Origin of the sequence: Agrobacterium larrymoorei (genome assembly GCF_013322225.1) — a bacterium.
In the GTDB taxonomy this organism is placed as follows: Bacteria; Pseudomonadota; Alphaproteobacteria; order Rhizobiales; family Rhizobiaceae; genus Agrobacterium; species Agrobacterium larrymoorei_A.
In genome coordinates this window covers 1-41245 of sequence record NZ_JAAMFB010000036.1, presented here as the reverse complement: position 1 = coordinate 41245, position 41245 = coordinate 1, and the positions used below count along the sequence as shown (strand labels likewise).

Annotated in this window: 36 protein-coding genes; 22 read left to right on the top strand and 14 right to left on the bottom strand. The window is 54.6% G+C overall.

Going from position 1 to position 41245, the window contains the following annotated elements; all coding sequences use genetic code 11:
* Positions 1–558 precede the first annotated feature (558 nt).
* Both G6L28_RS20805 and G6L28_RS20800 read right to left on the bottom strand, forming a co-directional pair.
* A complete protein-coding gene (locus G6L28_RS20805; RefSeq protein ID WP_174066118.1) occupies positions 559–876 on the bottom strand; it encodes a hypothetical protein in 318 nt (105 codons plus the stop codon).
* 638 nt (positions 877–1514) lie between these two features.
* The gene (locus tag G6L28_RS20800) at positions 1515–1823 is read right to left on the bottom strand and encodes a hypothetical protein (RefSeq protein ID WP_174066116.1); all 309 of its coding nucleotides are present in this window, start codon (positions 1821–1823) and stop codon (positions 1515–1517) included.
* A gap of 269 nt (positions 1824–2092) precedes the next feature.
* Between G6L28_RS20800 and G6L28_RS20795 the strand changes: the two genes are divergently transcribed.
* Positions 2093–3535 carry a PAS domain-containing protein gene (locus tag G6L28_RS20795; RefSeq protein ID WP_174066114.1) on the top strand — a complete coding sequence of 481 codons (1443 nt, stop codon included), beginning with the start codon at positions 2093–2095 and terminating at the stop codon, positions 3533–3535.
* Positions 3536–3661: 126 nt separating this feature from the next.
* Entirely contained in the window at positions 3662–4084 is a 423-nt protein-coding gene (locus tag G6L28_RS20790; protein WP_174066113.1) for a response regulator, read from the top strand.
* Positions 4085–4300: 216 nt separating this feature from the next.
* Here G6L28_RS20790 and G6L28_RS20785 read toward each other — a convergent pair whose 3' ends face one another.
* The 4 genes from G6L28_RS20785 to G6L28_RS20770 form a co-directional block, all read right to left on the bottom strand.
* Entirely contained in the window at positions 4301–4792 is a 492-nt protein-coding gene (locus G6L28_RS20785; RefSeq protein WP_202033801.1) for a lipocalin family protein, read from the bottom strand.
* A 1114-nt stretch (positions 4793–5906) separates the two neighbouring features.
* A complete protein-coding gene (locus G6L28_RS20780; protein ID WP_137409382.1) occupies positions 5907–6740 on the bottom strand; it encodes an alpha/beta hydrolase family protein in 834 nt (277 codons plus the stop codon).
* Positions 6737–8311 carry a condensation domain-containing protein gene (locus tag G6L28_RS20775; RefSeq protein ID WP_174066110.1) on the bottom strand — a complete coding sequence of 525 codons (1575 nt, stop codon included), beginning with the start codon at positions 8309–8311 and terminating at the stop codon, positions 6737–6739. Before G6L28_RS20775 ends, G6L28_RS20780 begins: the two co-directional genes overlap by 4 nt.
* A gap of 24 nt (positions 8312–8335) precedes the next feature.
* The gene (locus G6L28_RS20770; RefSeq protein ID WP_170986031.1) at positions 8336–8782 is read right to left on the bottom strand and encodes a MaoC/PaaZ C-terminal domain-containing protein; all 447 of its coding nucleotides are present in this window, start codon (positions 8780–8782) and stop codon (positions 8336–8338) included.
* Between the two features lie 395 nt (positions 8783–9177).
* Here G6L28_RS20770 and G6L28_RS20765 point away from each other — a divergent pair, with 395 nt between their 5' ends.
* The 7 genes from G6L28_RS20765 to G6L28_RS20730 all read left to right on the top strand — a co-directional run bounded on the left by G6L28_RS20765 (position 9178) and on the right by G6L28_RS20730 (position 16928).
* Complete coding sequence (locus G6L28_RS20765; RefSeq protein ID WP_137454851.1) at positions 9178–10257, top strand: glycosyltransferase family 4 protein; 1080 nt, start codon at positions 9178–9180, stop codon at positions 10255–10257.
* Positions 10258–10313: 56 nt separating this feature from the next.
* Positions 10314–11657, top strand: a complete 1344-nt coding sequence (locus G6L28_RS20760) for an MATE family efflux transporter (RefSeq protein WP_137409386.1) — start codon at positions 10314–10316, stop codon at positions 11655–11657.
* A 356-nt stretch (positions 11658–12013) separates the two neighbouring features.
* The gene (locus G6L28_RS20750; protein ID WP_174066109.1) at positions 12014–13189 is read left to right on the top strand and encodes an acyl-CoA dehydrogenase family protein; all 1176 of its coding nucleotides are present in this window, start codon (positions 12014–12016) and stop codon (positions 13187–13189) included.
* A 136-nt stretch (positions 13190–13325) separates the two neighbouring features.
* Positions 13326–14183, top strand: a complete 858-nt coding sequence (locus tag G6L28_RS20745) for an alpha/beta hydrolase (protein ID WP_174066108.1) — start codon at positions 13326–13328, stop codon at positions 14181–14183.
* Positions 14180–15733: an AMP-binding protein gene (locus G6L28_RS20740; protein ID WP_137409390.1), complete on the top strand. Its 1554-nt coding sequence runs from the start codon at positions 14180–14182 to the stop codon at positions 15731–15733. The genes G6L28_RS20745 and G6L28_RS20740 overlap by 4 nt, the downstream gene beginning before the upstream one ends.
* Complete coding sequence (locus G6L28_RS20735; protein WP_104680180.1) at positions 15730–15999, top strand: acyl carrier protein; 270 nt, start codon at positions 15730–15732, stop codon at positions 15997–15999. The genes G6L28_RS20740 and G6L28_RS20735 overlap by 4 nt, the downstream gene beginning before the upstream one ends.
* A gap of 8 nt (positions 16000–16007) precedes the next feature.
* On the top strand, positions 16008–16928 hold the full coding sequence (locus tag G6L28_RS20730; protein ID WP_137409391.1) for a formyltransferase family protein: 921 nt from the start codon (positions 16008–16010) through the stop codon (positions 16926–16928).
* Between the two features lie 20 nt (positions 16929–16948).
* Here the strand turns inward: G6L28_RS20730 and G6L28_RS23225 are convergent, their stop codons facing one another.
* Entirely contained in the window at positions 16949–17512 is a 564-nt protein-coding gene (locus G6L28_RS23225; protein WP_425292699.1) for a 4'-phosphopantetheinyl transferase family protein, read from the bottom strand.
* 209 nt (positions 17513–17721) lie between these two features.
* Here G6L28_RS23225 and G6L28_RS20720 point away from each other — a divergent pair, with 209 nt between their 5' ends.
* Both G6L28_RS20720 and G6L28_RS20715 read left to right on the top strand, forming a co-directional pair.
* The gene (locus G6L28_RS20720) at positions 17722–18411 is read left to right on the top strand and encodes an HAD family hydrolase (RefSeq protein ID WP_337795794.1); all 690 of its coding nucleotides are present in this window, start codon (positions 17722–17724) and stop codon (positions 18409–18411) included.
* Between the two features lie 1108 nt (positions 18412–19519).
* Positions 19520–21370: a sensor domain-containing phosphodiesterase gene (locus G6L28_RS20715; protein ID WP_174066106.1), complete on the top strand. Its 1851-nt coding sequence runs from the start codon at positions 19520–19522 to the stop codon at positions 21368–21370.
* Between the two features lie 419 nt (positions 21371–21789).
* Here the strand turns inward: G6L28_RS20715 and G6L28_RS23090 are convergent, their stop codons facing one another.
* From G6L28_RS23090 to G6L28_RS20700, 3 genes are all read right to left on the bottom strand, one after another.
* Complete coding sequence (locus tag G6L28_RS23090; RefSeq protein WP_337795793.1) at positions 21790–24090, bottom strand: methyl-accepting chemotaxis protein; 2301 nt, start codon at positions 24088–24090, stop codon at positions 21790–21792.
* 157 nt (positions 24091–24247) lie between these two features.
* Complete coding sequence (locus G6L28_RS20705; RefSeq protein WP_174066104.1) at positions 24248–24496, bottom strand: hypothetical protein; 249 nt, start codon at positions 24494–24496, stop codon at positions 24248–24250.
* Between the two features lie 340 nt (positions 24497–24836).
* Positions 24837–25052, bottom strand: coding sequence for a hypothetical protein (locus G6L28_RS20700; RefSeq protein ID WP_174066102.1), 216 nt, complete (start codon positions 25050–25052; stop codon positions 24837–24839).
* 210 nt (positions 25053–25262) lie between these two features.
* Here G6L28_RS20700 and G6L28_RS20695 point away from each other — a divergent pair, with 210 nt between their 5' ends.
* From G6L28_RS20695 to G6L28_RS20650, 10 genes are all read left to right on the top strand, one after another.
* The gene (locus tag G6L28_RS20695; RefSeq protein ID WP_174066100.1) at positions 25263–25694 is read left to right on the top strand and encodes a cyclic nucleotide-binding domain-containing protein; all 432 of its coding nucleotides are present in this window, start codon (positions 25263–25265) and stop codon (positions 25692–25694) included.
* The gene (locus tag G6L28_RS23220; RefSeq protein ID WP_425292698.1) at positions 25691–26038 is read left to right on the top strand and encodes a helix-turn-helix domain-containing protein; all 348 of its coding nucleotides are present in this window, start codon (positions 25691–25693) and stop codon (positions 26036–26038) included. The genes G6L28_RS20695 and G6L28_RS23220 overlap by 4 nt, the downstream gene beginning before the upstream one ends.
* Positions 26039–26508: 470 nt before the next feature.
* Positions 26509–28038, top strand: coding sequence for an IS21 family transposase (gene istA, locus G6L28_RS20685; protein ID WP_174066096.1), 1530 nt, complete (start codon positions 26509–26511; stop codon positions 28036–28038).
* The gene (gene istB, locus G6L28_RS20680; RefSeq protein ID WP_174066095.1) at positions 28028–28840 is read left to right on the top strand and encodes an IS21-like element helper ATPase IstB; all 813 of its coding nucleotides are present in this window, start codon (positions 28028–28030) and stop codon (positions 28838–28840) included. Before istA ends, istB begins: the two co-directional genes overlap by 11 nt.
* Positions 28841–28882: 42 nt before the next feature.
* Complete coding sequence (locus G6L28_RS20675; protein ID WP_174066094.1) at positions 28883–29194, top strand: hypothetical protein; 312 nt, start codon at positions 28883–28885, stop codon at positions 29192–29194.
* The gene (locus tag G6L28_RS20670; protein ID WP_174066092.1) at positions 29191–30423 is read left to right on the top strand and encodes a hypothetical protein; all 1233 of its coding nucleotides are present in this window, start codon (positions 29191–29193) and stop codon (positions 30421–30423) included. Before G6L28_RS20675 ends, G6L28_RS20670 begins: the two co-directional genes overlap by 4 nt.
* A 301-nt stretch (positions 30424–30724) precedes the next feature.
* Positions 30725–31369 (top strand): hypothetical protein, encoded by a 645-nt coding sequence (locus tag G6L28_RS20665; protein WP_174066091.1) that lies wholly within the window; start codon positions 30725–30727, stop codon positions 31367–31369.
* Positions 31370–31375: 6 nt separating this feature from the next.
* Entirely contained in the window at positions 31376–32452 is a 1077-nt protein-coding gene (locus tag G6L28_RS20660; protein WP_174066089.1) for a helix-turn-helix domain-containing protein, read from the top strand.
* A 214-nt stretch (positions 32453–32666) separates the two neighbouring features.
* On the top strand, positions 32667–33554 hold the full coding sequence (locus G6L28_RS20655; RefSeq protein ID WP_174066080.1) for a DNA-processing protein DprA: 888 nt from the start codon (positions 32667–32669) through the stop codon (positions 33552–33554).
* Positions 33555–33624: 70 nt separating this feature from the next.
* Positions 33625–34185, top strand: coding sequence for a hypothetical protein (locus tag G6L28_RS20650; RefSeq protein WP_210265780.1), 561 nt, complete (start codon positions 33625–33627; stop codon positions 34183–34185).
* Between the two features lie 644 nt (positions 34186–34829).
* Here G6L28_RS20650 and G6L28_RS20645 read toward each other — a convergent pair.
* A complete protein-coding gene (locus G6L28_RS20645) occupies positions 34830–35975 on the bottom strand; it encodes an RHE_PE00001 family protein (RefSeq protein WP_174066076.1) in 1146 nt (381 codons plus the stop codon).
* Positions 35976–36488: 513 nt separating this feature from the next.
* Between G6L28_RS20645 and G6L28_RS20640 the strand changes: the two genes are divergently transcribed.
* Entirely contained in the window at positions 36489–37406 is a 918-nt protein-coding gene (locus G6L28_RS20640; protein ID WP_174066067.1) for a recombinase family protein, read from the top strand.
* On the opposite strand, the gene G6L28_RS20635 is transcribed toward G6L28_RS20640, so the two are convergent.
* Genes G6L28_RS20635 through G6L28_RS20625 form a run of 3 tightly spaced genes read right to left on the bottom strand, consistent with a single transcriptional unit; the run spans position 37393 to position 41005 of the window.
* Positions 37393–38448 (bottom strand): TniQ family protein, encoded by a 1056-nt coding sequence (locus tag G6L28_RS20635; protein WP_162725407.1) that lies wholly within the window; start codon positions 38446–38448, stop codon positions 37393–37395. The genes G6L28_RS20640 and G6L28_RS20635 overlap by 14 nt on opposite strands.
* Positions 38449–38453: 5 nt before the next feature.
* Positions 38454–39371, bottom strand: a complete 918-nt coding sequence (locus G6L28_RS20630) for a TniB family NTP-binding protein (protein WP_174066065.1) — start codon at positions 39369–39371, stop codon at positions 38454–38456.
* Entirely contained in the window at positions 39368–41005 is a 1638-nt protein-coding gene (locus tag G6L28_RS20625) for a Mu transposase C-terminal domain-containing protein (protein WP_174066063.1), read from the bottom strand. The genes G6L28_RS20630 and G6L28_RS20625 overlap by 4 nt, the downstream gene beginning before the upstream one ends.
* Between the last annotated feature and the right edge of the window lie 240 nt (positions 41006–41245).

Here is a 41245-nt window from a genome sequence, read left to right as displayed (position 1 = left end):
AAGCCGGGCTATGGTTCCGGCGCGGTCGTCTCGTCATGGTATCTCCTGTTCTCAGCATTTAAGCTGAAGTCAGGCAGAAATTCCACTTATCCTAGCTGTGCAGATTTTCCGAGCCACCTCTATGCGCGCGTCGTGGGACGAAGCAAAGCACCTTGCCCGACCACTTCCGAATGATGCGCTCATCATTTCCTCGCGTGAGCCCTACGGATCCACGATCGTGTCGGCATCCGGAGAGCCGGTGGAACAGGGCAGTCTGTTTTGACACTTTAGAACATGAAACGTTCGAAAACGAAAAAGCCTGCCGCGGGAGGAGGTGCGGCAGGCTTTTCGAAATAATTGAACAACGGCTGGGAGGAGGAGTGCCGCTGTCCGCTCAGGCGCCCCTTGGGAGGAGGAGTGGGTCGCCTGATTTGACGAAGCTTTGCGGGATGAGGTGCATCGCTTCGATGATCAGAAGATACCAGATCCAGCCCTGATCGCCAGCGTTCAGATCGCAATGCAGCCACGCTTATGGTGCAATGCACAATCAAGTCCATGCCTATTTTTCGGTCATGGTTGTTATCCGCAGCTCTCTTGAGCGCTAGGCTCGAAACCGAGAACGAAGTCGATCACCTTGGCAGACGACATCTCGCATGGCTTCAGCATAGGCCGGGATCCCGCCAGTCGATAAAGGTTGAAGCTGACGATATCTGTTCCGCCAAGCTCCTCGCCATAGAGCCAGATCCGTTTGCCGTCCTGCGACCGCTTGACGGTCACACCCCATGCACGACCGCCAAAATTTCCGTCAACATAGCCGTTGGGTAGCCTGGAAAGCGCAGCTTCAAACGAGGCAGAACCAAGAGGCGCTTCTCCGCCACAGATCACGGCGCCAGACATTCGTCACAGATCCCACAGCCATCGTCATCCATGCTCGACGCCGGGCACAACATTTGACAGCAAGGACAGGTTTTTGCGTCCGAAGCGCACGTGTCATTCCGTTTCGGCGGTAGAATTTCGATGCACACCTTCGACACAATTTCGGCCGCGCTCTGATCCATGGCGATGCTCCCGTTCAGGCTCACGCCAGAGATAGTAAGCATCGACAGCTGCACAAGCCGGCAGGTGTGTGCCACGAGCGAGCCTATCCAAGCAGCAACATCGATCGGCCTTCCTGGCGACCGTTTTAAGACCTAGTTCATTCTTGCCATGTTCACGCCCGCAAACGCCGTGCAGATCAAGTTTCCATCGACGAGATCGAGCCGAAAGGCTGGCGTCGGTTAGTGCTGGCCATCGATTAGAATTTTCAGCAGCGGCATGTTAGGATCCAAGCTGCCTTCAACTCGCGAAATCATCTCTAAGACTTTTCAATCGGTGGTCTGCGCTATGTCGATGTGGAGCTCCTGACAGAGGATGCGACCGACGACGAATTGAGTCTTCTCTAAGACAGAGATTCGCTTGCTGAACTTTGAACAAGGTTCCATCTTCAGCAATCACTATGATTTCGGGGATGGCTGGCGGCATGTGGCACTCTCAGCCTAAACGAGCGTCACGGTCGTACCACTATCAAGAACGATGTGGAGATCCCGGATCATCGTCGCTGCAGTCAGAAATGCTTGAGTGATTTCGGACTCGTCACGCCATCCGTGTTCGATTGCCAAGGCCGTGGTGTGAATGTCGAGTGCGGTATCTCGACCCGGCCCTTGTGGCACTCCGATTTCTTCACGAAGTTCGCGAATGATTAGAACAGCTCGCTCAAGCATGCGACGCTTTTGATAGGCGTCCAGATGCGATATCCGGTTTGCGTCACGGACAAGTTCACCCACAAAATCTGTCGTCGTGCTCATACCGTCAGATTTGCGCTCTTGCACATGAAGTCAATTGCCTGATGATGACGCCAAATTATTTCCGCGCCTGAGTGGTTTTTCGGAAACAACCTCACCAAAGCGCGGGTCACCTGATGCTGCAGAGGAAGAAATACTGGGACGAAAATTTGTGGCGGCAATTGTTCCCGAGCGATCATTCTGATGAAACTCGTGGTCACCTCCCATGCGCATCTGGACGTTCTTATTGGTTCACTTTAAATATTAGAAAACCTGTGCTCGAAAGCGTCTGAATGGACACCACCAATGAACGACCCATCATAGACGCTACGTCGTTCGACCGCTCTGGTCCCTTCTTCGCTATGGTTTCGGCGACACGCACCCCGATGGTTGTGACCAACCCCCGTCTCCCAGACAACCCTATTGTCTACGCCAACTCCGCGTTTGTAACGATGTGCGGATATTCTGAGAATGAAATTATTGGAAAGAACTGCCGTTTCTTGCAGGGTGCAGAAACAGATTCGGCATCCGTGGATCGGCTTCGGACAGCGATTGCAGCAAATCAGGAAATAGAAGTCGACCTCCTTAACTACCGTAAAAACGGGACTACGTTCTGGAATAGACTTCTCGTTTCTCCCGTGAGCGAAGGAGGGGCTGTCACCTTTTTCGTTGCATCCCAGCAGGACGTCACACTTGAGCTCGAAGAGCTTGCGGCGATCGAACGACGGAAAGTTCATCTAGAAGCGGAAGTCCTGGATCGGACCGCCAAGCTGGATGCTAGCGAACAAAGCCTTCGCTTGGCCCTTGAAGCGGGTAAACTCGGGATATGGACGATCGACCTCCTCACTGGTGAGCTGAGCGCGTCAGCGGAATGCAAATCTATTTGCGGACGAGCTCCAGACGATGCCCTGACCCTTGATGACCTCCGAGCCTCAATCCATCCGGAGGATCGCCTTCTGCAAGTGGAAGCGATCGAACAGGCAATTAAGGAGCGGTCACTTCTTGAGGCAGAGTACCGACTGATTACACCCGCTGGCGATCTTAGATGGGTGCAGATCAGGGGCCAGGCTAGATATTCGACGGATGGAACACCGCTGTCGATCACGGGTGTAACGCAAGACATCACGTTGAGACGGCAGCAGCAGGGCCATCGCGCGCTCCTCGCTCGTGAACTGAGCCACCGCCTGAAAAATACGCTTGCTTCGCTTCAAGCGATCGTCTCGCAGACCGTAAGGCGTGCGAAGTCCCTCGAAGATGTTGGTGCCACGTTGACGTCGAGAATACACGCGATGGTCACCGCCAACGAGCTTCTGGTCAACGAGAATTTCGGTAACGCCTCGCTTAGGACGCTTGTCATGCGGACGCTCGCACCATTCGGTGTCGAAGATGAGGGGAGGTTTTCCATTACCGGCGAAGAGATCGAGCTGCCTCCTAGCGTCATTCCAGCCTATGCCCTCGCGTTGCATGAACTTGCGACGAATGCGACCAAATACGGCGCTCTGTCGAACGATAACGGCCAGGTACACATTGATTGGTTCGTTGACACCGCAGGCAGTACGAGTGAACTCACCCTGAACTGGCGCGAACGACATGGTCCTACCGTGACCGCTCCGGCTCGAACCAGTTTCGGCACACAGTTGATAAAGCGACTTTTGGTGAGCGAGGCCGGCGGCGTGGCAGAAATCTCATATGATCCAGACGGCCTGTCATTCGTTGCAACGGTCCCCATAGATTGAACGCCGTCTCTCTCCTGCTAGCAAAGGCATGTCTCAATAGCGAGTCCTTAGCCTAATTGTCGGCGCCCGAGGATCGAACTCGTTGACGACGCGTTGTCTCGCTGTCGACTTGGAGAGGAACGAGACATGTCAGACGAGCATATGCCTTTTGCCTTGGTGGTCGACGATGACGCGCTCATCAGGATGGACGCCACAGATATCCTAGAGAAAGCAAGATTTCGGGTGCTTGAGGCAGCAAATCCCGAAGAGGCGCTGTCTCTCCTTGAACAGCGCGGCGACAGCATCCAGCTTCTTTTCACCGACGTACAAATGCCGCCGAGCAAGCTGGATGGCTTCTATCTTGCACGACAATGCGCAGCAAGTTGGCCGGATGTGGGGATAATTGTGGCGTCAGGAATGCTCGAGCCACAGGCCGACGACCTGCCCCCTAATGCGGTTTTCGTTAGGAAGCCATTCAGTGCAGATGTCGTCTACGATCACCTTCAGCGATTGCTACCAGATGGCAAAAAGCCAGAGCCGCTGAAGCGGAGGGCCACCGCGTTAAACTGATCGCCGTTCGCAAGACCCACCAGGTGACGAAAAGCCGCCGTGCTACATTTGTGATCTGCAAGAGTTGAAATGGCGCTTATTGTATGTCCGGAATTCAAGAGCTGGTATCGCTGGTCGTTATGAGAGGGGTCTCTGGGACCTCTATTTCAGCGCAAGCTTTCTTCCCCGGTCTCGGCAGAGAATCCCCGAAATATGCAGCAAGAATTCGTGAAGCGTCTAATGCTGCGTCCATCGAAGCAGCTCAACATCGTATCCGAGCGCCTTGGCCCTCTCGATGAGCATGTTGCGGGTCATTTTTGAGGGTTTGGGTGTGCGCGTCAGAATCCATAAATATCGGCCCGAAGGTTCCCCAACAATCGACCAAGAATAATCCGCGGCGCGATCAAGAATCCAGTAGTCCCCGTAAAACGGGCCAAAGAACGATACCTTTAGCTTGGCGTTGCCGCTATCCGGCACAATCTTCGCTCTGCCTTCGGATTCTTTGCGCTTACCGTGTATTCCGCCTTCCCGGCAGGTGTTGAGCACGCGGACGGTACCGTCTTTGCGAAACGAGTAGTCAGCAGTAACAGCCCCGCAATCGCGCTCAAACTGGTTCTCATAGCGCGCCAGCTCAAACCAGTGACCTAAATATCGTTCAATTTCGACCGTTTTGATCGGCTGAGGTACAGACGAATTGCCTGAAGGCCCAACTGGGCTACACGCAGCCAACACAAGCGCCTAACATAGTTATGATTGCGATATTGAGTTTCATGCCGTCAGAATACATTGGGCGACCGAAAGTTCCAGCCGCTCGTTCTCTGCGGAGGGTGGGTTCATCCTTGGCTGGCTGTAGGAATTGCAATGGCAGAGCCAACTATTAGTGCCGCCAACCGCCGAAATTACGCAAGCGGCACGCAAAATGACATTCACGCCTTGAATGGAATCGGACCGCCGACCCTCAGTTCAGTTGGCTCTGTCTGGCTAAATTTTTTCTAATGTAGCCAACTACTTCCTTTTCGGAGTGGTCGACTTGGGTCGACGATCTCGGCAGCTAGCACCAACAGCAGACATTCGCTTTTGGCGGCACTCGTCCGATACAGGGCCGTTATCGGACCGACGGTTGCCGGCGGGGAATTAGAAAGCTGTCATCCTACATCAGACAGGCACACAGTCCGCGCGGTATTTCGCAGCTTCGATCGAATACCGGGGTAGAAGTGCAAATCAGCGAGAGCCCTCTTAAGTGCCTTATTTGGGCTTGCTAGGTTTGAGGGACGGTGTATTCCCTGGTGTGCCTTTGTTATCACGGCGGCGCTGATCGGGTTTCCCTGTGGATTTCGCTATCGGCTTTGGTCCTGGTTTAAGTGCCATGAATGCTCTCCTTTTTTGATTCACAAAATAAGCCTGCGCATACGAAGGTTTATGACACAGCAATAACAGTCCACACTAGTTCTGGCCGAAGTCAAGGCCCATGTGTATTCCTTGAGTAGCACCCCCCACGAAACACCATCAAAGACCGCTTTGTCCCAAACGCAGACGTTCTGAACTGCAGCTCCTGAACCAATATCGAACCGCGGCCCATGAAACGTGCATAGCCTAGGGAATGACCATCAGGCTGCGCCATCGGCAAAGCCACTTTGAAAATTTCGCGCGTGATTTGTGTCTTGTTCGCTCTGACCGCGCCGACCAGCGGCACGCCAAGACGAGACGACGCGTAGACCTTCACCGTCTTCCCGTATCATTCCAAAGAAATGGATTCCGCTGAACCAAGCTGATCGACCCCCGTGGCGGACGTAATCAACCGAAGCGTTTGCGACAAGCCCCTTAAAAAGCCTCAACTATTCGGCTACGGACAAGGCTTGGTTTGGGATAAAGACCCAGCCTCTCGAAAAAATGCTACCGTTGCATCAATCAACTTTTCCAGCGTTGCCGTGCCTTTGTCGGTATTAAAGATATGATTCATAGGTGCCGTCCACACCCGATTCAGACCGTTATGCGCGCTGGCATATCGTTGGGCGCTTCCCGCAGGAATGTCCATATCCAGTGTGCCCTCCGCAATGAAAAGCGGCCCCGGGAAGGCCCCAATCTCAGAAAGCGGGGCGACATTTTCGACCTCGGCAAAAAAGTCTGGACCGACGCTTAGAGTGGCACCCCACGGCACTATCAGGTCCGTCGGAGTCGCACTATTCAGACCTCGGTTGTATACCTCCACCCCGATGAGCTTGGGGAATGACACCTTTGGCTCTGCGACCGCCGCCCACAAGGCGACGCCGGCAGGACGTTTCGTCTGAGCCGCGGCTATCGCGGCGACGAGCCCTCCTTGGCTCCACCCTAGGACAATGATTCCCATCTGGGAGGACGCGGTTCGGCTGTCGAGAAACTCAATTGCTGCGATGGCATCCTCGACTTGCTTTGAATAAGTTGTGTCGGAAAAATGACCGTCACTGTCGCCCGACCCACGGAAGTCAATCCGAAGGCTTGGAATCCCGAGAGCCGCCAGCGTCCTTGCAACATAGGCAAAAATTCCTTCTCCGGTGGAAGCAATACTCAACTCGTCACGGCTCCCGCCAAAGCCATGCAGGAGCAAATAGAAGGGACCCTCGACTTTCTCAGGCATTCGAAGAGTACCTATGACCTGCTGGCCGCCGACTTTAAAGTTTACTGTTTCTTCTTCAGTCATTTAGGCTCCGAAATTAAGCGTCGCATCCCAATACCGCTAGAAGCCCCGGCGAGATGGTCGAGAAAATCCTTCATCAATGTTTCTATTGTGCGGTCTAAGTGTAAGGCACGGCTAAAATGCCAAGCTATTTTCATGCCGGCCGTTTCCCTACGAACGTCAATGTAAAAACAGCTCTGACGTTCGGTGTCGGTCGCGGGCGCCTTTCGAATCTTTTCACTCGCAATCTTGAGTTTGAGGCGATCCAGTTGCAGCAGTTGGTCCACGTTGCCCTGGAAATTGAAGATCACCATCTCCTGCGGCGCGATGTTATAAGTCCAGTCGCTCCGCTCGCGATAATCGTCAAACCAGGCGCCCGCCAAAGGCGCGCTACAACGCTGCCGGTGCACAAGCTGAACCTGTTGGATTAGTGATAGTTGCGAGTTGATCTCGAATACCAACAGCGACAGCACCGATAGCCATCCTACCGTCTCCGACGAATCCAGCGAACCGATACCCGCCGATCTTCGCCCGGCATCGATGTTGACGATCCGGACATGGTTCTCGGCTGTCCACTTGCACAGCGTCCGCGCTAGCGCCCACATGAACACGTCTATAATCGACGCGTCGGCTTCCTTTGCCAGATGCTCGAGCTGGTCCGCTTGCTGCACCGACAGAGTATGAACCAAAGCGGAATTGTAGACCGCTCGATTGCTCACTGGAGACGGTCTAAAGTCCTTGGGTAACTCGACGAAGTGGTAGCTATCAAGGGCCTGTGTAAAACTGTTGGGCAGCATGAATGTATCGGCGAATTGCCGACGGTGCTCGGCAAGCTCCCCGACACTCGTGGGCAATTTCGCGCGGACCTTCGAACCGGCAGCGAGATTCCAGTAGTTATCGATGATCTCGCGTAGGACAACCCCGTTGGAATATCCATCACTGATCAGGTGATGTACCCTGAGAAACAGGCGAACCTCGGCGTCGTTCCAGTGAATGTAGGTGAGAGAGAAGAGTGGACCATTTTCTAGATCGACCGAGTTGTTCTCGCGCAGTGTGAACCACTCGAGCACGCGTTGACGGTGTTCCAGCGGGCAGTTCCGCAAGTCGAGTGTTGTGAAAACTCCGGGGTGTGGGGTAGCGGCGACGCGCGCGGCCCGATCGTCTGGGCTAAACGTGCAACGCAACGCCGCGTGGCGTTGTACGCATGCTTCAACCGCAACGCGAAGCAACACCGTATCGAATACTTGATGTGCCGTCAGCAGCAGGCCGGTCCACCACTGATTAAGGTTGCTACCACTGGAAAGAAGCCAGCGCTGCGCGGGCAACAGCGGAATCTCTTGCACCGCCTCTTCCGGCTTGGCTTTATTGGCGGTGTTCTTCCCGTGTTGCTTCAGAAGATAGGCCATCGTCGGGTTTGTGAAGAACGCATCAAGATCGATATCAATTCGCAAGACTTCAGAAGACGCAGCCACCAGCATCAGGACCTGAAGTGAATTGGCTCCAAGGTCAAAAGCGCTGTCCTCCAGACCGATGGTTACGTGAGGTATTATCTGTCTCCAAGCTGTGCGTAGGCGCTCCTCAAGTTTCTGGCCCATCAGGTACTCCGCAGTAGGCAAAGGTCAGTTTCGACTCACGACAGAAAGATATCTACATGTGACCGCATGTCGGTCCCGGCCCTGTACTTCAAGTTTAGCGTCGACATCGAGCCTATACATGTGGGGCTTAAGCAAGGTTACTTTCACAACTGTAAGGTCGTAGCGAACATAGGAGCCTGTTAAGACGGGAAAATGCACCCGCACCTCATCATGCCCATAGAACATGTAAGTGTGTGTCTCCTGCAATGGCTTCGTCAACTCGAAAACCGCATCTGGAAGAAGAGAGAGAAGGTAGAAGCCATGGACGACTGTCCCTCCGAACTTCTCTGTGGCTCGAAGTAAATCCACATGAAGGTACTGCTCGTCGTAGGTTAAGCGGGCGTACGTTTCGACGGTCGACTGCGTGATATGGTGCCAGCGCCCCAATCCCAAATGCCTGCCTTCCATCTCACTCCAAGGATTGCTGCGCATTGAAGCTCCGCTCATTCGAAACTCAATATTCTAGTTGGGCAATCGGTCCCGATTTACATTCTCGCACTTCTCGCTATACGGGAAGTGCGTTTCATCCGCCCTTTATGCACTTTTCACATCTACTCAACTGTATGCGAGTATTTACGGAAAATCCAGAAGGAGTTTACGGGGTCAATCTAGCCAAATATATCTATAACTGTTTGATATATAACGGATATGTTGTGGGAACAATTTATCATTGACTAAAAATCACTGCAAGTTCGAGTTGAACATTTGCAGCATCCATAATAGGCTCGTTCCCGAGCAATGCAATTTAACGCTACATCCTTCTGAAATAACGATTTATCAAATAGTCGAGCACTCTGGGTGTAGCGTGATCTGGGAGGAGGAATTTCATGAGCTCAGGTGTGGAACAGCGGTATCGTTATACCGTTGATGCGCATATCGACCGCGGCTGGTCGAAAGTGCTATCGTATGATCCGGTCGTGATCTACACTGCCTTCGACCACGGGCAGCCATTGGGAATGGCCGGAGCAGTGGGCGACGAGTTCCACACTCACCCTATCACTTTTCTTATGGCCTTTCGTTGGAATATCGAGTCTCACGATATGGCAGCTTGGATGGCTGACCAGGTTGCCGAGTATAGGGCGAGGAACCCTCTCCATCGTTTCATCTACTTGTGCAATTGTGAGGTTGAATATGAGTTCGCCCGAGCCGCCGGCCTCGACGCAGATTTGCTGAATCATAATCTTACCTGCGACGAGAATCTCTTATTCCCAATTGAGGGGCCCAGACTTTTCCACGCGATCTACAACGCTCGTCTCTCTGACTGGAAACGTCACGAACTTACTGCAGAGATCGAGAGTTGCGCATTCATTTGCTATCGCCCTGACCACATGGATCCTGCTGTTGCCCACCAGCAGGAGCAGCAGCTTATTCAGCGTCACAAACAGTGGCCGGGACATGTATTTCTCAATCGATGGACAGACGAAGGGCCGGTTAAGATGGAGTACTCCGAGGTCAACTCGGCGCTGAGTACTGCCAAGGTCGGGTTGTGTCTCTCGAGCAGCGAGGGTGCAATGCAGGCGTCGATTGAATATCTCCTAGCCGGTTTGCCTATAGTTAGCACGCCATCGCGCGGCGGACGCGAGTGGTATTTCGACCATGAATACTGCGTAATGTGCGACCCGACGCCTTCTGCCGTAGCACGGGCAGTGCAGGACGCGATGGCGCGTTGCGTGCCTGCCAGCTACATTCGCCAAAAAACGATTGAGAAAGTCCATGCAGATCGCGAACGCTTCAAAGCCCTAGTCAACACTTTGGTGGCCGAGGGAAATGGGACGCCAACGCTCGGTCAAGGCTGGCCGTTCGAGCGAAAGATAATGACCAAAGCTCTGTGGAGCGAGGCATCGAACGAACTTAGGCATACACTTGCCGACCTGGCCAATTCTCCACGACCCGCCATATTTGCGTAGGCCAGACATCCAGCTGCCCGGATCACAAACGGCCATGATAGGGATGCTAGTGCTCCATGACTAGAAGCCAAAGCGACGTATCTGAGTTCATGAAGATTGCGATACCCGTAGGTGTCGAAGCTGCTATACAACGCGTCTTCATGATCGTTGAACAAATTATGGTCGCCTATATTGGCATTGGGTGTGTCGCCTTAGCCGGAGTTGTAAACAACCTTCTCTACATGACGCTTGTAGTCCTTCTGCCGATTGGGGCGGGGTTCTCCATCTTAATTGCTCAAGTCAGGGGGCAAGGTAACTTCGACGGGGTTAAAACGCTTGCAATCGCTTCGATCGTGGCAACGACGGGGATCTCTTCCCTGCTGAGCCTATTGGGCTGGCTCTTTAACGTCCAATTACTTAAGCTTTTTGGCGTCAACGACATCCCTGGAGCAACGGAATTTTTAGGCGTCCTTCTAGTTGGCGGACCTATGATGATAGTGGGCTCGGTCATCTCCAATATTCTACGCGTAGAAGGTCGGGCCAAGCTACCGATGGCCGTTACGACTTCGAGTTTGGCGGTAGCGAATTGCCTTACCGCTCTTGCCGTTTATAGCAATGCTACCGACCCGCAACGCATGTTTGCAGTGGGCCTTGCCATTCTCGCTGGCTATTCTGTTCGGCTAGGTCTGTTGGTCTACTTGCTATGGCGCCATATGGGCTTCTCGGTTGCAGAGCTGAGTGGGAATGCGGCGCTGCCCAGCTATATGAAGCGAGGATTCGCTATCGCCCTTCCCATGTCGGCCTCAAAGTTGGTTTGGATTTGCGGATTGGCTAGTTTCACCGCGGTATTTGCGCAGGAAGGGGTTGAGCTTCTGGCCGTCAGCCAGATCGTAATCGCGGTTCAGTCCGCGTTTATCATGTTGGCTTCTGGTGTGCCGGTCGCAGCCAATTCCCTAGTTGGTAATGCCGTCGGCGCAGGCATCGCAACTCTTGCAAGCGATCGGGCCAGAAAGGTGATCGTCATCTCTGCCGTGTTCTCGATTATCTTGGTCATCATCATGGTGGCCTCCCTGCCTATTCTGCCCACCATCTATGGTGGACTATCGGAAATCCAAGTCTGGCAGCTGAATGCGTGTGGCATCATAGCAGCACTTTCAATACCAATCATCGTCCTAAACATGGCTATAGGCTCTGGCATCGTCGCATCAGGAGGTGATACCCGCTTCCTGTTCTATATCGACGCGGTCGCCACTCTGTTGGTCGGCCTACCAGTGGCATTGCTGCTTTGGCACTTAACAGATCTCGGAATATCGGCGGTTTTCATGGGGCGCGCGGTCGAGGAGACAGTCCGCCTCACACTAACGACTTTGCGGTACAAAACAGGGCGCTGGAATTTATCTCCAGTGTCTATGGCATCTTGAGACGACATGACCGAACTCGGTTTCTCGAGCAATCATCGGAACTGAAAGAACGTAAATGAATGCATTTTCGCAGGATACGTCTTGTTGATGAGCGCGGCACGTCTCTCACAAATGAGCCACAATGTCCTCAGCTTCGACGTTGAAAAAGCATATGTGAAACAGCTCCGCCCCGAAGCTCTACTTATTTGGAGATCGAGGCTCTCGAAATCGGTTGCGAAGAACACCTATGCCCCACGGTCTTAAGTTGCTGAGTTCGGCTGCCGACGCGGCTAATCGCGGTCGCCACGAAGGTGCAGCGCTGTGGGCCGCGGAATAAGAGCAAGCATGGCGTGGCGCCTGAGGAGGAGTACGCAAGAATGAACAAGCACTTTGTGGATCATCGCTTCCTCACGAGGGTGACCGCCGCGATTGAAGTGGCGAGGCTGCATGCGGAAGATGTCGATGAGTCTGGACGCTTTCCTTCCGAGACAGTTGCAGAGTTGAAGCGGCAGCGGCTGCTAGGGATACATTTGCCAAAACAGTTTGGTGGCGAGGCCGCCACTTTGGAGGAACTGGCCGAAATATGCGCCTGCTTGGGAGCGGTATGCTCATCATCGGCGATGATATTCGCGATGCACCAAGTCCAAGTGGCGAGTCTTGCTATCTATTCCGAGCCGAATGAGTGGCATGATGCATTGAAGCGCAGAATCGCGGCCGATCAGTTGCTTTTGGGATCATCCACTACTGAGGCGGGTGTTGGCGGCGACCTCCGCAACTCCTCGTGTGCGGTCGTAATAAATGGTAACAGTTTTACGCTCGAAAAGGTGGCGCCGGTAATCTCCTATGGCCTTGAGGCGGACATGCTCCTTATAACGGCCCGGCGAAATCCTGACGCCTCAACCGGAGATCAAGTATTGGTAGCGGTCGAGCGCAAAGACTATACGCTAGAGAAGACGCACCACTGGAACACGCTGGGCATGCGTGGCACCCGCAGTGATGGTTTTGTCGTTCGTGCAGCAGGTAGTTTGTCGTGCATACTGCCTAAGCCATTTTCAGAGATCGCCGCGCAGTCGATGCTTTCCTCGTCTCATATTCTATGGTCGTCTACGTGGTATGGCATGGCGGCAGAAGTAATTGCCCTCTCTCGATCTGCTTTGCGCAAAGCTGCTCGTACAACGGGCGCGAGCGTTCCTCCAGGCACGCTTAGGCTTGTTGATGCGGAGGCGGTTTTACGGTCCGTTCGTTCCGATATCCGCGCCGCTATCGAAAGAGCCTCCGAAGCGCAGATGCATGTCGACAGCTATGGTTCAGCCGTCTTTCAGACCGCCATGAACAATCTAAAGATCACCACTGCCGACCGCCTGATCGAGATCATTGCGCACGGGATGATGATCATTGGAGTCGCTGCTTACAGAAATACAGGGCCTCTAAGCTTGGGACGTCTTCTAAGGGATGCATACTCCGCACCGCTTATGATCTCGAACGACAGAATACGACAGAACAATGCAAACCTAGTTCTTTTGTCGCCGACAGAAAAGTTGCTTGCACAATGATGCACGAACCTGCGCAAGGGTATCCTTTGCTTTACCGCCCTGGGAAACATGGCCGCTTGGCCGATCCAGACGCCAACAAATATCCTCTTCTCTCGCAGCAGCTATTAATACGCTGCCAATGAAAAGGGCCTAACCCATGGACGCAACGATCGCAGCACTGGAAGAACTTACTCCGGTCTCCTCCAGTTTTGCCCCCATAGATGACAGTGCCTTCATTCGGTTTGCTCGCACCTCCCCAGGCACTCGCTCCCCCGTTTTGATTTTCAACGCCATTGGGGTTTCGTCGGCATTGTTTCTCCCGCTCAGTCTATCGTTGGTAGCGGCCGGGCATTCCGTCGTGCTCTGGGAATACGGCCGTGTCGGCGACGATGGGGACACGTTCTTTTCTCGCGTTCAGTCATATAGGGCGTTACTTGGTCACCTGCGTGCCGGCCTGTTCGATCTCGGCCTTGAGGACTGTCAAGCCGTCACTCTGTGCAATGGCGCATCGGTACTTGCCCGACTGCAGGCAGAACTGCCCTTTGCTGTCTCGCGCGCGGCATTGATCAGCCCCTACTTTAACCTCTTGCACGTGCCGCATCAAAGCCCTTACGAAACAGCCCTCGTCCCGTTGCTCATGAAAGCTGCAACTGACGAAGGAGGAGCAGCGAGGTTCGTTCACAGCGTGCTAAACCGTGGAGGACCTGCGGTGGCGTCAAAGGAAGCATTGTCTAAGGCCCACATGGCCAGCCCACGCTCCATTGTTGGCTATTCCCGGATGTTGCGGGATTATCGTTGCGACGACGAGACCCACGTGCTTCGTCGCGTAAAAGGAGAACTGCACGCCTTTTATTGCCTGGATGACGAGGCTGTTTCAACGGACTATCTCGAAGCCATCCGCTCTGCCAAGCCTAGCATAGGCCTTAGTACTTATGCAGGAGGTGGACACTACGGGATAGTTGATAACCCCTCCTTGATCGCCGATGTCACTGCCTATTTGGGTGGCGACCGATGAGTAAAGCGCCGCGGATATCAACGCGTATAGTCGAAGCCTTTGTGTGTCACGCTACATTTCCTGCGATATCGGCGCCAGATGGCACGCGCACCTATGACGAGATGTTGAAGGATAGTCGAAATTTATTCCTGCATATCAGTCGGTTGAGTGATAGATCGAGCTTCTTCGTCGCAACGACGAAGCATTATGGCACCTACCTAGCGGCGTTGACCGGCGTAGTCCATGAACTGGGATACGTTCCAATCAACCCAGCTCTTCCGCCGGACCGAGTAGAAAGCATCTTACACGCAGTGGATGCCGACGTCCTGGTTGCCACGGAAACCGATCGCGGATGGGCGCAATCATTGATAGATCTGGGACTGGTTCGCAATGCCATCATTTTGCCTATAGGGGGCACAACAAATGAAATCTCTATCCTAGGGAAGCTTCCGGACTTGCCCTTGGCAGCCGACGGGGCTGGTACTGAAAACCACGATCCGATCGCCTACGTTCTGTTCACTTCTGGCACGACCGGAACTCCAAAGGGGATACCTATCCGTCATAGCCAGCTCGACGCTTATCTTACGGCTATTAGTAATATCGTCGCACTCCGACCCAGTGACCGCTGTTCCCAGGTATTCGAGCTATCATTCGATTTGTCGGTACACGACATGTTTGCAACTTGGATGGCTGGTGCATGCCTCTGCATTCCGTCCAAACGGGACGCATTCAATTTGGGCGCCTACATCATGCGCGAGAATATCTCCGTTTTTTTCTGCGTGCCCTCAGCCATCCGCTCGATCCTGATAGGTTCGTCGCGGCTCCGAGCGGCACTAGATAGTGTGCGACTCAGCTTGTTTTGCGGAGAAGCCCTCACCACAAACGATGCACGGCAGTGGTTGAAAGTGGCTGAGCGTTCCACCCTCATCAACCTTTATGGCCCCACCGAGGCGACCATCGCTATATCGAGCTTCAGGTGCAATGCTCAGGATCTGGAGATGCTTTCCTTTAACACGGTACCGATCGGGTTTCCCATTGGTGACTCGCGCTTCCACCTAGAGGACGAAGCCGACGGCGCGGGTCAGTTATGCATAAGCGGGCGGCAAGTTTTCGGAGGTTATCTGGATCGATCCCGAAACGATCAGGCGTTCGCGAAGCTAGAGATCGACGGCGCTAAGGTTTGCGCCTACCGGACGGGTGATATCGTGGCACTCTCGGACAGATTTGGATACGTCTTTAAAGGCCGAACCGATGACCAGGTTAAAGTCAACGGATTCAGGATCGAACTGCTCGACATCGAAGCGACCGTAGAGCGGCACCTCGTGGAAGCAGTTGCCTATGCCTTTGCTCTTCAGGTGGATGGTGCAACCAGTCTGGAGCTACGCGTCTATCATCCAGGAGTTTCCCTGGAGGACGTGAGGCGCGCCTGCGCTGCTCATTTACCCAGTTACATGATGCCGAGACGAATTTCGTCGCTGCAACGGGCTTATTTCAACAGCAACGGAAAGAAGGATCGCAGAGCCGCTAGTCAGGAATTGCTCGGTTCGCTTTTTGAGGAGTTTGGAAAATGACGGAATCTATAAAAGAGCAGACGCAGTTGATCGTCGACTGGATTAAGACCCTGAATGACGGGATGCGTGACGTGGATCTTGATGAAGATCTTTTCGACAGCGGGTTGGTCAGTTCCCTTAAGTTCATGCAACTGGTGCTGTTGATCGAACGGGTTACTGGCCAAGAGGTGGATATGGATTCCGTTGAACTTGAACAGTTCAGCTCCGTTAATGCAATCGTCGATAACTTCCTGCTGCCCACACCTGCACTGAATAATGTAGTTTGAGCTGTGCTATGGATCCGGTTAGGCTTGCATTTATCGCGAACGGCGCCATGGGCGATCAATGTCTGAATATTGCTTTAGGCGATACACGCATCAAGGTGGCTGCGCTGGGCGTAGACAACCGGCTAGCTAATTCTCAACTCCTGCGGACCGCGAGCCGAGAGAATATTCCTATCTTCGAACTCTCTTCGTTGCAGGACGAGATCGAAAATCTACGCAAGTTGCACATCGACTACCTGCTCAACGTAAACTCTCGCGTCATCCTAAGAAAGGAAATCCTCGAGCTGCCCACTCGAGGTTCCCTCAACTTTCACAACAGTTTTCTGCCAGACTATCGTGGACTAAATGTTTGTTCGTGGGCAATATACAATGGCGAAGAGGAGTACGGGGTCACGTGGCACTTCATTGACGCAGATAAGGGCATAGATGCAGGGGCGAACGTTCTTCAGCGACGGTTCCCTCTGTGCGGAAACGAGACCGCTTATTCTCTTATCGTCCGATGTGTCGAGGTGGGGATTCATATGTTCCCGGAGTTAATCGACCTGCTCGTTGCCGATGTCACCCCTTCCCCCGTTACTGTGAGGCCATCGTCGCGTCTCTTCCTAGGGCGCGAGATCCCCAACAATGGGAAAGTTCCGATTGGTGGAGAGTTTGAAATCGCCTACCGGTTTCTTCGAGCAATGGACTTTCGACCACTTAAGACTGAACTTATTCCGGCGTTTGTCGAAATTGAAGGTGAACTTTTCGACGTCGTTTCCTACCGCGGCTTGCGCGATCCCGAGGTGAAACAGGCTGATCACGTTGTTACGCTGGAGCGCTGCCGATCTGGCATCCACTTTATCGGCGGCACTATACAATTACCGCGGTTGCGAAAGCAGTCGACCGGTGAACTGCTTGCTTTAACAGAAATCGGCGGAGTGGCCGACCGGTGAAAATGCTGTTGGATGGGGAACTAACACCGCAGGTCCACGCAAACGGGACGAGGATGCTTGCTCCCCGGAGAAAGGCTTACTGCCAACCACACATGTTCGGAGATCTCGGTCAAGACCACATCCGGCGAGACTCTACCATCGACGCTCAAAGCCGCAAGATGATCGCCATTCCACGCACAATCAATCCTGCTAAGCATAGACGGCAGGCCGCTTCCGAAGTACTTTGCGACACTCTCCTTGACGGTCCAGGTTCGCAGAAGGACGGTGTCTTTTCCCGTGGACTCCAATTGCTCATAGTAATCGCGCTCACCACGCGTCAGCATGAGCTTGGCAATGCTGCTCATTCCGGTTGTCTGCTCCTCAACGTCTACGCCAACGATGCCGGTGCTCGAGCAACCTATTGCTACCCATCCACCCGAATGAGAGATGTTGATATCGAGCCCTTCTGTGCCCCGCAGAACCGGTCGACCATGGCAGGTGTCGGCAACCAACTCAAGTTTGCAGGCAGCTTCTCCGCTTATTCGCTCGACGAGCATCTTGAATGCCAGTCGGGACATCAGGAATCGCCGTCTGTCCGACGGCATAGCAAGCCTTGCATAGCGGCGGCGCTCAGCCGCGGTCAGTGGGACATCGGCCTCTGTGAGTCCGCCTGCCTCTGGATCGAAGCGAACGACCAGAAGTACCGAGCCGCATTCCCGCCAGCTTCGGTCAACCCGGGCAAGCAACGTTTCTAGAAATATGGCTTCGGGCGGAGCAGGCATAAATCATATTCCGAATTGCAAGAGAGAACACAATGATAGGACACTTCAACTCACTCGGCCAGCCTCGCGGCGTCATATTCGACCTCTTCTTCACATTGCTCAAGGAGGACTTCACCGGGCCTTTCTATCGTACGATGGCTAGGGACCTCGGCATTGATGCAGGCACGTTTTTGGCCGCATTCCGGTCTCTGTCCAGGTCGTCTATGCTGGGAGAAATATCAAGTATGGAAGAACGCGTTTGGAAGACAACTCGCCTATGCGACTTGGAGCGAGACCGCGATGTGGTGCGGGAGGTCGTCGCACGTAATATCGAATTGTTTTACAGTGCTATCGAGGTTTATAACGACTCCGCTTCGGCTCTCATTCGGTTACGCAAAGGAGGCATCGCGACAGGAATTGCAAGTAATGCGTCGGCGCATTCTAAAGCGGTATTAGGAAGGAGTGGCCTCGACGAGCTCGTCACAGCCAGCGTCCTCTCCTACGAAGTCCGATCCATGAAGCCGGAACCTGCGATTTATGAGCATATTTGTAAGATGATAGGCGTTACTCCGGCGAATTGCGTTTTCGTGGGAGACGGTGGGGACCGCGAATTAGAAGGTGCCCGTGCGCTAGGCATGAAAACCATACTGATCGATAGGGACCTGTCGCACACCGATGCTGCGAGGCCCTTCGCCGATTTATGCGTACGTAGTGTCGCCGAGGCTGTCGACGCCTTGCTTTGAAACCAAGATTTTGGCTGCCGCGCGCTGCGGTTACATGAGTCTGATAAAACGTATAGAAAACGGTATAGCCTCCGCGCTCAGTTATTAATGCGGCTTGTCGCAAATTTTTGAAGCGTGAGAAGCTGTTAACCAAACTCAGGCCGCTCGCTGCCCCAATCCATCGGCCAATCGCAACCTCGAAACTATTAGTGTTTGAAAAGCGTGACAAGCGAAGCGACCGCTTCTCGGAAGAGTGTTATTGTTACCAAAGGCAATGCGCGAAGCAGCCGTAGCGCCCGCCTTGAAAGGACTCGAACCATCGGTGTGCTCCTCCCTTCCCTAAGCAATTGAATCTGTTAGGAAGGTTCGCTGGAGGTCGAGATCTCCGCCGATCTGGGGCCTCAATCATGTTTTGAATAAATTTTCAAAAGATGTATCAAGCCTTCTAGGCACGCCCGATGAAGAACCAATTTCCACCATATGCCAGCTGCGCACCTCAAATCCACCACCGAAATCATCACCGAAAAGCGTCAAGTGATCAAACTGACATTTATATTTCGACCTCGGTCGGGTGAACGAGAATAGGGATTCTAATCGCGGTCCAACCGGAAGAATCAGGACTGTAATCGATCACCCATGCCAACGATTGTTCGATGTTTTCCGGGTCAACGAGGCCAGGGTTTTCTGTGACGGCAAGGATCGTCTTATCAAGAAGGCGGTCGCGGGTTTCCTCGCTCAACATAAAACGAGCGGCGCCTACAGGAATTATGCAAAGAACACTTCTAGTGTTGCCCGGCGCTTCCCAAATAATGCTTGCGCAGACAAGACGACATTTGGATGAGGCATAATATTGTTTCGCGGACGTGTTACCTCTGATTATTTAAATAAATGTTCCCGTTAATGCAGCGATAACCAACAATTCATTTCGGTTTGAACCATTTACCATTGTCATAGTTATTGCGCATAAGAATGAGGCCTAATTCTTATAAAGCTCCAGGCATGATGCTTGAAATCTAGCCATCCTGCAGACGACGTTGATTTTTGCAGTAGGCCAGCATAGCTCCTAAAAATGTCGATTTGTTTTCTTGTTTATCGCCGCACAGCGTGTGCCTGCGACTGGACACTTGCTATGCATGACGAATCCGCCCGTGTTGCCGCTCTCAAGAATTTGCGTCTCCTCGACACGATGCCCAGCGAAAATTTCGACCGTATTACCCGGTTGGTCGCCAATTATTTCGGACTGCCAATCGCAGCGATCTCGCTTACAGATGTGAACCGCCAGTGGTTCAAGTCTAAGGTCGGCGTCGACCATAATCAAATCCCGCGCGCCAAAGCCCCTTGCGCGCAGGTCGCCGAAACCTGCGCGCCGGTGGTCATACGCGACTTCGCCGCCGATCCGTTCTATGCAGACAGCACGCTCGGCAATGCCGGCATTCGCTTCTACTGCGGCGTCCCGCTGCTGACACCGAAGGGCCATGGTCTTGGTGCACTTTGCGTGCTTGGAACCGAACCCTTCGACGTGACTGACGAACAGGTGCAGACGCTGTCCGATCTCGCCGCCATGGTGATGGACCAGGTCGAGCTGCAACATTCTCTCGGCCGAATCGAACCTTCCAGCGGCCTCCCCAACCGTTATCAACTGCTCAGCGATCTCGGCGACCTTTGCCATAATTGCAACGGCCAGTCGCGCATCATCAGCCTGCTTGATCTTGCACAGACATCCCAGTTCGACCGCATGCTGCGCGTCGTCGGCCTGTCGCATGTGGATGGCATGGTCGAAAAGGTTGCTTATATTCTCAAGCAGCATCTCGGCGAAGATGCGCATGCCTATCACGTTGCGCCCACCCAGTTCGCGTTTCTCGGCCCCGAAACGATGTCGCTACCGGAGCATGAAGCTTTTCTCAATGGGATCATCGCTTCGCTCAATGCAGAGCTTGAACTCCAGATCGTCGCCACGCCGTCCATCGGCTCCATGCAGTTCACGCCCGCCAGCACTGTCGTCACCGAAGAAATCCTGCGCTCGCTTCAAAGCGCGGTCCAAGATGCCCGCGACAGCGATAGCAAAATCGCCTACTTCTCAGCCGAAACCGATGTCCGTCATCAGCGTAACTTTGTCATCCAGCGGGATTTTCCCACTGCACTGGAAGAGAAGGGGCAGCTGTCGCTGGTATTCCAGCCGCGTGTCGATGCCGTAAATGGCGGCTACAAGAGCGCGGAAGTCCTGTTGCGCTGGAACCATCCAACGCTTGGCACTGTCTCGCCCGCCGAGTTCATTCCGGTCATTGAGGCGTCTGCTTTTGCCCGACCTTTGACCCAATGGGTGGTGATGGCGGCAATTCGCCAGCTGTCTTTGTGGAACGCGGATGGCCTGCACATCAAGCTGTCCATCAACTTGTCCGCAGTCAATTTGCAGGAGAACGATTTCTTCAAGCGTCTCAATGCGATACTCGATGAATTCGGCGTGGCGTGCAACCAGATCGAATTCGAGTTGACAGAATCGGCAATGATGCTGGACACGACCTCGGCGCTCGATCTTCTGACCGAGATGACCAATTCCGGGATTCGCTTCTCCATCGACGATTTCGGTACGGGTTACAGCAGCCTTGCCTATCTGCAAAAGCTTCCCGCCGAAGTCGTCAAAATCGACCGGTCCTTCATCAGCGACATGAAGGAGGGCAACCGGGAGCGCGTTCTCGTTCGGTCAATGATCGCCCTGTCGCACAGCCTCGGTTACGAGGTGGTGGCAGAAGGAGTGGAAACGCGCGAAGAGGCCGATCTTTTGGCCACGATGGGCTGCGACGAGCTTCAGGGCTATTGGATCAGTCGTCCGCTTGGCAGCGATGCCTTCCTCGGCTGGCTATTAGCGAACAAGATCGCAGGACTGAACGGCCGCAACCGATCTGCGCTTGAGGACAGTTCTTTTGGCGACGATATTGAGCTTCAAACTGAATTATCGATCGGAATGATGGGACCACGGTAATCGAAACGCATGAAACCTATAGAGGGGGTGCGCTGGAAACCATCCATCCGTAAATTGTGGATGGATGGTGTCTGGGCGCAAAGTGGCTGGTCGCCATTAGCGAAGCGATTTTCTCAAGTGCTCGAGATGACCAACATGGATTTTAATTTATCAAAACTCTTCCGAATAGGCGTGGCGAGTATGCGTGCGATGAGGGACAGGGCTATCTCTACGGTCGCCCTGTGAGGGCGGACGATTTCACCGAACGTTTCGTGGCAAGCATGCGAGCAAGACCGGAAAAATTATTTTAGAGAGAGACGTTGAAAATGATAGAGTTTTTGACAATCTGGGGTTCGAAGCACACGCCTCTATAGCTAAAAAAGTACGTCCCTTGAACCCAAGGGACGTGACCTAATCATAGGCTCAAAGGCTTAGTTTGTTTAAAATTCTTCCCAGTTTTTCGCTTTAAGGGCTGCATTGCCGGAGAATGAGGAACTGACTCGGTTTATCAACTGACGGGCAGGCGAGCGCTTTTGATTAGGCTGCCGGTCTGCGTCGGACGAAAAGTAAGGCCCTGCTTTGGCGTCTGTCTCGAATTTTCCAACCAGAACGAACAAGGCTTCGGCTTCTCGTGCAAGCGCATGGCTTGCGGCGGTTGATTCTTCGACCATTGCCGCATTCTGCTGGGTGCCCTGATCCATCTGGGACACAGCCTGGTTGATTTCCTTGATGCCGGTCGCCTGCTCGCGCGATGCTTCGACAATAGACAGCACATTGACGCTGATCTCCTTGACCTGATCGACGATCTTGCCGAGTGATTCTCCTGTCTGTGCGACAAGACCAACGCCGCTCTTGACGTGATCGCCTGATTTGGCAATCAGAGCCTTGATGTCTTTTGCGGCACTGGCTGAACGCTGGGCCAGTTCGCGAACTTCCTGGGCAACGACGGCAAATCCCTTGCCAGCCTCACCGGCTCTTGCCGCTTCCACGCCCGCATTCAGGGCAAGCAGATTGGTCTGGAATGCAATTTCATCGATAACGCCGATAATGTTGGAGATTTCGTTGGACGATGTCTCGATCGCATTCATCGCATTGATGGCTTTGGTAACCACTGTACCTGAATGTTCGGCATTCTCACGCGTTGCGGTCACCAGGCGACCGGCTTCTTCAGCGCGGCGGCTGGTGTCGGCAACTGTCGTCGTGATCTGCTCCAGCGCAGCAGCGGTCTCTTCGACGGATGCCGCCTGCTGTTCGGTGCGCTTAGCGAGATCGTCCGCCGAGGCGCGAATCTGGTTTGATCCAGCAGAGATGGCCTGCGCATTGCCGCTCACGTCTATGATGGCATCCTCAAGGCGCTCGATAGCGCCGTTGAAATCCACACGGATCTTGTCGAGACGGCTCGCAAAGGTCTGGTTGATGCGGTAGTTCAACGTGCCATTGGCCATAGCGCCCAGACCCGCAGCAAGAGTGTCGACCGCGAACTGAACTTCCGCACTTTCGGCTGCTTCTCTTTCCTGTTGCTCCAGCCGTTCACGTTCTGATAGCGCGCGGTTAACCTGCGCTTCCGCTTCCAGTTTCGATCGTTCCTGTGCGTTGCTTTTGAACACGGCTACGGATTTCACCATGTCGCCGATTTCACTACGGTCGGCAACGACGCTTAATTCGGCCTCCGCGTGGCCATTCGCCAGTTCGCGCATTGTTTTCACAATGCGGGCAACAGGGTTTGTGATAGACCGTGTCACGATTGTTGCGAGCACGCCAACGAGTGCAAGAACGCCAAAGGATATCGCCAGGGAGATGAGAAGACTGTTGTGCTGTTGCGCAGCAGATGCGGCGGCGAAGTCCCGCAGGTCAAGACCTGTCTTGTCTTCAACAGCTTTCAGGGCATTGATGCGATTGGTCGACGCTTTGTACCATTCTTCGCCGCTTACGCTGTTCAGTTGCCCTCCAAACGGGCTGGCCATTGCAATGTTGCGCTGGCTCTCGACAAGTTTGCCTGCATCACTGCTCAACGCATCCTTTAATGAAGCTCGTTGGTCTGCGCCCGCGTAGCTGTTGAAATCAGAGAAATAGACATTTTGCATCGCACCGAATTTTACGAAGAGCTGGTAGCTTTCAGGGCTGAAGTTGCCGGATGTGAAGGCCGCAGTTCCAATCGTACGCTCTTGTCCCGCCCTTTCCTTACCTTGCAGCAGTGCTGAGTAAGCAACAATCCTGTTGGATATGGCGCTGTCCGTCGTCAAGGAACTCATGGATTCGATGATCTTGATGAGGCTGCTGATCGTGTCGGCGAAGTACGAGGCAATCTCCGGCACACCGGCCTTGAGCGACGTCACGTCTTGCCGCATGGCTGTGAGCCTATCAAGCTTGGCTTGCGCGGCAGAAGCGAGTTCTCTAAGCGCGGGCGCCAGATTGCTATTTTCGTCTGTCAGACTTAGTGTTCCGAAGCGTTGAATTGCCAGATCCGCAGCACCTCTTTGCTTTTCAAGCAGGGGTCCGAACTCGCCCTTTCCATTGGCGCCCACAAAACCGGCTGAAGCCCCACGTTCTTTTTGAATTTCATGGATTGTGGCGCCCAAAATGGGAGCCATTGAGGCGATTTCCGCAACAGATTTCGCTTCGGAAGCTGTTTGCAAACGCTTCACATTGTCTTGCAAGGCCGCGCCAACCAAGGCGATAGTGGGGATGGCCGCAACGATGATGATGCGCGTCCTGATTTTTAGATTGCCGAATATGCTCACGTTGGCCTCTGATGATGAAAGCGTGTCTGGTGGAAATTGCCTCATTCAATGTAAAGATAAACCATTGAAGTTTCGTTATTCTTGCATACAAAAAATGCAATGCGCCCAATTACTAGGCAGAGTTGTAACTGTTAAGATTTGTAATTTCGCACTTCCGTTAGGTAAATCGTAACCGCCCGATTGGCACCGCCTGCCCGGGCCATCGCGTATCGCCTTTGACCTTGCCTGCATCGCCCAAGTTTTTGCGGCGCGGATCTCGGAGATTTTCGCCAACTGCATCTCTGTCGACTTCTGGATCGTCCACCGCCGGCATATAGCCCCGGGGGCGAGTATCCTGCGGTCCTTCCCAGCGCGGAGACTGATCGGTTGTTCCCGGAGCGCCGGGTTTGGGGGCTTCCTGTTTCATGGTCTTCTCCTGTCTTGCCAAACGAACCGATGTGATACGAGGTGGTTTCCAAGGATTTTTGATTCAATTTCGATAGCAGCGGTCACGCGGTTGTCATGAGCTATGATTGGCGACTTAGTTGAACTCTGAGTTTGGCAACGCATACCAGGCGAAAATCTCGGCTCAGGCCTTGACCTCGTATCAAGAAGAGACTGCAGGTCAGATTGAGGTGCTCGAGGCAATTTCGAGAAACGCGCAGGAGCGGGGAAGCTATGTGATCGACGGCATCCTGTAGGAAGTGAAAGCCTGACGGCCGTGATCGCGCAGTTGAATGCGGTTAACCATAAATGTCCAACTCCACTTACGTTACCGCAGAATGATATCTCTCTGCATCTCGTGACACGATTCCGACCATCGTACCAAAAATTGCTTTCTCGACCGTACCGTTCTCAAGCGCGTCTGGGTCTGTGGTCAGGACGGCAACCGTTCTTTCGATGAGCGCAGCCTGCTCATCTTCAGTTGGAACCAATCGCCATGCACAGAGCTGCAGATAGTCTCGAAGGCTGGATGCAAGCATTTTAGATCCTTCCAGCGGCCTGTGCTTGACCGTCTCGATTTCACGAATTCCAGATTGCACAGATCAGCACTTTACTACGCACGATTTGCAAAATGTCGTACGTACCCGTACTATTTCTTCGCCTCACAGATGTATGCGACGCGAAGAGTTGGCGCCGAAAATTCAGCTATCTGGATCGAGTGCCCAACCGGCAACGATCGGAATTTCACAATGGACAGATATCAAAACACGCTCTTGTCGCTGATGACAAAAGAGTGTCTTTCCGACATTGAGCACCATCTTGAACACGTGGAAATGCCTAGACTGAAAATGCTTGTCAGGCCGGGAGAGCCAATCCGATATGTCTACTTTATCGAAGATGGCGTCGTCTCCATCATCTCTCACATCGATGGCGAACGGGATGTCGAACTCGGCTTTATCGGCTACGAGGGGATGACCGGCGATCAAATTACACTTGGAGACGACAGGTCACCATTCGGCTTGAGAACGCAAATGGCGGGAACTGCGTGGCAGATTAGGGCGGAACGCCTCTGCGACGAAATCGAAAAAATCTCGAGTTACGGAACTTATTACTTCTTTACGTACGCGCTCAGCAGCTGCAGCTTGCCTCAACCGCCGCATCCAATCAGCGTGGATCAGTGAAGGAACGCCTGGCTCGGTGGTTGGTCATGGGATTTGATCGCATCCACAGCGACAGGTTTTTCGCATCACATGAAAGTCTTGCCTGGATGTTGGCTGTAAGACGAGCGAGCGCCACTGAGGCCTTGCACTTGCTCGAAGGAGAGCGCGTTATCTTTTCACAACGAAATGTCGTGATCTTGCGAGATCTGGAAGGCCTCCGCTCTGCCGCTGGCCCAGCCTACGGATTGGCCGAGCGAGAATATGCCAGGCTACTGGGCTGCGATTTTCGTAGTGGGAAAACACGACAGCCTACAGAAACGCCACCTGAACTCTTCGTGGACGACGTCCCGCAGGACGTGGGATAGAGTTCTCCGACCATTGACAACCTTTCTATTTTGACCGCGGGCGGGGGAACGAGACTGGGAGTTTTAAACGCGGTCCAACCGGATGAATCGGCGCTCTAATCTGATGGTCGAGTCCTCGATCCAGTCTGGGAATAGTTTCTGGATCACGCGGTCGCGCAAATGCTAGATCTGGCTCACAACTATCAACATTTGCCCGTGTTGCGAAACGTGGTATGGTGCCTCATTGCCCCAAAACCGATTGTGTAGGCGGAGGCAACTGAGGGTTTCCACGTGCTCTTGCCTGCTGATCAGGAGGAGCCCATGCCTTTTTCATCAACTGATCCACACAGCGACCCGGCGCTGCGAAACACGCTGAAGGTGTTGATTGCCACTGAAAACTGACCCGGTAGCACAGGATATTTCCATCGAGAATTGACCCATGTTTGAACCTTGCCCTGCGTGTTTTCAGCGAGGGCTATGGAGTGATCGACATGGCGTTATTGAGCGTGATCCGACGCTGGCATTTTCGAGAGCATTTATCGATCCGGGAGATTGGTCGCAGGACCGGTCTGTCTCGGAATACCGTCCGCAAATACCTGCGTCTGGGGAGTGTGGAACCGAAGTTCAAAGTTCCAGAGCGACCGAGTAAGCTTGACCCTTTTGCTGATCGATTAACGGCCTGGCTGAGGACGGAAGCGAAGAAGAACCGCAAGCAGAAGCGGACGATGAAGCAGTTGCATGCCGACCTGATGAGCCTCGGCTACGATGGGTCGTATGGTCGTGTTGCTGCATTTGCTCGGGAATGGAAGGCCGATCTTCAGCGAGAACTGCAGACCTCGGGACGTGGGACATACGTTCCGCTGGCTTTCGATCCGGGTGAAGCCTTTCAGTTCGACTGGTCGGAAGACTGGGCAATCATCGGCAATGAACGTACCAAACTGCAGGTGGCCCATACGAAGCTGAGCTACAGCCGCGCGTTCATCGTTCGGGCATATCTTCTCCAAACACACGAGATGCTGTTTGATGCCCATAACCACGCATTCCGTGTCTTTGGCGGCGTTCCTCGACGTGGCATTTATGACAACATGCGCACGGCAATCGACAAAATAGGTCGCGGCAAAGAGCGCGACGTCAATGTCCGCTTCATGGCAATGGCCAGCCACTACCTCTATGAGCCAGAATTCTGCAATCCAGCGTCTGGCTGGGAGAAAGGCCAGGTCGAGAAGAATGTCCAGGATTCACGCCATCGGTTCTTCCAACCAACACCACGCTTTCCATCGCTGGAAGCCCTGAACGACTGGCTGGAGCTTCGATGCAAGGAGTTTTGGCAACAGACCCCGCATGGAAAGATGCGTGGGACCATCGCTGAGATATGGGCCGAGGAAACGCAGGCTCTCATGCCAACAGCACGTGTCTTCGATGGATTTATCGAACATACCAAGCGGGTTTCCCCGACGTGCCTCGTGCACTTTGATCGTAATCGCTACAGTGTTCCGGCATCCTTCGCCAATCGGCCCGTCAGCGTTCGGGTTTACCCGGATCGTATCGCTGTTGCAGCAGAAGGTCTGATCATATGCGAGCACCGTCGCATCATCAGCCGTTCGCATGATGGTCCTGGGCAAACAATTTACGATTGGCGACACTATCTCGCCGTCGTGCAACGCAAACCAGGCGCTCTTCGCAATGGTGCACCGTTTATCGAGCTTCCGGAAGCCTTCAGAATACTGCAGCAGCACCTGCTCAAAAAGCCGGGCGGGGATCGCGAGATGGTCGACATTCTGGCGCTCGTTCTCCAGCACGACGAGCAGGCTGTGCTCTCGGCCGTCGATATGGCCTTGAAGTCCGGGGTTCCGACCAAGACCCATGTTTTGAACCTGCTGCATCGTTTGGTCGACGGTAAATCTTCCACACCACCGACGATAGATGCGCCCCAAGCTCTCACACTTGCCAACGAGCCAAAGGCCAATGTCGAACGCTACGATTCCCTGAGAAAGACAACGGAGGTACGCCATGCGTCATAACCCAGCCAGCGGCGCAATCGTCATCATGCTGCGACAACTGAAGATGCACGGCATGGCTCAGGCAATCGGTGAGCTCACCGAACAGGGGTCACCTGCCTTTGAAGCTTCCATTCCAATCCTGTCACAACTTCTCAAAGCCGAGACAGCAGAACGTGAAGTTCGTTCAACCGCTTATCAGCTCAAGACTGCTCGCTTTCCAGCTTATCGTGATCTGAACGGCTTCGATTTCTCCAGCAGCGAGATCAACGAAGCGCTCGTGCGACAGCTCCACCGTTGCGACTTTCTCGATGATGCCAACAACATCGTGCTGGTCGGCGGGCCAGGCACAGGCAAAACCCATATCGCGACCGCTCTCGGCATCCAGGCAATCGAGCATCACCACAAACGTGTCCGGTTCTTCTCGACCGTCGAGCTTGTCAACGCGCTTGAACAGGAGAAAACGCAAGGTCGCTCAGGGCAGATCGCCAACCGACTTGTCCATTCCGATCTGGTGATCCTCGATGAGCTTGGCTACCTGCCGTTCAGTGCATCAGGTGGCGCGTTGCTTTTCCATCTTCTGAGCAAACTCTACGAGCGCACCAGTGTCGTTATAACCACAAACCTCAGCTTCAGTGAATGGGCCAGCGTCTTCGGCGACGCCAAGATGACGACCGCGCTGCTCGACCGGCTCACTCATCATTGCCACATCCTCGAAACCGGAAACGACAGCTTCCGCTTCAAGAACAGCTCCGCCCACGAACCGAAAAATACAAAGGAGAAAAACAGCGACTTGACCAAATCACCAGACCCGAAACATATCTAAAAGGCGGGTCAAATCTCGGTGGAAATACCGGGTCAGTTCTCAGTGAAAATCAACAATATGACATTGCCAAACTACGATTCAAGCGGGCCAGACCCAGATGGTCGCATGCATGCATTCGGTGGCAAGGAGTTCCTGCGTCAGATGGCGAGGATGTCCGGAACCAGTAAGGTGATTGTCCTTACTCAGTTCGAGAGCTTCGGCGAAGCGCCCAACGTGACGGGACTAAGCGACCTTGACGCAGACCTGAAACTCAAATTCCCGGAGCATTATATCGGGGCCGTCTACTACCACGCCTCAATAAACGAATGGGGAAATAGCTTGAAAACGATGATCGAAAGCTTGGAACTGAAATGAAGGTCCTGATTGTTGACGACGACACCGCAAAGGCGGCAGCCATCTCGAGGGTTCTGATTGAGGCTGGCGTGCCGTCCACGGACGACATAGCCCATGTGACCAACGCGTACGATGCCAGCGCGGAAATGCGCAGGACGCAGTTCGATCTATTGATCCTGGATCTAATGATACCAAAAGCGAGGCTGGCGGAGCCCGAAATCGATGGTGGGCAAACCCTACTCCGGGACATCATGGCGAGAACGACGTACCTCAGGCCGCGCTACATCGTAGGCCTGACCTCGTATGACGACGCGCGCGATCAATCTGAAGCCGACTTCAACAACGGTCTATGGTCCATCCTCAAGTTCGACACGAAATCGGCGGACTGGATCGACCAACTGACGACCAAGGTTCGATACATCCAGTCGTCGGCCGAAGCGGCTAATCTTGGCCAAGAGTACGACTATGACGTGGCGTTCGTCTGCGCGCTTGCCAAACCTGAACTCGAAGCCGTCTTGGCGCTCGATTGCGATTGGAGGGAACTGCAGCGCCCGACCGACCCAACACGTTACTGGGTTGGCACTTTTAAGGTGGATGGCAAAACATTAAGGTGCGTTGCGTGTCACGCGGCGCAGATGGGTATGGTGGCCACCGCGGCCGCCGTGTCGAAAGTCTCCACAGCGTTCCGCCCCCGCCTCGTCGTGATGACGGGAATTTGCGCAGGGAGAGAGGGCGACATCCAACTCGGTGACGTTGTCGTAGTTAATATCTCCTGGGATTATGGCAGTGGAAAATTTCACAAAAAGGAAGGTGAGGCGATGCGTTTCGCCCCCGACCCCGTGCAAATCGCACTGGATCCGATGCTTCGAAAGCACGCCGAAGCGCTCAAGGCAAACGAAGGAAAGCTAGATGAAATCCGCCGCAGCTATACCAAACAGAAAATCAATAGCGTCTTGAACGTCGAAATCGGCGCGATGGCGTCGGGGGCGGCAGTCCGTGCGGACGACGGGTTCTTCGAGGAGCTTGCCACCGCCAAACGGAAGGTCGTCGCCGTCGAGATGGAGGCGTATGCCGTCTATGCCACAGCCGAGGAGATGCCTGCTCCGAGACCGCTTGCCCTAGTGGTGAAATCCGTATGCGATTTCGCGAACTCCGAGAAGAACGATACCTACCAGCACTACGCCGCTCATACGAGCGCGGTCTGCGCTCTGGAAATCGTAAAGTCATATTTCAAGGATCGTATCGGCTAGCGTGCGTGAGATGGCATGCTCTTTGGGAGGCCGTCCAAAGCTCCCCTGAACGGCATCTACAAGGCGCAATCCGGCATCAAGGTTGGAAGGATGGACTAGAGACACCGGCAGTATGGGTGGAAATGGAGTCGTCGATCCAATCAAATCTTGCCCCCATGTGCGCCTCCTTACCTCATTTGAATTTGCCCGGCCTTTCCGTGGCGGCCGCCCGGCTGACGTGGTCCGAAAACTGGCAACCCTTGACCATGTTAATTTTCTCTGCCACAAATGAGGTATCGAAAATTAACATGGAAGCTTTTCTGTGCCGCAAACCCAAATTTACTCTCAGGATTATGAAGCTGGAGTCCGATTAGAAACGCTGGGTCTCACCGCTGGCGATCTTATTGAAGTGGTCAAGCGCTCGGTTGCAGCAAGAGCAAGCGCTGTCTCCACATTCCCTGCAAACGCAGCGGGCCAACTTTCTTATATCTTCGGAACTGCAGCGATCAGGGATGTGCTGCTGTTGAAGGGTTGGCAAATCGATCGCACCGGAAATATCGAGGCGACTTATAATCCAGCGATCGGCATCAAGATCGTCTTTCAAAACGCTGATAGCGCTTGTGAAGATCGCCGGGATCCAAAAGCCATCTCGGAGAAAGGACCAGCGGCCTCTAAGGCTGTCGATTCAGGACAAATGTATCTTTTTCCCGAAATCGAGGCGGCCCATGCTGAGTCTCAGGCAAGAGAGAACGCGTCGCTTTGGTATTTTTTCGTCCACATTAACGGGGACGATGTGAGAGCGGAACTCTCGTTCCCAAAAAGCATCGAGGATCGTCAATTCAAGGGCTTCAATGAGCGTGTCTACGTCATTAAGCCCGGTGAGTGGATGAGCATTTCGCCGGAATCTGTGGAAGACGCGGAACCTATTGCGCAGGACTTCGATATCGAAGTTACGCGCAAAAAGTAGTTTGAAATGTTCAATGGAAAAAGATTGGCCCTGGCCCGCAGGCGCCGGAGGCTCACAAGCAGGTCGCTCGCGCAGATGACCGGTATTTCGCCGGTCACAATAACAAGGCTTGAAAGCAGCGAAAACGAACCTGAGCCCGGCACAGTCGAGCGCCTTGCAAAGGCACTCGACTTCCCAATCGACTTCTTTTTCGGCGAGGATATTGACGACGTCGAAAAAGACGCTGCCAGTTTTCGAAGTCTTACAGCCATGACAGCCAAGGAAAGAGATGCGGCTCTTGCGGCAGCTTCATTCGCTTATCTTCTGTCAGACTACGTCGCTGATCGGTTCAATCTGCCTGCCGTCGACGTCCTCGACCTTTCCAACGAGCGCGACCCCGCAACCGCCGCACGTTCCCTGCGTCAAGCATGGCAACTCGGTGAGCAGCCGATCACCAGCATGATCAAGCTATTGGAAGCTAAAGGCGTTCGTATTTTCTCTCTTGCCGAAAATACAAAGAACGTCGATGCGTTCTCCTGCTGGCGGAATGGCGTTCCATACGTATTTCTGAACACCTTCAAGACTGCTGAGCGAAGTCGGCTCGACGCCGCGCATGAGCTCGCCCATTTGGTACTTCATAAACACGGAGGCCCAAGGCAAGGTCGCGAGGCTGAGGTCGAGGCCAATAGCTTTGCGTCGTCATTCTTGATGCCGGAAGCAGATGTGAGAGCCAAAATCCCCGTAGCACACAGACTAGATCAGATTATCGCCGCGAAGCGGCGATGGGGTGTCTCAACCGCCGCCCTAGCCTACCGATTACACAAGCTTCACATTTTGAGCGACTGGCAATATCGAACATTCTGCATCCAAATGAACGATCGTGGCTTCCGCACAGGAGAGCCTGGTGGCTTGCCACGCGAGGAGTCTGTTGTCTGGAAAAAGGTGTTTACGGCGCTTTGGAGTGAGAAAATCTCGAAAAGCAAGATCGCCGAAGCACTGCACATTCCGGCCGACGAGCTTGAAAATCTGGTTTTTGGACTGACCGGTGATGTTTCTCAACCCGAAAGAAGTTTAGGCGCACCAAAGTTGCGTACCATGAGCTGAGAATCATGAAGTTTTGTAAGGCTCGCGGGAGAAAAGCACGCAACCGTTGAGATGCGAACAGCTCAGGGCTGGAGCAAAGCCCTAATTATAGAGATTGCGCAGTGCACGACTGCGATCGAGCCTTGCATGCAGGGTTTCCTTCGTTAGTCTAGTCGCAGCGCAGAACAACAGCAGAGTTGGATGGCTAGTCCCAACTCGCCTGGGAGATACAATTATGTGGTTGAATCGCGTTGCTGATGGACCTGCCGCCAACGCAATATCCCCGCGCCGCGAGCTCGGTGCATACGAAGCGCTGTGGCTCGAAAAAGGCGCAACTTTTCGAACGCTGGCCGAAAAATTCGCGTCTGATCCCGCCGCCCTGCCATCCGACTTCGTATCCAATAGTGATGCGACGGCATGCGCCGAAGAGGTTATGAGGGCGCTTAAGAAGGCAGACATCCACCAATTTGGCGTTCGCATCAATCACGCTGGCGACTACCCACCGAAGCTCCGGGACGCCCGTCATCCGGTCGAACTCCTTTATTATCAAGGGGAATGGGAGCTGACGGAGACACGAGCAGTGGCAGTCGTTGGAAGCCGGGAGGCTTCGGACGAAGGAAAGCGCCGAGCCGCACGTCTTGCACGAGAGCTGGTCGACAGGGACTTTACGGTCGTCTCGGGGCTGGCTAAAGGAATCGATATCTCCGCCCACACAGCTGCCATTGAGCGCGGCGGCAAAACCATAGCCGTTATCGGCACTCCGCTAGGACAAGCATACCCCAGGGAAAATGCCGAAATGCAAAAGCGGATTGCGAAGGAATATCTTCTTATTTCGCAGGTTCCAGTTTTGAGATATGCAAGACAGGCCCCACCTCAAAACCGATTTTTCTTTCCCGAGCGCAACGTTACGATGAGCGCCCTCACGGAGGGAACCATAATTGTTGAAGCTGGAGAGACCTCGGGAACCTTAACGCAGGCGCGAGCGGCGCTGCACCAAGGCCGGAAGCTCTTCATATTGGATTCTTGCTTCCATCGCTCAGACATCACTTGGCCGGCACGATTTGAAGCCGAAGGCGCAATCCGAGTTAGGACGTCCGAAGATATCTGGTCGGCCCTTGGATAGCATCCTTCTTCGAGAAATCGACGACACAACTCGCCCCGATCATACGAGGTTGGTGGCGACGGATATGTGCTTGTATTTGTATGAGTACACATCTCGTATGGGCTACGATTTTAGCTCAACGAACAATCTAATAAGCAATCTCAAAAAGAAGCCAAGCGCCTCTGGCTCAGCAGCTTACAGGTACAAGGGCAGAGCCATTCGGGAGTGTAGCCTCGCGCTTCAAAAAGTGTTGAGGCCAGATTGGCTGGCTTCGGGGACGCTGGTTCCCATTCCATGTTCGAAAGCAAGCGATCACCCCGACTACGACGATCGCATCGAGCAAATCTGCTGCGGCATTTCGCCAAATGCCGATGTTCGGACACTGGTGAAACAAATACAGTCCACGACCGCCTCGCACGAGTCGGCGGACGGAAATCGGCTCACAGTCGATGAGCTGTTAAATGTTTATCAGATAGATGAAAACCTCGCGAATCCCGCTCCGACGTCAATCGCAATCGTTGACGATGTGCTGACGGTCGGAACGCACTATCGAGCTATGCACACCGTATTGTCTTCTAGATTTCCCGGTGTGCCGATATATGGAATTTTTATCGCGCGACGTGTTTTTCCAGATCCATTTATTGCCGTTTGATTCAAGATCAATACGAAGAGCAGGCCCGAGATAAGGGTGTCCTCCATCGGCACGCTCGCAAAATTGATCTATGGTTCAGCCTCAAAAGGCTCTTTCTCCTCCTTGCAGAATTGTGAAAACCGCCTCAACTTTCCTAAGGGTAAGGATAGTGACGGCGCCTTAGCAGCTCTTTAATCATCTAACGCATAGGTGATAAACGCTGCAATTGGCGAAAGGGATCATGTATGGCTGCCTGGATGGTTGGAATTATCATTTGTCTTGTGATTTTCTTCATCGCGTGGGGAAAAAACGGTGGCCTAACGACGCCCGCATCGTCGGGATGGAAAGTAGATGATCATCCATCGCAGCAGTCGGCGGAACTTGACACGCGACGGCGCAACTTCTCAGAAGTGGTCAACGATCCGTTGACGTGGATACGGATATCCGTACTGGTCGGAGTTGTCTGTGCGTTTGGGATCTGGGCCTCGTCGGGCTATCCCTTGCCAAATCTCCGCAGACCTGAATTTTAGCATATGACTTTCGGGCTTTCTGCCAAAACGGTTACCGAGCTAAATCCTGCATGCTGAGTGATGAATTGGCGAAACACTGCTCGATGCGTTCGGCGCGTCCGGAAAGATTGCTATCCTATCTGAGATGGCAATGACTTAGAACACTCCCCACGCCCGAAACCTCCCCCTTCCCGTCATCTCCCTGAGGCCGAGCTCCAAAACAGTCCGCCGCGCCGCCTGCGGCGTGACGTCAAGCGTCTTGGCCACCATCCCGGCCGACACCAACGGTTTCGCCATCACCAGCTCGACCAGCTCCGGCAATTTCGAAGACGTTCGTCTCCCCACCAATTTGCGCTCCATCGTTTTTCGCGCCAGCGCCAGCCGGTCGTGCTCCTTCATGCCGATCTCCGCGGCCGCCAAAAATCCGTGGGCGATGGCCAGCAGCCGCGTCTCCCGGTCGCGATGCCGGCGCCGATCGACGGGGATGGTTTTGAGGCCGAGATTGATGGCGGCAAGATGCGCGCCTGACGTGACGCCGCCTTGGCGCAGAATCGACGACGCCAGCAGGCGGCCGAGCCAGGGGGCGTGCTGCAGCACCGACAATTCATTCCAGGCATCGAGGGCGACGATGGCCTGCAGCACCGCCGGCAGGTTTTCGGCCTGGTGCAATACACCGCGCCATTCGCCGATCCGCGCATCCTCGTCCCAGTCGAGATCGTATACGAGAGGGTCTCGCTCGCCGGTATCGGTCGAAGCCCGGCCCCGCTTTCTAGCTTGTTCGATAGCCACCTCAGACCGGGCCAAGACCGCATCGATGGCGGCATAATCGACGCCGGGCAACCCTTCGGCTTCATCGATTTCTTTCCCCTCCCCTTCCGCATCTGCCGCGACCGCGGGCCGGATGGCGCCAGCGGACCCAACCGCATCAACGCCGACCGGATTGACCTCCGCTGTTTTTCGCAGCGCCCGAATGCCTTCGGCCGACAACGCCCAAGCTGGCAATTGCGCGGCAACACGCCGGCGCGTGCGCAACACGTCGCGGGCGATGGTGAGTTCGTGGGTGGGGGTGCGGATATCGCGGGTCGCGTCGTGGAGGACGAGATCTTCGAGATGGACCAGTTCGCCCTCAATCCACAGCGAGGCACAGGCGTCGGCGAAGTTTTGGCGTTCGATCCAGCCCTGCCCGACCGGGGATCGGGCGATGCGCTCGTCGAGACGCGTGAGAGCGACACCGGCGTCGAAAGCGGGCCGCATCAAGGCTGTCATGCTGATTTTCGCGAGATCGTAAGCCATTGAAATCATGGTAAATGATTTCTTACAGGAAACCTATATGAATATTGCGGTTCCTTACATGGTATGATTTCTGCTTGGTCTCCTAACCATCGATAAGTATCCCTTATCGATGGCTGTTGATCTCAAGGCGTAAATCAGAAATGTCGGTCGGCCTGGATGAGCGGAAACGCCTGATTTTCCGGCCTTTCAGGAAGATTTGGGCGAGGATCGGCGGAATAACTGCGGCTGTTAGAGCCGCGTTGAGCGCTCATCTCCTCTCGAGCTGAAGCAGACGTCCCAAGCAATCTCTCCCTCGGGCGGCGCTTCTTCCCTCTCCCCTCTCCGGAATGCCCTAATTTCCTGCATTTCCGCCTCAGATAGCCACCAGAATGCATTTAACGCAGTTGATGGGTCTGCGCCCATTTGCCATCGCGTGTCGAGTCTGGCGAGGCTGCATTTGAGCTATAAACCATGCTTGCAACTGTTCATTTTCTCGCGCATTCATTATCTGTACAAAGCACCTGAAAAACGCGTGAGAAAACCATGGCAAAACGGCAAGCTGCCAATCAGTCGCCGGCCCCGAAACGTCTTATCGGCTACGCGCGCGTCTCGACCGACGATCAGGTCCATGACGCGCAGATGGACGAGCTGCGCGCCGCCGGCTGCGAGCGGATTTTTCAGGAGCACGGATCCGGCGCATCACGAGCTCGACCGGTGCTGACAAGGTTGCTCGGAGACCTGACTGCCGGCGATGTGCTCGTCGTCGTCCGCCTGGATCGCCTCGCCCGCTCTGTCAGCCACCTGTTGCAGGTGATCGAGGACCTTGAAGAGCGCGGTGTTCATTTCCGATCAATCCGCGATCCTATCGACACGTCCACGCCACAAGGGATGTTTTCCCTCCAGGTGCTCGGCGCCGTCGCACAGCTTGAACGAGCTCTGATCGCCGAACGAACCAAAGCTGGCATCAAGGCGGCAAAAGCGCGTGGCAAGCTACCGGGCAATCCGGGACTCCGAGAGCGGCGACCAGAGGCGATCAAGGCGGTGTCGAAGGCACGAGAGAAACTCTATCTCGACGAGCTGATCTCCTCCGCCCAAACCTGGCTGCCGATGGTGCGGCAGCTGCGGCCCCAACACAGCTGGGACAATGTCGTCCGGGTACTCAATCGCCGGGGCCATGACTGGACGGTCGAACGGCTGCGCCGCGCAGTGCATCGGATGGTCCGCGAGAAGCTGGTCGATCCCGAGCTTCTGGCGCGCTCGCCCCGTCGTGCCCCGGAAGATCACCTGATGAAGCTCGTTGCAGCGATTGCCATTGCTGATCCCGGCCTGTCACTGCGCGATATTGCCGCCCAACTGGATCAAATGGGTGAGCGGCCGGCGCGCGGTGGGCGGAAATGGCAGCCTTCCTCCGTTCGCCACCTGCTGGATGAGGCACATCGGTTTGGCCTCATTCGTCATTGAGGGCGCGGAGCATCAGCTTGCCGATTGCCCGGTTTCTTGCGCGCCCTGCTTTGGATGGCAAAGATTTCCAGCCTTCGCTTTGGATAATGCCGCGTGCCAACTGCCGGTATTCGGTTTCCGCACGGAGATTCACGACTGACGCCGTCCGCGTTGGTGGAGGTGCCTGATGACACTCTTCGGTCGGCCCTTGCTCGAATTGCCGAAAGGCTTCGCGAACGGAGGAAGAGAGCGGAACCGTTTTGGGAGCCACCTGAAAGAGGAGGTTGGCAATGGTCGTAATGGTTACAGCTCGCCATGCCGGTGGAAGGCTGGCCAGCGGCGCCGCGCCTTTCGCGACTGACGGCCGCTGACCATAAGGCAGTGATAAGCCCAGCGCGGCGATGTATGGCATCCCCTCCGGCCGAGGCGACCAGAGAAAGCGGCTTGCCGCGTCGATACGTTCAAACTCCGACCCACCCTTGCCGATAGCCTCACCTACCAACGAAGCAACCTGCAGCAGGTCTGTTTGATCGCGGCGCGGGAACCGCCGCGCCGAGACAATCGCATCGCAATCACGGCAAAACAGTCTGACAACGCCAACAGGTGTGGACCGAAACTGAAACAGACCACTACGGAAACACCCACTGCAGTTAATCTCGAGGCCAATCTTGTGGCGGGGGCAGGCAACTGCTTCGACACATGCCCAAGATCGCCGGCAATAGTGATCCCTCCCCTCTTCTGCGTCTTCATCCAGGCATGTCGGACAAACGCCTCGATGGGCGGGATCGCTCACGAATGAAGCCCCGCTGCGCCCGGTATTTTGCAAAGACAGCCGCTCCAGATCGACTTGACGCAGGCGACAGGCAAGCGCCCATAAACGGGTTGCGGGCTGGTCGGCCGAAACATCGTGGCGAAAGAGATGCGGGTTAGGGCCTACCGAGCCCCCACTTATCCAGTTTTCCACCTGCCGAGGTGAGCAAGAATAATGGCTCGACACCCGCCAATGCCAACAGCTTAGGAGTTCATCTTCAAAGGGTCGTGGAGCCAAAGCCAGCAGCCGCACCGGTCTCACTGGGTTGCACGTCGCTGCAGGCGGCCTTCAGTGCGCCGCGCCATCGCAACAAGCGGCAGGATCAAGTTGTCGCCGTCGAAGCTCTCCAAGGTGATCGCCTCTTTGCCATTTCGGACGGCTTCGACGGCAACTGTCTCGATCAAGCGAAAAATTCGCACCGTGACGCCGTCGGTCATATCCAACACCTTGCGACGCAACGCTGCGGTCCCGAGCTGTGATGGCTCGCGTAGAGGCAGTATGCTCCCGAGACTTGCGAGCAATTGGGCGAGCTGCGGCGTATTGGACCAGCGCTTCAGGTGAAAGGCCTCAAACCTTTCGGCAAGCTGCGGATCCGTCAACAACGCCTGCCGGGCGAGATCGGTGCCTGCGCAGATCATCGGCACTTTCAGATCGTTCGCCAGAAAGCGGATTACGTTGAGGAAGACCCGTTGCTGCCGATATGTCCCCGTCAACATGGCATGGATCTCATCGATGATCAGCATCCGTACCCCTATCCTTCGCATCAAGGTCCGGCACGTGGTCTTCAGTCGGTAGGTCGCGTCTCCACTTGGACCTGGTGCACTCAATGCATTGAGGAGTTCTCCGTAGACATCGCGCTCGACGGGTTCGGCCGGCATCTGCATCGCCACGACCGGCATGCTCGTGACACCCGTTCCACGATCGAAGACGGGCTGGTGATCCCGAAGAAATTTTCGAATGATCTTGGTCTTTCCCATACCCGTATCGCCGTAGAGAAGCAGACAGGGCATTCGGTCCCTTGGCGGATAGGTTAGCAGATCCTCAAGCCTCGCCAGCGCGGCCCTCGCATCGGCTGTTTCAAACCAACGATCTGCACGGATCCAGGCGATCCGTTCTTCAATCTCCATCTCGGCATACTGGCGATAGGCAGGCAGCAGATGGGAATATACCGTCATGACCATTCCTCCACCGACAACGGTGCCAAATCGAAGAAATCATCTCCGTCTACATCATCGGTGATTTCCGCCTGCTGCCGATCGGTCGCCGCCAGTGCCCTCAACTGCCGCTCGGCTCCCCGGCGGACGCTCCGCGTTTGACGACCTGCCATCTCGACAATCCGTCGCTGGGCTTCGATGGTCTCGAAGATCAGGTGATCATCAACCGATTGCAGACCACGAGCCCTCAAAGCGGCCACGGCCTGCCGGTGCTCCCCGAGCGTGACCCGCGGCCGGCCGAGGTCTGCGAACCGTACCGGCCAGCTCTCGCCGTTTGGCCCGTCGACGAACACGCAGGAAATATCGCGAGGATCGTAACGAACCCGCATCTTGTCCGGCGCACCGGTCCAGGGGCTCAGGATATCGTCCCAATATTTGAGGCCGAATAAATGCAGTCCGTCGCGGCGGACGACACGTTCCTCAAACGGTAGGAAATCCAGGACGAAACGGTGTTCGTCGTAGGGAAGCCTCAAAGGCTCCCGACGCGCAAGGACGCTATCTTCCCAAGCCAGGCGTGGTGGAATTTTCAGCGCACGGTGAATATCGGCGTGATAGCGGCCGACGATCTCAAGGGTGAGCCACCGCTCCAGCTCGACAAATGTCATGACTGCATGTTTTGGTGGATCGTAGTCGCCGCGGGAGCCTATATCGCTCGACGTTGAGCCGGGCAGAAAGTGGACGGCACCCATCATCGTACCGATAAGCCGCTCGATGTGGCCACCGTAATGTGGGCGAGCAACCGGTCGATGGATGAGCTTGATGCCGTGTTCGGCGGCTCCCCATGCGAGCGCTTTTCCTCGAAACTCACGAGCATTGTCGAGATGAATGGCGGTGGGCAAACCATGAACGGGCCAGTCGCCGACCACGTTTCGCTCCGCGAGCCACGAGGTCTTCAGCAAAACCATCTGCCGGATGGCCAAGGCGACCGATGTGGACGATGGGTGCTCTAGACTCAGATAGAAACCCGCCACCATGCGGCTAGCGACATCGATCGCCAGTGTCAGCCAAGGACGTTGCAGTGGTTGGCGGTTCACAGCATCGACTACGAAGAGATCGACCAATGTGTGATCAATCTGCACGATTTCCATCGCGTGACCTGCTGAATACTCGTCGACGACCGGCGTGTATCGCTGACGCGCGGCGCTGGCACCTTCTCGGGCCTTGGTAAGCTTCTGCCGGTCGGACTGATGGATGCGAGCCTTCACTGCCTTCCACGATGGTGCAGACAGGTTTCGCTGACGGCAAATTGCCCGGACATGATCATGGACGGCGATGATCGTCGGCCGCTCGCGACGGCAATAGATCTCCTGGATGGCGCAGGCGACTGCGTCTTCCTGTTCCGGTGATAAAAGCCGCCTCCCCTTCTCTGGGCCGGGCGTCTCATCCAGCAATGAGCTGGTAACCGGCTTTTGCCGGAACTGACTGAGTAACTGATAGAACCTTGTGGGCTTGAGGCCCAGCTGCCTGCACGCGGCAAATCTCTCCGGGGCGGTTAGGGTCTTTACAAAAGCGATGGGCCGAATGACGGCTTCGCGCGCCACAGCCTTTTGCCAAGCTGTCTGGCTGATGAGCATCCTGTCAGGTGTCCGCACCATCGAGACCTCCCAGCCGAGCTATCGGCTTGGCCAAAATCAATCGCTGCAGATCTCAGAATGCTCGTCGAGCATGACGGTAGGAAGACACTGCGTAGCGAAATGCGCAGCAACACGCCTACAGAGGTGGCTCGGAAAATCTGCACAGCTAGGATAAGTGGAATTTCTGCCTGACTTCAGCTTAAATGCTGAGAACAGGAGATACCATGACGAGACGACCGCGCCGGAACCATAGCCCGGCTT

Coding starts and splice junctions, on each gene's coding strand:
- G6L28_RS20805 (WP_174066118.1), bottom strand. CDS start 876: ATGTCTGGCGCCGTGATCTGTGGCGGAGAAGCGCCTCTTGGTTCTGCC.
- G6L28_RS20800 (WP_174066116.1), bottom strand. CDS start 1,823: ATGAGCACGACGACAGATTTTGTGGGTGAACTTGTCCGTGACGCAAAC.
- G6L28_RS20795 (WP_174066114.1), top strand. CDS start 2,093: ATGGACACCACCAATGAACGACCCATCATAGACGCTACGTCGTTCGAC.
- G6L28_RS20790 (WP_174066113.1), top strand. CDS start 3,662: ATGTCAGACGAGCATATGCCTTTTGCCTTGGTGGTCGACGATGACGCG.
- G6L28_RS20780 (WP_137409382.1), bottom strand. CDS start 6,740: ATGACTGAAGAAGAAACAGTAAACTTTAAAGTCGGCGGCCAGCAGGTC.
- G6L28_RS20775 (WP_174066110.1), bottom strand. CDS start 8,311: ATGGGCCAGAAACTTGAGGAGCGCCTACGCACAGCTTGGAGACAGATA.
- G6L28_RS20770 (WP_170986031.1), bottom strand. CDS start 8,782: ATGCGCAGCAATCCTTGGAGTGAGATGGAAGGCAGGCATTTGGGATTG.
- G6L28_RS20765 (WP_137454851.1), top strand. CDS start 9,178: ATGAGCTCAGGTGTGGAACAGCGGTATCGTTATACCGTTGATGCGCAT.
- G6L28_RS20760 (WP_137409386.1), top strand. CDS start 10,314: ATGACTAGAAGCCAAAGCGACGTATCTGAGTTCATGAAGATTGCGATA.
- G6L28_RS20750 (WP_174066109.1), top strand. CDS start 12,014: ATGAACAAGCACTTTGTGGATCATCGCTTCCTCACGAGGGTGACCGCC.
- G6L28_RS20745 (WP_174066108.1), top strand. CDS start 13,326: ATGGACGCAACGATCGCAGCACTGGAAGAACTTACTCCGGTCTCCTCC.
- G6L28_RS20740 (WP_137409390.1), top strand. CDS start 14,180: ATGAGTAAAGCGCCGCGGATATCAACGCGTATAGTCGAAGCCTTTGTG.
- G6L28_RS20735 (WP_104680180.1), top strand. CDS start 15,730: ATGACGGAATCTATAAAAGAGCAGACGCAGTTGATCGTCGACTGGATT.
- G6L28_RS20730 (WP_137409391.1), top strand. CDS start 16,008: ATGGATCCGGTTAGGCTTGCATTTATCGCGAACGGCGCCATGGGCGAT.
- G6L28_RS23225 (WP_425292699.1), bottom strand. CDS start 17,512: ATGCCGTCGGACAGACGGCGATTCCTGATGTCCCGACTGGCATTCAAG.
- G6L28_RS20720 (WP_337795794.1), top strand. CDS start 17,722: ATGATAGGACACTTCAACTCACTCGGCCAGCCTCGCGGCGTCATATTC.
- G6L28_RS20715 (WP_174066106.1), top strand. CDS start 19,520: ATGCATGACGAATCCGCCCGTGTTGCCGCTCTCAAGAATTTGCGTCTC.
- G6L28_RS20705 (WP_174066104.1), bottom strand. CDS start 24,496: ATGAAACAGGAAGCCCCCAAACCCGGCGCTCCGGGAACAACCGATCAG.
- G6L28_RS20700 (WP_174066102.1), bottom strand. CDS start 25,052: ATGCTTGCATCCAGCCTTCGAGACTATCTGCAGCTCTGTGCATGGCGA.
- G6L28_RS20695 (WP_174066100.1), top strand. CDS start 25,263: ATGGACAGATATCAAAACACGCTCTTGTCGCTGATGACAAAAGAGTGT.
- istA (WP_174066096.1), top strand. CDS start 26,509: ATGGCGTTATTGAGCGTGATCCGACGCTGGCATTTTCGAGAGCATTTA.
- istB (WP_174066095.1), top strand. CDS start 28,028: ATGCGTCATAACCCAGCCAGCGGCGCAATCGTCATCATGCTGCGACAA.
- G6L28_RS20670 (WP_174066092.1), top strand. CDS start 29,191: ATGAAGGTCCTGATTGTTGACGACGACACCGCAAAGGCGGCAGCCATC.
- G6L28_RS20660 (WP_174066089.1), top strand. CDS start 31,376: ATGTTCAATGGAAAAAGATTGGCCCTGGCCCGCAGGCGCCGGAGGCTC.
- G6L28_RS20655 (WP_174066080.1), top strand. CDS start 32,667: ATGTGGTTGAATCGCGTTGCTGATGGACCTGCCGCCAACGCAATATCC.
- G6L28_RS20645 (WP_174066076.1), bottom strand. CDS start 35,975: ATGATTTCAATGGCTTACGATCTCGCGAAAATCAGCATGACAGCCTTG.
- G6L28_RS20640 (WP_174066067.1), top strand. CDS start 36,489: ATGGCAAAACGGCAAGCTGCCAATCAGTCGCCGGCCCCGAAACGTCTT.
- G6L28_RS20630 (WP_174066065.1), bottom strand. CDS start 39,371: ATGACGGTATATTCCCATCTGCTGCCTGCCTATCGCCAGTATGCCGAG.
- G6L28_RS20625 (WP_174066063.1), bottom strand. CDS start 41,005: ATGGTGCGGACACCTGACAGGATGCTCATCAGCCAGACAGCTTGGCAA.